The sequence below is a fragment of the Bacteroides sp. PHL 2737 genome (genome assembly GCF_004115325.2).
Lineage (GTDB): Bacteria > Bacteroidota > Bacteroidia > Bacteroidales > Bacteroidaceae > Bacteroides > Bacteroides hominis.
This window is the reverse complement of sequence record NZ_CP040630.1, coordinates 3,633,301-3,690,971: the sequence shown is the minus strand read 5'-3', so window position 1 is coordinate 3,690,971 and position 57,671 is coordinate 3,633,301. Positions and strand designations below refer to the sequence as shown.

Below are 57,671 nucleotides of genomic sequence, written 5' to 3'. Positions count from 1 at the left end.
AAAACCGCAGGTGGGATGCAGACTTTTTGACAGTACGTGATATTCTTGATAAGTCGTTGTTAGGTCGCTTAGTGGAATATGAATCAACTTTCGCCCGTTACCGAAACTTTATCAAGCCTAACACATGGAAAGAAACCGGAGTATCGGGAGGTGGACTGACATATAATCTGGGATCACACCTGATTGATCAGGCAGTTCAGCTTCTCGGAATGCCTGAAGCTGTTTTTGCCGATTTGGGTGTACTTCGTAATGGAGGAAAAGTAGATGATTATTTTATAATTCATTTGTTACGTCCTTCCTTGGCACCTGATGTGAAGATCACCCTGAAAGCAAGCTATTTGATGCGGGAAGCCGAACCACGTTTCATGTTGCATGGGACGTTAGGATCGTATGTCAAATATGGAGTCGACAAACAAGAAGCTGCCTTATTGGCTGGTGAAATGCCTGGCAGCCCTAATTGGGGAGAGGAATCGGAACAAGAATGGGGATTATTGCATACAGAAATGAATGGAAAAGAAATCTGCCGGAAATATCCGGGTATATCCGGTAATTATGGTGGTTTCTATCAGAATATATATGAACACTTGTGTTTAGGAAAAACGTTGAAAACGCATGCACAAGACATCTTGAATGTGATACGAATAATCGAAGCGGCTTATCAGAGCCATCGGGAAACTAAAATAGTTAATCTTAAATAGCTTTTATAAAAATGAAGAACGAAGAAAAAATGATTATTTATCAAGTGTTTACGCGCTTGTTTGGAAATAATAATAACCACTGCATCAATAACGGAGACATCTTACAAAACGGTTGTGGAAAAATGGCTGATTTCACAGCCAAAGCTTTGGGTGAGATCAGAAAGCTCGGAGCGACTCATATTTGGTATACCGGTATTATCGAACACGCTACTCAGACTGATTACAGAAGATATAATATCCGACCGGATCATCCGGCTATTGTAAAAGGCAAAGCGGGCTCTCCTTATGCCATTAAGGATTATTATGATGTAGATCCGGATTTGGCTACTGATGTTCCCGGACGAATGAAAGAGTTTGAAAACCTGGTAAACCGCACACACAGGGTAGGACTAAAAGTGATTATCGACTTTGTACCGAATCATGTAGCGCGCCAATATCATTCGGATGCACAGCCGGATGGTACCAGCCAGCTCGGAGCCAACGATGATCCTAATTACTCGTTCAGTCCATACAATAATTTTTATTATATTCCACAATCGGAATTGCACGGTCAGTTTGATATGACAGGAAACGCAGTGGAACCTTATCGTGAATTTCCTGCCAAAGCAACTGGTAACAATCGATTTGATGCTTACCCGAATATAAATGACTGGTATGAAACTGTAAAGCTGAATTATGGAGTAGATTATCAAAATGGAGGAACCTGTCATTTTTCACCGACTCCGGATACCTGGATTAAAATGTTGGATATTCTTTTTTTCTGGGCTTCCAAGAACATTGATGGATTCCGTTGTGATATGGCTGAAATGGTTCCGGTAGAGTTCTGGGAATGGGCTATTCCACAAGTGAAACAAACCTATTCCAATATTTTGTTTATTGCTGAAGTATACAATCCTCACGAATATAAAAATTATCTGTTTCGTGGTAAGTTCGATTATCTCTATGATAAAGTAGGACTGTATGATACCTTGCGTAACGTGGCTTGTGGTTATGATTCAGCAACTGCCATCACCCGTAGTTGGCAGTCTTTGGGGGGGATTGAAAAGCGGATGCTTAACTTCCTTGAGAATCATGACGAACAGCGCATTGCATCTGATTTCTTTGCCGGAGACCCACGCAAGGGCATTCCCGCACTAATCGTATCAGCTTGCATGAATACGAATCCGATGATGATCTATTTTGGTCAGGAGTTCGGAGAAATGGGAATGGATAGTGAAGGATTCAGCGGACGTGACGGACGAACCACTATTTTCGATTATTGGAGTGTAGACACCATTCGGCGTTGGCGTAACGAAGGTAAATTTGATGGAAAAATGCTAACTGAAGAACAAAAGCATTTATATGCAATTTACCATAAGGTTTTGACTCTATGTAATGAAGAGCAGGCAATATCAAAAGGTGTATTTTTTGATTTGATGTATGCCAATGAAAATGGATGGAGATTTAATGAACATAAGCAGTATACTTTCATGCGTAAGTATAAAAATGAATTGCTGTTTGTAGTCGTAAACTTTGATAATCAATCGGTAAATGTTGCAATTAATGTACCTTCTCATGCCTTCGATTTTTTGCAGATTCCCCAATTTGACTCATACAAAGCAACCGATTTAATGACCGATAAAGAAGAAGTAGTCTGTTTATTGCCTTATAAAGCCACAGAAATAGCTTTAGGAGCATATACCGGTAAAATACTGAAGATTAAATTTTAGTTGAATATAAAACAGCCCTTGCAATCTAATCTGTGCAAGGGCTGTTTTTTATCTGTTTATTCCCATTTTTATTTGGTTCTTTTCAATACCATTGCTGTTCGCGCAGGAATATAGAGTTTCAACCATTCTTTCTTTTCTTTTTTATATAAAGAATCGGGCAATGTGAAATGTTTCACACTATCGTCTGACAAGCCATTGCCTCCATAAACTACGTTGTCTGTATTCAATATTACCTCATAAGTTCCGGGGGTTACCAAAAATCCATAATCAGTAAATGATTGTTTCGGATTGAAATTGAACACAAAAATCAAGTCTTTACGTTGGTATGCCAGTACTTGGTCACCATCGTTATGCCAAATTTCCTGTACAGGAGTCTGCTGAATGTTTTTAACGCTCTTGATTACTTTCAGCATGTCAGCATCAAAATCACCTAAGTAATGGTAAGTCAGGTTTTTATTATCAACCAAATCCCACTGGCGGCGAGCATATTTACATGACCATCCGTTACCTTCACGCGGGAAGTCAATCCATTCCGGATGTCCGAATTCGTTTCCCATAAAATTCAGGTATCCACCGTTGATCGTACTTGCCGTAAGTAGACGAATCATTTTATGGAGAGCAATGCCCCTATGAACCATATAGTTTTCATCGCCCTTCTGCATATGCCAGTACATGTCGGCATCAATCAGGCGGAATATGATTGTCTTATCCCCTACTAACGCCTGATCATGGCTTTCGGCATATGAGATTGTCTTCTCATCCTGTCGGCGGTTAGTTACTTCCCAAAACATGCTGGATGGCTTCCAGTCTTCGTCTATCTTCTCTTTAATGGTCTTAATCCAATAGTCGGGGATATTCATAGCCATACGATAGTCAAATCCATACCCTCCGTCTTCCACTTTGGCGGCAAGTCCCGGCATACCGGATACCTCTTCTGCAATGGTAATAGCCTTAGGATTCACTTCATGAATCAATTCATTAGCCAGTGTCAAGTAACAGATGGCATTGCCATCCTGATGCCCATTAAAATAATCTCCATAATTACAGAATGCCTCGCCCAATCCGTGGCTGTAATAGAGCATAGAAGTGACACCATCGAAACGGAATCCATCAAAGCGATACTCTTCCAGCCAGTATTTGCAGTTTGAAAGCAAGAAATGCACTACTTCGTTTTTACCATAGTCGAAGCAAAGTGAATCCCATGCCGGATGTTCTCTGCGTCCGCCCGGATAGAAATATTGGTTCGGATCACCTGCAAAGTTGCCCAACCCTTCTACCTCATTTTTTACGGCATGCGAATGAACAATGTCCATAATAACGGCAATACCCAGTTCGTGAGCTGTATCAATTAACAGTTTGAGTTCCTCTGGAGTGCCGAAACGAGATGATGCCGCAAAGAAACTTGACACATGATAACCGAAACTACCATAATATGGATGCTCCTGTATGGCCATAATCTGGATACAATTATATCCCTCTTTGGCAATGCGTGGCAAAATTTTCTCGCGAAATTCATTATATGTTCCAACTTTTTCCTCTTGCTGTGCCATACCGATGTGGCATTCGTAAATCAGCAATGGATCGGTACTGGGTTTAAAGGTTTTCTTTTTAAATTTAAATGGCTTCTCCGGTGCCCATACCTGAGCACTGAATATTTTGGTGCTTTCATCCTGCACGACCCGGTTAGCCCAAGCGGGAATTCGTTCTCCCTGACCACCTTCCCAGTATACATGTAATTTATATAGATCGCCGTGTTTGATAGCGTCAGCAGGCAATTTAATTTCCCAGTTACCATTTTTCAGGCGTTTTAGTTTATAAGTAGGTTTTTCTTCCCAATTACTGAATGTACCTACCATGTAAATATGCGACGCATTCGGTGCCCACTCACGGAATATCCATCCTTTATCAGTGCGATGTAAACCGAAATAAAGATATCCGGAAGCGAAGTCCGACAACGTAGATTTTCCCCCATTGGTCAATTCGGCCTTCTTATCCATGGCATGTTCAAAACGTCCGACGATAGCGTCTTTGTAAGGTTCCAGCCAAGGATCATTTTTAATCAGATTAAGAGTCTTTTCCATAAAAAGGATGTATTATGTGTTTCAGAATTTGTTTTTAGAGTCATTCAGGATATACCTATCCAATCGTTATTCAAAATCATCGATAGTAAAATTCGTAAAATCAGCAAAGCGTTTGAATTGCCGGAACACCTCTTCTGTTTTATCCAGAATATCAGGAGCCAGGAAAAAACTGTCTGGCACAGAATAAGCACAAGTAAATTCTTTAGGTTTCAAATAATCAATGTATTTGAAATCTTTAGGAAAACCTTTAGGAGCAGTTTTTAGAAAATCTTCACCAACAACTGGAAAGAACTTTTTGAATTCAGGATCTTCCACAATCGAACGATACTCGTCAATGTTATCATAAATAGATTGACGCAATGCTTTTAAAACGTTGGGTGGCAGGCATAAACTACCTCCGGCCAGCATACAACCTTCTGGTTGTATATGTACGTAATAACCACTATGATTGGATTTTTTCCCTTTCGCATTAATATATCCTCCGAAATGATTCTTATAAGGAGTTTTATCAGAAGAAAAACGGGTGTCCCGGTAAATACGATAGGTACAATCTTTGGGTTGAATGCCACGGATACTTTCGTCAAAGAGTGAAATACGGGCAATTACGGAAGAAAGGAAGTTTTCAAATTCTATGCGGGCTATTTCATATTCACCCCGATGTTCATTAAACCACTCACGATTGTTATTCGCAGTAAGGTCTTTTAAAAAACGAAAGATAACAGGTATATTACTCATTGTGTCATTCTTTTCTGTTTATATCCCACAAATATATAAGAATTATTTGTAACTATCCATAAAATGGACGAAAAACAGGTATAAAAAAAGTGTCGGCTACAAAGAGCCGACACTTTAACACATTTATCAATAAAACAGACGCCTCTGTTTCTGACGTACTTACTTATCACAAGCTGGTACAATCTCTTTAATTAATCTTATATCTAATACTATGAAAAACACATCTATATAACATGCCCCAAAGAGGTTTTGTTCAAACAGACCAGAAATAAACTTGTTAATAATCGTTATATCCGTATGAGATCCTGATTGACATCAATCTTTATCTTACCAAAGTCGATCATTGCGTTGAATAAACAGATTTGAGAGTATTCAAACAACCGCTCTACGGTTATTTCTTTTTCCTTGATTAGATTCATAGCTAACAATGATGCTCTTCGGGTACCTTTAAGGAGAGGCTGTTTTGGGGTATACCATTCATTTCCATCGAAAAGAGCAATATTACCTATAGATGTATCTGTCAGAAGTCCATTCTTGACAATTAGTATGTCGTCTTGTTCCTGTCTGCGAGCGAAAAGTTCATTAATTACACTCCGATCTGTACTTTTGTAAGTGTAATCGATATCATCCGAATAAACAATCTGTAAAGAATGTACCGGACGTATTTGATAAGACGTATATGTAATCTCCTCTATTTCGCGACCATAGATTACTCTGCACTTCATCACTCCTTCGCTTGATACAGGATAAAGGTATTTCGATAGCTCTAACGCAGGCTGTTCCGGCCAAAAAACTGCACGTGTCCGGTTCATCCGATTCGTGTGATAATCCAGATTATATATTATTCCTCTCTCTATATGTATTGTTTCAATAAATTGGCACATAAACTTTCTGCTTCATTTCATTATATTCACTTTCTAAGTCACTTTTACAGGTAATCCCTCCTCCACTCTTAAAAAACATTTTTCCATCTTGTTCTTCAATGAAACGAATCATGACGGCACTATCCAACTTTTTTCCGTTATAGTATCCGGTAATGCCAGTATAAAACCCTCTATCATAATTTTCCGCCTGTTCTATTATCTCCATCGTTTTATGTTTTGGGGCTCCCGTAATGGAACCGGCAGGGAGAAGCTTGAAAAGAATATCTCCCAAACAGGAAACATAATCTTTCGGCAAAATCCCACTGATTTCCGAACTGGTCTGTAAAATAGGGCCGTGATTTGTATGGAGAGTATCTACATAGCGATAACGGGTTACAGCTACACAATCTGCCACCATACTCAAATCATTCCGTATCAGATCAACAATTGTGGCATGTTCTGCCGCCTCCTTTTCATCCTCCATCAATACCTCCAAGGCGGAAGGTAAAGTTGCGTCCATTGTTCCTTTCATAGGATAAGAACAAATCTTCCCATTCTCTATACGAATGAATATCTCTGGGGAAAAAACGACAAAGCGATTCTTCAGCCAAAGTTTGTATAAAGCTTGAGAATGATAAAAAATATCTTCCAATCCTAAATTTGTAGCGACCGGAGTTATACAGGTGAGATTCGTTAAAAAACTATTTCCTCCCAGAATATTTCTGCGTACAATATCGAACGAAGTTTTATATTGTACAAGCGATATTGGGGTCGGCCTCCATGTTATAGGAGATTGTAAAGGTATAGGTACAGACGTACAGTTGCTAAAGCCATTCAGATTATAAAGAAGCTCAGACGGGTCTATATTATCTATCTGCTCTACAAAAGAACAATCTTGTTTATAGTTTATAATAAACAGAAACGCTTTTCCTGTTTTGGCCAGTTTATTTATACGGTCGATAGCTTCATTTTTACTATAGGATTGCATCATTCTTTTTTTCACTGTTTAGTTCAAGTGACAAACTTACAATAAAAAACAGATGCATACAAAAAAATAGGGTTGCTGATTTTAGCAACCCCATTCTCTTCTATCTTTAGGATAATCTTTTTATTTTATCATTCCTTTTGCTTGATCTTGCATCTGTTTGATTTCAGTTCTATTGGGTGACAAGGTAATTGCCTCTCCCAGGTAGTCTACGGCTTTTTTGAAATCTGCATCTGCTTTGGCTTTCTCGGAAGCATATTTTTCTTTGTTCGAATTTGCTAAAGGAGTTGCTTTCTGCAGAACACTTGCTCCATTGTTATAGAACAAAACTCCCAAGCTATATAAAGCATCAGTCTTCCACTTTTTACTGCTCACGTCAGTTGCATGTTTATAATTCTCTTCTGCTTTTTCAATATTGCCTGCCTGCTGAAATTTCTGCCCCTCTTTTAAATAGTATATTGCATATAGCTTTTCAAGCGTTGCATTGCCTGGAACAGCTTTGATACCTTCTGCCAATGTAGCAATATACTCCTTATTATTCTTCATATCACGATAGGCAGCCGATTTACCGATATATGCATTTGCTAAGTTGTACCTTTTTTTAATTGCAATATCAAAATAGTTGGCAGCTTCATTATATTTCTTTATGTTATCCGCACATACGCCACAGTTGTATGCAGTAACAGAGTCCTGATTATTAGTTAATTTCAGGTATTCGCTATATTTCTCATAAGCAACAGCATAATTTTTTGCATTCAAAGCGTCATTACCTTCATTCTTCAGTTGATTCGGATCAGTAGTCTGCGCAAAGAAATTATTTGCGGTAAAACATAAAGCAAGTAATAAAATAATTTTTTTCATGGTTATTGTGTTTTTTAATTGTTTATCGTTCAAATGTAACACGAATCTTATGTAAACACAATATATTTTTTCATCTTTTGACTTTTTTGAAAAGTCAATAACGATAGTTATTTTTCCGTTAAAAAAAGTGATAAAATACCAATCTGATAATATTCCGGAAGCCATACACCAACTTTATGCCCGCTGCAAAATACTTTTGTCCGTTGGCATTTTCTTTATAAAATCATTACCTATCGGGTATGCCCCCATTTCATCTGAAGAATATGGTTTAAAGAAATATTCAATATTCTCGCGGGATAATTCAGGATTCAGCCACTGTTCTTCATCTTCCGGTGACAAAATAGCCGGCATTCGGTGTTTAGTGTTATGTATGTAATCCGTCAACGAATTTGTAGCAGTCGTTATGATGGAGAAAGTAGCATGCTGCCTACCCGATTCCTTATCTGTCCAGATGTCATAAATGCCTGCCATTGAAAAGATGGATTCATTTTTAACATAAATATAATAAGGAGTCTTCTTACTCTCTTCATGTCTCCACTCAAAATATCCAGTAGAGGGAACGATACATCTTTTCCTCATTATAGATTCACGAAACGACGGCTTTTCAAATATTGTTTCTGCCCTTGCGTTTAAGGTCATTTTACGCATCTCTTCAGCATCCTCTTCTGTCTTTACCCAAAAGGGAATAAGTCCCCAATTGAATACCTGTATCTCATCAGATGCAGTGATAATCGGATATTTGGGAAAGTTAAAGGCATTAATGTGATATTGTTCGTTAAGAACATCCCGATATATCTCAATGATATCAGATTTTCGTCCGTAACGTGTAGCCAGTTTTATAGCTTTGGCAGACATTGAATTATGAAAACACATGGTTTAGTAGTTAATAGTTAGTATTTCATTAATATTGGTTATATAACATCCAGATGGCTTTACTTGTTTCCATCCACTACTTTAGTTGTTTTCTAAATTCTTTCTACCATGCCCCTATTGGGGCATGTTTTCTACCTTTTTGAAGAAATTCGCACGATTTTGATCTGAAACGATATAGTACTAAGTGTTTGATAGCCAGAAAAATGACGAAAGGCAAGCAGTCTTTTTACAGACTACTTGCCTTTACGTTGTGATTCCGAAGCGATTCGAACGCTTGACCCACGCCTTAGAAGGGCGTTGCTCTATCCAGCTGAGCTACGGAACCATCCTTGATTGCGAGTGCAAAGGTAGTGCTTTTTCTGAAATCTCCAAAAGAATCTATGACTTTTTTTACTTACATTTTCACCACACTATTCTATAATCCTAAAGGTAAGCCAGTTAAATACCAAATAAAAAGTAACATAGTCCAGCCTATCAATATATATACAGAATATCGCCAGGTATATTTTAAAAGCGAACCATAAGTGGTCTGTTTATCGTATTGTTGCATATAGGTTAATACTAAAGGCATATAAAACATAAATGGGGTAATGGCATTCGTCGCACTGTCACCTATCCGAAAAGCGCATTGCGTCATATCCGGTTCAATCCCCATCCGTGCAAATACAGGTACGAAGATAAAAGCCATAAAGGCCCACTTGGCAGTCGCAGAAACCATAATCAGATTGATTGCAGCAGTGAACAATATAAACAGGATGAGAGTCCATAATGGACCTGCTTGCACCGAAGAAAGCAAATTGGCCCCTATGATAGCCACACATTTATCAAGATGTGAATATTCAAGGCAAGCAAACATCTGAGCAGCAAAAAAAGCAATGACAAGATAGCCACTCAATAACTTCATCGGTTTTGCCAGTCCCTCTATTACATCTCCGTCCGTACGATAACGTCCGGAACTAAATCCGTAGACCATTCCCATGATTGCAGCTCCCAACGATAGTAAGAATAAAATGCCCATAATGAAAGGTGAACGTATCAGTCCTCCATTTACTCCCCGCAAAATACCCCAAGATGAAAAAGTAGCCCATAGTATGATTGAGGCGTAGATCATCCCTACTACGATTGCCATAGTCATAGCCCGACGTTCTTTCCGTGAGAGTTGTTTATAGACCTCAGATATTTGCATTCCTTCATATTCTCCCAAAGAAGGAATCAGTTGTTTACAGGTTATTCTATAAATAATAGCTCCAATAATAAATGTAGAAACAGACATGAAATAATAATTGCATAAAGGTCCTGTGTTTCCCTGATATACTCCGGAGTCGATGGCCGCCTCTTGTGTGGTACGGGCTATCAACGGATCCATTGTACTCAACATCACATTGGCACTGTAGCCACAAGATACCGATACGTATGCAGTGATGATTCCTGCTACCGGATTCAATCCAACCGAATAGAATAGAGTAGCTGCTATCGGCAGTAGTATGATATAACCTGCATCCCCCACTATATTCGATAACAATCCCAGGATAATCACCCAAAGAATTATTTTTTTAGTGTTTCTCCGGTTCTTCACTCCCTGTCGGATACAAGCATCGATAAATCCGGAATGTTGGGCTACTCCGATGCCAAACATTGCTGTCAGTACCATGCCCAGCGGTGCGAACCCGGTAAAGTTAGTGATCGCATTCCGCAACATCCAGCGAATCCCCTCCGGACTCAGCAGACTCTGCACACGAATTTCCGCTCCTGTTTGCGGAAGCTGTACCCTTAGTCCATAGATATCGAATATCCAGGATAAAAAGATGACTGCCAGCGTAAACAGGAAGAACATCGTTGCCGGATGCGGAATGCGCCATTTACTCTTCATCGGCTTCCAGATTGTCCAGATCGATAATGCGAAGTTCTAATGCACGAACCACCAGCCGGGTTGCGTTTACTCCCACCCGTTCACCTTGCGGAAACAACCTCCCAATCAAATCGTTTTGCCGTTTTTCCAGTGATTTCACTCCGAAAGGCATACCCTTCAGGTTAGCTATCATCTCTTTGGTATATCCTAAGGCCAAGTGGCGGAGAAACCGTTCGTCATATTCATCGATATCATAGCTTATGACAGCTTCCTGACGTTTAGCGTCATTGGCAACCGATTTTTTAAACCGCTCGACAATCTTCTCCAGAATTGGATAATTAAATACCAGTTTTTTGCCATCCATCACGGCCTGCACATCTGTTTTGGTCAGTAATTCACCTGTTTTCAATATAATTCCATCTGCTCCGGCGTTCAATACGTCTACCCATAACTTTTCATTTAGAATTTCTCCTGTGAATATCAGCACCCGCACCCCTGGATAGCGTTTAAATATGTTCCGGCAAATATCGACACCGATCGTCGTAGAACCTCCCAACCCTAAATCCAGCAATACCATATCGGGTAACTGAGTCTCCATCAAAGGCCAGAATTCATTTTCCGTCATTGCCGTACCAATTACCTGGGCATTCGGTATTTCATGACGGAATATTTCTTCGGTTCCTTTCAGTTCCAGTTTGACGTCTTCTACAATAATTACTTTAAATTTCTTTTCTTCCATACTATTATCTATGTATATTAGTTTTCTTATCTTTTAGGTACAGTAAAATAGACTGTAAATCCTCCCCCCTGTGCCGGTTCGGCATTGATGCGACAACCGCGTCTTCCGGCAAATTCATCATGATCACGGATAATTTGTTTGCATATCAAGTATTCAGTTCCGCGCAACTCACCTTTTTCCCCCGAAGTCATACGTGCCAGATTCGGATAAAACAACAGGTTCAGTTCTTCTACGTGTTTTTCACGTCTTCTGTCTGTAAACAGGAAACGAATGTATTCTCCGTCTGCGACAGCTTTTAATATCAACTCTCCATCCTGATGGAAAGAGAGGGCTTCATCAATCAGGTTTTCCATAAGAAAACGCAATTGATTGATATCTCCTATTACTTTAGCTTCAAGAGGCTCTATAGCCATCGTTATCTTATTAGCACCCCCTTTACCAGCTTTCTTGAAATACTTACCGGCATATGCCATTATATCGGCAACCGGAATTGTTGTTCTCCGAAATGTAACCTCTTCCAACTGACGTGAAGCACACGAACTCAATATCGTAAAAATACCTTTATAATATTCTATCAGCTCACTAATGGTCTCTACACTCTCCTTCTCTTCCTCTTCTGAGAGGGACTGCACATTCAACCTGCCGATGATCTGTTTGATTTTATTCGGATAATAAATCGTTTCATGTTTAATGGTCGAAAGGCAATTATCCAGTACCATGTTCTGTACATGCAGCATACTGTCTTCCCATGAAGCTCTTCTTGTTTCTTCATGTGCTGCTTCAATATCGCGGTATTTCGTAGCAAGCCTGACAACTGCATTAAAAACCACAATGCCTACATATCTGGAGATCAATTGAAACAGCAGGCGGTCTGCCTCTTGCATGCTTTCTTCCTGCCTTTCCAAATATAATACACCCACACACTGATGTTCACCTCCCGCATCGACCAGCAAAGGCAATGCTTGCATGTCTTTGTCCGAAAGATAAGACTGACAGTCAAAACATTGTTGTACAATTTCCGGAGTCACATTCATGCGAGGACTGGAAGCAAACTCAAGCCGATGTCCCATTTCGTTATATACAGCAATGCCTAACCTCTCTATGGTCAAAAGTTCGTTTACCGAGTCAAAAGCTTCATTTACAATTCTCTGTGGTATCTCTTTCAGCGTATCTTCTTCGCGTTGCAAAGCTTCTGCCGATTCTTGCGTACGTGTCAGTGAAGAGGCAAATACTTTTTTGTTAATCTCCAGGACTTGCTCCAGATTCAGGCGGTTCAGGAGCCGTTTGCGCATGTACAAAAGATAATAGCCGCAAAGAGAAACCACTAACAAAAGAATACACAAAATAATCCCTACTGTCTTATTAGTAGTCGACCGTTCCAGTTGACGGCAATAACCTTCCAGAGACTGATCTTCTCCAGTCAGTTTATATAATGCCGTATAAGCGACATTATTGTAATTATATGCATCCAGTTTTTTGAGACCTAAGAAAGCGACTGACGCTTCGTTTCGCACATCCAATATCACATGGAAATCGGTATTGAACGGTTCCACCCACCATTCCAGTTCGGCCGGTACTCCACTCCCCACCAGTTTCATATATCGTTGAGGATGGCGAGCATACTTTTTATAATGTGCATTCAGTCGGTTTAGTGCCGAATCGGCATACTGCAAAGCGAGTTCAAAATTTTCTATCACATTACAATAGTACACTGTATCAGCAAAGCGGGAAGCTTCGTCTAATAAACGTTCGTATTCCTCTTCAGCTACCAAGGTTACGGAGTCGACAGGGACATCTTTCAGTTTCTCCGGCATCGGTTCATCCTGACAAGAGAAGAAACTGCAAGATATGATCAGGTATAGCCAGATCCCGAAGATCTTACGTATCCCGGGAGGCAACCGGAAATAGAAGCGACTTCCTTTACCCGGTGTGCTCTCTACGTTAAATGTACACACCCTGAACAAGTCGTTGGTCTTTTTGTATTTCTCAATAATTCCCTTACAGTTCATCAGTCCGAACCCACTGCCTTTACTGCGTTTCAGTTCTTCTTGATCCGTACTTTCTTTCATCCCTATCGATTGAGAATCATAGACTTTCTCACCGATAATTTTCGTTATATCTTCAGACGAAAGTCCCCGTCCGTTATCCTCCACAGAAATCTCCACATATTCATCGGTCGTCCCAGCATATATCTTCACGGTACCTCCCTCCGGGGTATATTTGCGGGCATTCTCGGCCAGAGTGTTAATCATAAACAAGGTCAGAGCTTTATCCGCCTTTACCAATGCCCCTGTCGGTTCTATTTCAAGCCTCTGCTTCTTCATTTCAAAAGCTTTACGCCCTTTGCCTATTAACTCAAACAGTTCGTTCAGCTCAAAATTTTCAATATTCAGGCTAAGTGAACCTTGTCTCATTTTAATCCACAACGCCAATATATCATTGTATTCATTGATAGTAGTGACCAGTTCGTCAATGTACTGGTACTTCTCTTTTTTTATCCGGTCGTCATTAATAAAGCCTTTTTCCGTCAGCTTGTGGACTTCGTTAATAATCCGATCTATATACGGATTGATTCCGTCTACGATAGCCAGGCAGGATTTTTTTATCAGGTTCTGACGTTTGTTTCCGGCGATGTGTTGTTCATAAACATACCTTTGTTTTTCCAGCTTATTTCGTTCATCACCCAATGAAATAAATGTCATTCCATTGTCTAATGCCCAAGCAATATAAGGAGTTATTACTTTCACCAACGCCTGTTCGTCTTTATTCAGCCGATGGCGGGTAAAGAGAATCAAAATACCGATAGGATCTGTTTTATCGGGTACATATAAATTAAAGTCGGCTCTTATACCAATCTCGCTACCCGGCTTTACTTCAGTTTCCTGTTCACTTTCACATTCTTCGTCAAACTTAATTTCTCCAGCTTCTTCATCCCTCACCCCGATTCTGATTCCTGTCGCACTAAACAATTGTTCCATATCCGGCAATATCGATCCGGCGATGGCACGTACAATCTCACTTTCATCCGCCACATCAGCCGGGATAGAAGCGGTGATTTTCTGACAGACATCCAATGTTTGTTTCAAACGGGCAATATGGATGCGGTTTCGTACTTTCGATCTTTTGTTGAACAGCCAAAACATGACAGCAACCAGTACGAGCCCTATAACTACGAAAAATAATACCACATTCAACTGTCTGGATTCTTGTTCCAGAGACAGGTAACGACTCTCCAGTTCCTTGTCTTGACGGGTATATCGCAAGATATCCAGATAGACATTTCTATTATAATCCGAAGCCGGTTTCATACCCAGACACGCAAATGACACACTCAACTGTTCACGTATTCTGGAGATCCATTCCGGCACAGTTTTCACCTTTTCTTTCCCAAGCCAGGTTACTTCAGTATATGCCACATCTTTGTTTGGGACAAACACCTCCAGTTTATCAAGTGTATCTGCTACAGAATGGTAATATGTTATATGGTGCTGGTTCACGCAATCCAACGCTTTTGCCAATGTGTCCAGCGCTTCTGCATAGCGCCCATGAGCATTCAGGTATTTACCGATTGATACATAGGCACCCGCTATTTGATAAAGGTCGTTATATTTACGAAAACGTTCCAGTGCCATTTGTCCTAATCTCAACGGCAACAATGAATCTACAGGCATACCGAATCTTGTCAGAGCATGCGAACGCCTGTTCAGGAATAATTCATAACTACCCGGAGATGCCATCAGATTGGCAAGCCCCTGCAAGCCATTTCCTTCGAAGTATAAATATCCTTGCTCCGATGCCATTTTCCAAGTGGTATACAGTTCATCAAACTCTTCAAGCTTCCGGTCTTCCGGTGTTTTCCCCTCACATAAACCGGCTGAACCTTTGATATAATGAAAATAGAGAATTTGGTTTGTATCGGCTGCCAACTCCTCGTTTTGCCGTATTTCGTTCAGCGAAGCCATCGCCTCGGCACGTTGTTGCAGATAGTAGTAATAAACCGCTGAAACGATAAAAAACTCTGTAAAAGCATAATTCAACCGGGCACTTTCGTGACGATCTATAAACAGGTTACTTTCTTCATCAATCCGCTTCATTCTCCGGATTGCACTATTCCTGTAATCATAGAACTCTTTATTCATAGCTGTCCGCTGATAAATTTTCATCAGTCCGATATCAGCAATCAAAAGCTCCAGTTCATTTTTCGTCAGATTGTAGACCTCTTTATACAAACGTTCCGCATTATCAAAATCCATCCGCATGAAAGCGCAGAAAGCAAGATTATTGGAGGCTTCCGCTTTTCCCTGCTGGTACATGCTAACCTCTTTATAGGCCTGCGACGCGGCCCGGCAAGAAGAATCCAGATTTCTATATCGATAAGTATATGCCAGTTGGTTTAGCGAATCGATATGCTGTACCTCCTTGGTTGGAGCTGTATCGACACAAGAGAAGAATGTCGTTAGCAACAACACACAAAAAAGCACTATAGGCAAACGCGGATTCATTTCTTTTCGGATACAATTAGTGTTCAGGTAGCAAAACTACAATTTTTTCTACAATAAGTCTTTTAAAATGCCCAGATAATTCATACCTTTGCGCGCAAATTATAACCAATAGGTAACAACTATTACACACAATGAGCGAAAAAGCACCCTTTATGGTATTCTCGGGAACTAATTCGAGATACCTGGCAGAAAAAATCTGCGCAAGCCTCAATTGTCCTTTGGGAAACATGAATATCACCCACTTTGCTGATGGTGAATTTGCAGTTTCTTATGAAGAGTCAATTCGTGGCGCACACGTATTCCTGGTTCAGTCCACTTTCCCTAATTCTGACAATTTGATGGAACTTCTTCTGATGATCGATGCAGCCAAGAGAGCGTCTGCAAAGAGCGTCGTTGCAGTTGTCCCCTATTTCGGATGGGCACGTCAGGACAGAAAAGATAAACCACGTGTTTCTATCGGCGCAAAGCTGGTAGCAGACCTGCTTTCAGTTGCAGGCATCGATCGTCTGATCACAATGGATTTGCACGCAGACCAGATTCAGGGCTTCTTCAATATTCCGGTGGATCACTTGTATGCTTCGGCCGTGTTCCTCCCCTATATTCAGTCATTGAAGCTGGAAGAACTCGTAATTGCAACTCCCGACGTCGGTGGTTCAAAAAGAGCAAGTACATTCTCCAAGTATTTGGGTGTACCCCTGGTTCTCTGCAATAAGTCACGTGAGAAAGCAAATGAAGTAGCCTCTATGCAGATCATCGGCGATGTAAAAGGTAAAAACGTAGTATTGATTGACGATATTGTTGATACAGCCGGTACTATTACAAAAGCCGCCAACATCATGCTTGAAGCCGGAGCCAACTCAGTACGCGCCATTGCCAGTCACTGTGTAATGTCCGATCCCGCATCATTCCGTGTTCAGGAGTCAGGACTGACTGAAATGGTCTTCACCGACAGCATTCCTTATTCTAAAAAATGTGTCAAAGTAAAACAGCTGAGCATTGCCGATATGTTTGCCGAAACAATTAAACGTGTAATGAACAACGAATCCATCAGTTCACAATACATTATCTAAGAAAGATAGGATAAAGGACAATAAAAAAACGTAGAACTTTCAGTTCTACGTTTTTTTATTTATGCTTATCTCTGCTCTGTCTATTGTTCCAGTCGTCCGAATTTGTAAGTTCCTTTACGGATTACTTTTCCGGTACTATCTGTTTCTACAAACGGTCCATTTTTCTTACCTTGCTTGAAGAAGCCTTCATAACGATTCCCGTTTTTATCTTCTTCCACTCCATTGCCTTCCTGCAATCCGTTCACAAATCCACCTTTATATTTGGTACCGTTTGTCAAAGTAAGAGTACCTTTACCATTAGGCTGGTTATTCTTCCATTCTCCCTCGTACACATCCCCGTTGCTCCATTTATAGGTTCCATGTCCGTTACGCTTGTTATCTTTCCATTCACCTTCATATACGGCACCGTTAGCCCAGGTAAACGTACCTTCACCATCCTGCATGCCATCTTTGAAGTTACCTACATATTTGTCACCATTAGCATGATAATATATACCGGAACCGGTACGTTCGCCCTGCAGATATGAACCTTCATAGCGGTCGCCTCCCAGAAAGAAGATACCTTTTCCATGTTGCAAGTCGTCCTTCCAGTCACCCACATATTTTTCACCGTTTGTATATTCAAAGGTTCCTTTACCTTCACGGACATCATTTTTCCAGTCACCGTCATATCTACAACCGTCATTCCATTCCAATACGCCTTTACCGTCTTTTTTATCATTTTTCCAGTCGCCCACGTATTTGGAACCGTCTCTCCAAGTGTATGTTCCTTTACCTTCACGTTTGTCGTTCACCCAGTCACCCACATATACGTCTCCATTATGGTAATACATCGTTCCCGGCCCGTGCTGATAATCCTGAAACCACATACCGTCATAACGGTTATTGTTCATAAAATAGTAGATTCCGTTGCCATGTTGCTGGTCCTGGTACCACTGTCCTTCATACCGTTCACCGTCTGGGAAAGTATAAACTCCGAATCCCTCACGCTTACCTTTTACGTACTCCCCTTCGTAAACGTCGCCATTCTTAAAAACAGTCTTACCTTTACCGTTTGGCTTACGTCCCTTCATTTCTCCGGTATATACGGAGCCATCCTTAAACGTGTAGTTTCCTATTTTAATTTCAGTAGAGAAGGTGTCCCGCACTTTGCTGAAGAATCCACCTTTATTTTGTGCGACAGCACTCCCTTGCGAAAGAGCCGCTAAAATGAGTGCTGTATAGATGTATCTTGTTGTTTTCATTTGGCAAATATACAATTTATACACTAAAGCTGCTTTCTTTTGACGCATTTTTATGCTAACTTTTTACCTGCAATGACCTCTTTTAAATTCTCTTTGCACAAATAACGACCTGCTAACTCCCGTATTTCTTCCGGCGTAACCTCCTTCACAGCTTGTAGCGAGCGGGCAAAATAAGCATCATCCAAACCGGAAGTAAGGATAAACATCCAAGCGTCAGCCAGTGAGAAAGGTGATTCATAATTCCGGCACATCTCTCCAAGCATATAGTTACGTACCATGGCCAGCTCCTCCGGTGCCACCCGGTCATTCTGCAATTTATCGATCTCCTTGTAAACTTCCTGTATCAACGGTTCTACATATTCATTCGCTGTCTCCGTGCTGATGCCAAGCAGGCCACTACCCGGATAGAACATGATCCCGGCAGAAATTCCATAGGTATATCCTTTATCTTCACGAATATTCGACATCAATCTACTGCCGAAATACCCCCCGAACAGAGTGATCAACACTCGTAGTTTCAGATAATCGGGATGTGTTCGCAAGATAGTTGTAGTTCCCAATTTCACCGCACTCTGCATTGCATCTTCTCTTTCCGTGAAAATACGCTTCTCCGGGACCGCAACAAACGGATATTCTTTCTTAACCAGCCTTTGCTGATGATTGCCAAACGGAACCGTACCGAATGCAGCTTCTATACGGCGGGTAATTTCGTCCGTTACTTTACCGGAAAGGTAAATATAGCAATTTCCCGAATGATAATACGTATTATAAAACTCACGCAATAAGTCTGGAGTTATGTTATGATAGTCTGTCTCCTCCACATAGCGTCCGCATGGATGTTCTTCACCATAAAGTGCCCTCAGTAGACTCCTGTGTGCCAGAAAATCCACTTTTGACGTATTAACCAGATACTGCTGAATATTGGCATCTATTACCGTATTCAGTTCTTTTTCCGGAAAAAGCGGCTCTTTGATAATTGATTCAAGCACATCGAGCGTTTCGGCAAAATACTTATTCAGTGAGTACAGTGTGACATATGCATATTCCGCCGAACTGGACAGTTCGAGCCATGCCCCGTAATAATCCAGCCTTTCAGCAATCTCTGCTGCCGTATATTTCCGGGAGCCTTCACGCAACATACGGTTCGCAAACAATGCCTGTAGTTTTTTCGACTGTTGCCAACGTCCGCCACCAAACAAAATGTCAACGCGTACTACATCCTGTTCGCCGGCATTGATAACCGTCAATGGTACTCCATTCGGCATTACCGTACGTTCCGGAGGAAGGATGTTGAACTGAACTAATTCCTGAATTTCGGGTTGAAGTGTCCGGTTCATAATAAATTATTTTTCTGTAAAAACTTCTCTGCCTCTTCCAGATCCTGAGGTGTATCGATCCCGATTGTCTCTACTTCACTGATTCCAACTTTAATGGTATACCCGTTTTCCAGCCAGCGAAGTTGTTCCAATGATTCAGCCAGCTCCAACGAAGACTGTGGGAGTGAAGTTATCTCTTTCAGTACTTCTGTTCTGTATGCATATAGTCCGATATGTTTATAATAAGTGTGATTTTTCAACCAATCTTTTTTATCCGCGTTACGTTGGTACGGGATCACAGATCGGCTGAAATACAATGCATTCATGTTCTTATTCAGCACTACCTTCGGAGAATTCACATTTTCCAGCACGGCAAACTCGTCATCTGCCGGAAAGGGTTTCACTAAAGTAGCAATCTGTGTAGACACATCTTCAAAGCAGGCTTTTACAGCTTTCAGCTGCGAGGGCTGAATAAAAGGTTCATCTCCCTGTATGTTAACCACTACATCAAAGTCCCCACCTATCTTTGTACAAGCTTCATAACAGCGGTCTGTTCCACTTTTATGGTTAACAGAAGTCATTATTACCTTGCCGCCAAATGCTTTTACAGCAGCTTCGATCCGTTCGTCATCCGTGGCTACATAGGCATCATCAAGCACACCGGCCACTTGTTCATATACACGTTGTATCACCGTTTTTCCTCCCAGCATGGCCAATGGTTTTGCCGGGAAGCGGGTAGAAGCATAACGTGCGGGAATTATTCCTAAAAATTTCATATTTCTTATATTTAGTTGCGAGCCATAGGCTACTTCAGTTCTTCAAGTCCTTTGAGAATATAGTCTCTTTTCAAGTCTTCCGGTTTCAATACTCGGTTATCAAAAACGAGTAGGTCGATATCCAGACAAACCTTTTCCCTCTTTTTGTCTTCCTTCTCTCTTCCAGCCTCCTTTTCGATTGTTTTCAACTCTTTCACCACCCGTTCGGCGTCCGCATCAGTATAGAAGCGAGCCACTTGGTTAGAGAACAATGCCGGATTACGAAAGAATAACGGCCTTGTTTCCTGCTCACCCGTAAAGCGGATGGAGGGAAACAGAGCCGTCAGCCTCCTGCGGGCAAGAAGGAGATTCTCCTTCCGGTTATAATTACTTCCGATACAAATCAGACAGGAGTGCATCACTGACTACATTAATTGAATAAATCGTCCAGTCCCGATGCCGGTTCATCTATGATGCTGTCCCCCGAAATACTGAAGTCTTTGCACGGGTCAAATCCGTCAGGGAGTTTAAAAGTCTCTTTCGGATCATATCCCAATGTCTGGTCTGCATACACCTTATGCATGTATTTTGTCCAGATGGGCAATGCCAGCGCAGCACCCTGTCCATCTCTCATCGAGTCAAAATGGATATCCCGTTCTTCACCGCCTACCCAGCAACCGGATACCAGTGAAGGAGTGAATCCCATAAACCATCCGTCCGAGTTGCGCTGAGTCGTTCCGGTCTTACCACCCATATCGGCTGTTATTCCGTACCTGCGGACACGTCCTCCTGTACCTTCATTGATTACGGCACGCAGCATTACCAGCATCTTATAGGCACTCGATGCACTGATCACCTCTTCCATCTGTGGCGAGAAGGTGGACAACACATTGCCTTCACTGTCTTCTATTTTGGTCACAAACAAAGGTGCTACCCGAATTCCCTTATTCGCAAAGGCTGTATAAGCACTGACCATCTCTCCTACCGAAATTTCGCACGGACCAAGACAGAGAGATACTGTAGGTTGAATTTCTTTATTGCGTACCCCGAAAGTGTGGATCAGACGTGCCAACGCATACGGGTTCAGTTTACTCATCAAATAAGCCGATATCCAGTTATTTGAGTTGGCAAGTCCCCATTTTAAAGTTACCATTTCACCATAATGTCCTTTCGAAGTATTCTTCGGTGACCAAGGCTTTCCATTTTCATCAATAAGGGTGATTTCCACATTGCGTGTTTCATCGCAGGGAGAGAATCCGTTTTCCATTGCCAACGCATATAGATAGGGTTTAATAGTAGATCCCACCTGTCGGCGCCCCACCATCGCCATGTCATATTGGAAATAAGTATAGTTCGGCCCACCCACATATGCCTTTACCTGTCCGTTTATCGGATCCATCGACATAAATCCGGCACGCAGGAAGTGTTTATAATAACGGATGGAATCCATTGGAGTCATAATGGTATCTTTTTCACCGTGCCATGTGAAGACTGACATCGGCTCCGGCTTGTCGAATGCCTTCTTGATCTCTGTTTCCGAGGCCCCGGCTGCTTTCATGCTCTGATAACGGCTGGTCTGCTTCACTGCCCTGTCCAGAATGCGGTCAATCTCTTCTTGAGTCAATTGATTGCTGTACGGAGCTTTTTTGCGTCCTTTCTTCTCTTTGAAGAACAGAGGTTGCAGATAGTCTCCGATATGCTCTTCCACTGCCTCTTCGGCATAACGCTGCATGTGCGAATTGATGGTTGTATAAATTTTCAGCCCATCCGTATAGATGTTATAGTTCGAACCGTCCTTTTTCTTATTTTTCTCACACCAGCCATACAACGGATTCATTTCCCAGTCGATCGAGTCTTCATAGAACTTTTGCATCTGCCAGCCACGATAGTTACTGCGAACGGGTTTAGGAGCAGTCATCACACCACGCAGATATTCGCGAAAATAAGTAGCCAATCCTTCTTTATGGTCCACCCGGTGGTACACCAGCTCCAGCGGCAGGTTCTGCAACGAGTCACACTCCTCCTCCGTGATATATCCGGCTTTTCTCATCTGGTCGAGTACAGTATTCCGTCGTCCACGCGAGCGCTCATTAAAGCGTACCGGATTGTAGAGTGAAGGATTCTTACACATACCGATCAGCGTAGCCGCCTGTTCAACTTTCAAGTCTTTCGGTTCACATCCGAAATAGGTATAGGAAGCTGTTTTGATTCCTACTGCATTGTTCAGAAAGTCAAACTTATTGAGATACATACTCAGAATTTCCTCTTTGGTGTAATATCGCTCCAATTTCACGGCAATCACCCACTCTATCGGTTTCTGAAACAGACGTTGCAGAGTGTTTTTGGCAACTTCATCTGTGAACAGCTGCTTGGCAAGTTGCTGCGAGAGCGTACTACCTCCACCTGCGTTTTTCTGCATCAATAATCCACGTTTCACTACAGCGCGTATCAGTGCCTTGGCATCAATGCCCGAATGTTCGGCAAAGCGTACATCTTCCGTTGCTATCAGTGCATTGATGATGTTAGGTGAAAGTTCATTATATGAGGTATATACACGATTCTCCTTACTAAGCGACCATGTTCCTAAAACCTTACCGTCCTCCGAAAGAATTTCGGTGGCAAACTTGTAATTGGGATTTTCCAATTCTTCCACAGGAGGCATATATCCAATCCATCCATAAGCGATAGAAGCAAATACTGCAATTCCTGCCAGCACCATCAGTGCAAAGAAAATCCAAAGGCCTTTTACTATCTTCTTAACCATTTTATTCCGTAGTTTTATTCGAAGTTGCAAAGATAATCATTCCCTTCCATCTGACAAGCGTTCCCTTCCATGTTTGCACACAAAAAAGCCTAAGCGAAGTAAAAAAAGGCTCCCGGCCGTCCCGTTTTTTCGGAAACCGGCCGGAAGCCATACACACATCCTGTTTTCTATTCGTCTGTTACAGGATCATTACCTCTCCGTCAGCCGTTTTATGCCGTCGGATCATCTACGATACCTCCGTCTCCTCCATCAGTTGTCCCTTTCAGGTAATCGTCCAGACTGATCAGGTCCAGTTTTTCACCCGCACGGGTAGCCGTTTTGGTAATTTTCAACTCTTTGTTAGCCTGAAAATAGATACGTACAGCCTCTACACTTTTGGCCGTGATATCTTCTTTCTTTTCGGCACCTTTCGACTTGGCTGCGAGCATAAACACCCCCAATCCTTCAATGTTTACCGCTTTTCCTTCCAGCAGCTGCTCTTTCAGCTTTTCTACAAAATTCTGAATCGTACTCTTAATGTCACCTACCGAAAGTGATGAACGGTCCTGGATTTTCTGTGCTATAAACTTCAGGTTTACCGACCGCCCCAATGTAATGAGTTGCGGATAATACCTCTTCGGAGAATTCTCAACGCGCGGATCTGACGGGCGTTGCACTGTTTTAAAAATTACACTCATACTACGTTTCTTTTTAAAGATTTAAATTTCATTTTTATAGTCTCGTTTCGTTGATCAACAGTGCAAATATCCGGTTTTCTCTAAAAAGTTCCAAACAAAACAGCCCCTCACGGAGTGTTTTTTCAGGATTATGATATAACTCGCTTATTATCAACTGATCTCACGACTACATTACAGAATAGCTTTATTTTCTTTACTCTGCCTTTAATTTCATATTATTTCTGTCGCCAATATGGATGCAAAGCTGTTGCAATATTAAAATCTGATACATTAAATTCATAATCCCAATCAAGTCGAGTCCATAAACCTGAGTTTTCTCCAATGATAAATACTACACTATCACAAAAGACAGCTTCAAATTCATATGGATGCCGCCCGATCTGAAAGTTTAGAATTATAAACCGAACTGGGGACTTGTCTTGCTTTGGAATCACAACAGAAGTGCATTGGAAAATCGATTTAGCTTGCCGACCGATAGACCTGTTGTTTTTGCTCATCACTTCAATGGCTTTCTTTGCGTTTCTTGATACCGCCTTTGGATTGTAAACTGGGCCATATTGAGGCTTGATATCAGCAAGTAATAAATCCATTTGCCTTGATAACTTCGTAAGTCCCTCGATAATCATTTCTTTCATGTTCGTTGGGCTGATTTTACAAAAGTCTTCCCATGTGGCAAGTTGTTTTTCAGTGGGAAAATTTTCATTCCCGACATCAAACCACGCAACAAAATCTCCATTCAAAGAATCTATGTTGATTGGATGTTTGGTTTCATATAATCCTAGGTCTCCAATTCTCCAAAATTGGGAATTGAAACCTGATATGTTATTTACTATTTGTTGAAGGCAAGAGAGCTGATGTTGTTCGCCTTGCTTTAAGGCACCAACAGTTTTTATTCGTTTCTTTTGTAATAGATCAATAATATCTTTCATTTTATTCTTTAAGTTGATAATGTCCACTGGCTATCTAACTACGCAATTTGTTCGATACGACTCTTTTGGCATACTATCACATATGGAACAAATGATATTTTCACACATAGAGTCATTCCTTCCGAGATTTACAACATCAGCTTATGGACTTCATCATAATTCTAATATCTAATAAATTAATTATCAGAAATTTATATACATATCATCCGACCGCACATAATCATGTCTCTAAAAATACGGTTTTGTCTAATTACTCACAAAGGAATCTGTTCTTTTTTTCTTCTATCCTATAAAATAGTATTTCATGACAGTTGTTACTCCAATCATCATATTATTATGATTCGTAATAGTAATCATCTTACCAAGATACCCTTTCATAGATGCAGACAATTTTGTAAAATGTAAGTTAGACAACAAAATAATATTCTAAAAATCAAAAAGATATAGTTCCTACAAAGAGAATTATCGGAAGGAGGTAAGACTGATTACCTGAAAAGGGTGTAGCTATCCAAGGTGAAAGGTGTAGCCATAACGATCGGATGGCTACACCCAAACAACAGTTGGGCTACACCTTTCTCAAATGCAATTTTGGAGAAAAGCTAAAGAATAATTGCGTCCGGGAATGAATTGTACGAGCATAAGAAGATAACGATACAAATCTGAGGATGATTCTGAAACCATGGCACAATAAAAAAGAAATCTCAATGAACAATCGCATGGAGAAAAGGAATGATCTTCATAGATTAGTCACCACAGATTCACAAATTACACAGAGAAAAAAGAAATCAATAGATGTGATTTGAATATCTGCGTAATTTGTTTAGCTGTGGTGAAAAGAGTAGCTGGTATTATGTAGCAAACTCTATTTAAACAGTCCGGGATAAATCTCCCCTCCTGTTTCGCTTACATTAAGAGTCTGTAAGAGTTTACCGTCCGGAGAATAAAACAACTGAAATTCCGAATCAGTGTCATATTCCTCCACTTCGATTATGATGACCGCCGGCTGCTTGGGAAAAGTGATGATTCTTACATCTTCCAATTGCATGGACGCCATCGTACTTTGCATAAAGGCCTTTGCCACAACAGGAGGAACAGCCTCCAAAGATTCGACATCGGTCTCTGTCATCAACCATTTACCTTTATCACTGAACCAGACGTTTAGCTCCCGTCCTTTCACCCTGATATCGGCAATGTGATAATCTCCTTTTCGTTCCCAATCGACCGTGGTCACTTTAGGATACATTTTCTGAAAGGCTTCCTGCACTTTATCGGGAGGAGGAAAACCGGCTGAAAAAACAGTGGTGGAAATGAATAACAACATTGCCATCAACAAAAGGGGGTTAAGCTTCTTTATCATTTGGGTTTCTATTAATTTAAGTTTGATACAACAACAACGTCAAGCGGATTTTGTTTGTGGATTTATTCCACAAAATTGTGGTGAATTCCACATTTACATCCCCGTATTATACTTCATTAGTGCCTTATACCATCTTTTTACATCTGGCATAATCTTTGTCTACTTCATCAATTAGTTTCTTTTCAGAGAAACCGGAATAATTGTATCACTTAAAAGAAAAATTATGAAAAAGTAGAAGAAAACAAAAACTAACAAGACTTCGATTCCGAGATGAGGACGGAGTTGCAAAAGAAGTAAAAAACTGAAAAACATGTTTAACTCAAACCTATTAATTTATGACGAAAAAAAGTAACCTATCCTTAAGGTTTACAAGAGTATGGGAAAAACACTGCCTGAAAACAGTAGTTGCTACTTTGTTGCTGTGGTGCGCACAGTCGGCACAAGCGACGACCGATACTTACAAAACACAAGCGACTGCCAGTATACAACAACAAACCGTGAAAGCCACCGGTGTAATCATCGACAACACGGGTGAACCACTTATCGGAGTTTCCGTAAAAGTGCAGGGCACCAATACGGGAACCATCACCGACCTGGACGGAAAGTTCTCTATTGACACTCCCAAAGGAGCTATCCTCGAGTTTTCATTTATCGGTTACAAAACTGTCACAACGGAAGTGACCGGAAAGGAACTCCATATCACCATGCAAGAAGATTCAAAGCAACTGGATGAAGTGGTAGTTGTGGGCTATGGTTCACAAAAGAAAGTAAACGTTACCGGATCTGTAAGTATGGTCAATGCGGACGTCCTGGAGTCGCGCCCCGTACAGAATGTGTCACAGGCACTGCAAGGAGTTATTCCGGGACTGAATATGTCCGTGGGCAGTAGCGGTGGTACACTGGATGGCGAACTAAACGTAAACATCCGAGGAGCAGGTACGATAAGCGATGGTTCGAGCAGTAGTCCGTTGGTACTGATCGATGGAATCGAAGGAGACATGAATACAGTCAACCCGAATGATATTGAATCGGTATCTGTACTGAAGGATGCAGCTTCTTCATCGATCTATGGTGCGCGTGCGGCATTCGGGGTCATCCTGATCACTACGAAGAGTGGTAAAAGTGGCAAAACACGTGTAAACTATTCGGGTAATGTACGTTTCTCGGATGCCATTCAGTTGCCTGACATGGTGGATTCTTACACCTTTGCGCAGTATTTTAACCGGGCTTCGACCAATGGTGGGGAATCTCCTACCTTTGACGAAAAAGCATTGCAAAATATTCTGGACTTCCAAAACGGAAAGTTTACCGATCCTTCCACTCCCGAGTATTACGGGTTGGAAGCCGGACCGGACGGCAAATGGAAAAGCTATGCAGGATCTTTTGCCAATACAGACTGGTTCAAAGAGTTTTATAAAAGCTGGACACCCTCTACGGAACACAACCTCAGTATCAGTGGAGGAACAGAGAAGCTGACTTATATGATCAGCGGCAGTTTCCTGAATCAGAATGGCCTTATCAAGCACGGCGAAGATAATTTCAACCGTTATACGATGAATGCTAAAATCTCGGCAAAACCTGCGGAGTGGATCACGTTAAACTACACGAGCAAATGGACCCGTGAAGACTATGACCGCCCAACTTACATGACAGGCGCATTTTTTCATAACATTGCCCGCCGCTGGCCGACCTGTGCTCCTATGGATCCGAACGGTCATTACATGCCCAATATGGAAATCATTCAGTTGGAAGAGGGAGGTGTGCAAACGAGCCAGAAAAACTGGTATACCAATCAGCTGCAAGCTATCTTCGAGCCCGTCAAAGACTGGCGAATTGTAGTAGAGGGAAGTATGCGTACCTATACACGAAAGCAACATTGGGCAGTATTACCGATCTATGGATATGACGTGAACAACAAACCTTACTTATTGTCGTGGAACGGTGGAGCGGCCGGATATTCAGAGGTTCAGGACGAACGTGAAGATGAAGATTACTTCTCCGGCAACATTTACAGCGACTATGCAAAAACAATCGGTGATCATTATTTTAAAGTGATGGGTGGTTTCAACGCCGAACTTTTCCGGCCAAGCGGAATGACCGGATTCGGAACTGACCTGATCAGTTCGAATGTTCCTTCTTTAGGATTGACTCAGGACAATCAGAAGGCAAATGCATGGGCACGCGAAAGAGCAATTGCCGGTTTCTTCGGACGTGTGAACTATAACTACAAAGAGCGGTATATGTTAGAAGCCAATCTGCGTTATGACGGTTCTTCACGGTTTGTAGGCGATAAGCGTTGGGGATTGTTCCCTTCTTTTTCAGCCGGATGGAATATCGCACGTGAAGATTTCTTCCGTCCTTTGGCCGGTATTATCGGCACCTTAAAGCTGAGGGGCTCTTGGGGGCAGCTTGGCAACAACAACACGGATAAGGCCAATGCCTGGTATCCCTTTTATCAAAATATGATTACGGGATCTGCCAATTCCGGATGGCTGATCGACGGCAAGAAACAAAATACAGCTCAACTGCCGGGCATCGTTAATTCACTGATGACATGGGAAACCATTGAATCATGGGATCTCGGTCTGGATTTTGGTTTGCTCAATAATCGCCTGACAGGATCGGTCGGTTATTATAACCGTTACACATACGATATGATAGGTCCTGCTCCTATATTACCCCCCGTACTGGGAGCTCTACCCCCTCAAGTGAACAACTGCGACATGAAGTCATACGGTTGGGAGCTGGAGCTCTCATGGAGAGACCGCATCAGCGAGTTTGATTATAGTGCGCGATTCGTTTTATCTGATGGAAAACGTAAGATACTGAAATATCCAAACCCGACGAATTCACTCTCTTCGGACGTATACTATAATGGACAGATATTGGGTGACATCTGGGGATACAAAACTGTTGGTATCGCACAAACCCAAGAGGAAATGAATGCGCACCTGGCCAACGGAGGCACACCCAACTGGGGAACAAACTGGGGAGCCGGTGACATTATGTATGCAAACCTGGATGGAAAAGAAGGGGTTAACAACGGATCGAACACTCTGGAAGATCATGGTGACTTAACAATTATCGGTAACAGCACACCCAGGTATAATTTCGGTCTGACACTGACCGGAGCATGGAAAGGATTCGATTTCTCAGTATTCCTACAGGGAGTGATGAAAAGAGATTACTGGTTGGACGGTCCGTACTTCTGGGGAGCAAATGGCGGATTATGGCAATCAACTGCATTTAAAGAGCACATGGACTATTGGCGTCCGGAAGGTGATCCTCTCGGTGCAAACACTAATGCTTACTACCCAAAACCCTATTTTAATACAGATAAAAACCAGAAAGTACAAAGCGGATATCTACAGAATGCCGCATATTGCCGTCTGAAGAATGCCCAGATTGGCTACACTCTGCCCAAAACATGGACCCGGAAAGCAGCAATGGAATCGGTACGTGTTTATGTGTCCGGAGACAATCTGTTGACCTTCTCGGGAATCAGCGGAGTATTTGATCCGGAATTATTGGGTAGCGACTGGGGAGACGGTAAGCTCTATCCTTTGCAGAGAACGATTTCTATCGGCTTAAATGTTAACTTCTAATTTTACCAGACAAATGATGAAACTAAAACTGAAACATATCTGTTTCTGCTCGTTAATCGGAATGGGCGGACTGGCACTGACTTCATGCAACGACTTCCTGGACCGTTCGCCAATCAGTGATATCACTCCGGAAGATTACTTCAACACAGTAGATCAAGTGGGAAGCTATGTTATCAATTACTATGACGACTACCTTGAAAATTCAAATACAACCAAGATGTATCACCAAAGGGCATGGAACTCCGGAGTGGTAAGAAATGATGCTAACACCGACAATTTATTGAGTGATGATGGAAACCTTGATTATTTTGCGGGAAACAAACAGGTGCCCGAAGGGAAAAATATTCAGGAACCTCTGAACCGTATTCGTGTGTGGAATTATCTCTTTGAACAAGTACTGCCGAAAGAGAAAGAGGGTACGATTCCCGGAGATGCAGAATTGTTGAAGCAGTATATCGGAGAGGCTTATTTCTTCCGTGCCCTGGCGTATTATAACGCATTGGTACGTTTTGGCGATTATCCCATCATTACCGAAGTATTGCCGGACGACTCCGAAACACTGATCAAGAAAAGTCAGCGCGCACCGCGCAATGAAGTGGCACGCTTCATTCTAAAAAATCTTGACGAAGCTATCAGTCGCCTGAAAGAACGTGGTTTCCAGAATAACCAGCGTATTAACAAACAGGCTGCATTGGTGCTGAAATCAAGAGTTGCACTGTTCGAAGCAACCTTCGAGAAATATCATCAGGGAACGGGGCGCGTACCGGGTGATCCAACATGGCCCGGAGCCGTAATAAGCTATAACAGTGGAAAAACATTCGATATAGCAGGAGAAATAAACTTCTTCCTGACGGAAGCAATGCAAGCAGCGGCAGCAGTTGCCGATCATGTTCAACTGGCAGAAAACTCGCATGTAATGAATCCTCCATACAATACACTTTATGGGTGGAATCCTTATTTCGAAATGTTCAGCCAGCCGGATCTTTCGAATGTGGAAGAAGTACTGCTGTGGAAACAATATAACCTGTCACTTACCGTATCACATTGTGTAGGTGCACGCCTTAAAAACGGAGACCGCACCGGACTGACACGTTCACTGATCAAAACATTTCTGATGAAAGACGGTATGCCTATCTATGCAAGCAACAATGCTATTGATGACAGAACGGTTTCTGATGAAAAGAAAGACCGCGACGAGCGCTTGCAACTGTTTGTGTGGGGAGAAAAAGATGCGTGGATGACAGATGAAAGAGCAGATACAGTGAAGAATTACAATAAGGACCAGGCGGGAAACATGGTAACGAATCCCGTACCTGTACCTTGGGTAAAATCTACAGTAATCAGTGATCAGGAACAGACACGTGATATCACCGGTTATCGTTCCCGTAAGTTCTATCCGTATGATGACGAACAAAGCAGATCGGACGAATTGCTGGGGACCAATGCCTGTCCTATTTTTCGTGCTTCCGAAGCATATCTTAACTATATTGAGGCTTGTTATGAGAAGAATGGTTCGTTAGACAGTAAGGCACAGGACTACTGGAAAGCCATTCGCAGACGTGCCGGTGTCGATGAAGACTATCAGAAGACGATCAATAGTACGGATCTGAGCCGCGAAGACGACCTCGGAGTTTACTCGGGAGACCGAATGGTAGATGCGACGCTTTACAATATTCGCCGTGAACGCCGCTGCGAATTTATCGCCGAGGGCATGCGCTGGGATGACCTGAAGAGATGGCGCTCTTGGGACCGGTTATTTACACAACCGTATATTGTAGAAGGCATCAACTTCTGGGATGAAGCCTATAAACTCTACACAACCACGGATAAAGACGGAAATGAAAAGTCTGCTGTAGTAGCCGATGGCAGCACATCTGCCAACATGTCGCCGAAATCGGACGGGAAATACGTACGACCACTGCGAAGGACACAAACGAATAATCAACTTTATGACGGATATACCTGGAAAAAAGCTTATTATCTGGAACCACTCGGACTACAGGATTTGCAATTGTCGGCCACCAATCCGGAAGACATCAATACATCCATGATGTATCAGAATCCATATTGGCCTGTCGGTACAGGAAAAGCGCTTGAGTAATGTCGCCAAATACGTAAAACCGTAATATAACAAAGTTCACCACAGAGTTTATACAAGGTATGTTTGCCGATGTATCCTGTGGTGAACAAAATCAAACCTCCGAATGAACCTAAGCCAAGTCTTTTAAGTTATATGATATATAGAAAAGAATAAAATCTGATTTGATCAGATCAGACCGACTACAATAAACAACAACTTTAAAATATAGGAAAGTATGAATGTACATGAAGAATTATTCGGTGGAAATATACCACAAGATGTAACTGAGAAACAAGGCGAAAACGCTATTTTTATTGTTTATGGACTGAAGCAATCGGACGATGCAATCAAGCAAGTAAAAGATGTATGTGCTAATTTCTCCGCCCTGATACGCAGTATGCGTAACCGTTTTCCTGATATGCAATTTAGCTGCACGATGGGGTTTGGTGCCGATGCCTGGAGCAGACTTTTTCCGGAGTTGGACAAACCTAAAGAGTTAAGTACCTTTGAAGAGATAAAAGGAGATAAATATATAGCTGTATCTACCCCGGGCGACTTGTTACTGCACATCCGGGCTAAACAGATGGGTCTCTGTTTTGAATTTGCCTCTATAATTGACGAAAAACTCAAAGGTGTGGCAGAATCCATCGATGAAACACACGGGTTCAGATATATGGACGGAAAAGCGATCATCGGTTTCGTAGACGGTACGGAGAATCCGGCCGTAGATGAAAACCCTTATCATTTTGCAGTTATCGGTGACGAAGACCCGCAATTCGCAGGAGGCAGTTACGTTTTTGTGCAGAAATATATCCATGACATGATAGCATGGAACTCGCTTCCAGTCGAAGCACAAGAAAAGGTGATTGGCCGCCGCAAATATAATGATGTGGAATTGTCGGACGAAGAGAAACCGCAAAATGCCCACAATGCCGTAACCAATATCGGTGACGATTTGAAAATCGTACGTGCCAATATGCCGTTTGCCAACACTTCTAAAGGAGAATATGGAACATACTTTATCGGCTATGCCAGCACCTTCAGTACTACCCGCAAAATGTTGGAGAACATGTTTATTGGTGACCCTGTGGGGAACACCGATCGTTTGTTGGACTTCAGTACTCCGGTAACAGGCACATTGTTTTTTGTACCTTCGTACGATTTGCTTGCTACACTCGGAGAATAGTAATCACTCTCCATACAGTACAGTCTCCGCTATCCAGGCAAAAACATTGGCTATCAGTTTGGAGGCATCATTATTAATGGTCCCATCATCATTATTTATACGATTATTAGTGGTCCCTCCTGTACCTGTTCCCGAGTTGCCTATATCCGTATCGCCCCAATAGACTATTCTTCTTGAGTAGTCTATGCCTAAAACAATTCCTCCTGAAGATCCCATCAATATAGGAGTGATGCCTTTAGAAGCATCGGTATTAAGCAATATCTCACCATGAAAAGAATCGTAATTGCGTAAGGAAAAACCAGTGCTGACAGGAGTATATGAACCACTGGTAAAAGGACCGGTGCTAGTAAAATAACGATTACTGTCTACCGGGTTTGCCAAAGGAAATGCTCCGGTATTACTTCTGATAAAAGAAATGCCACTATTTCCACCCAATATCTCTTTTAATAAATTCTGGCTGACATCACTGGCATCATAAGAAACAATCAATACACGGTTCTTTTTAGCCTTCACCCAATTGTGCGCTTTCTGGGCATCCGAGATCCCGAATAAAGAATTGCTCATATAATGGACATAAACGACATCAAAAGCCGCGAAAAGAGCATCTGTCAGATTATTATTGCTCGCACTCACGCCAATCAGATTATATCCTCCGCATTCAACTGTTCCGGCCGGACCGAAATTATTTTGATTATTGAGTATTCCGCGAAGACCGGTTGCGCGCGCCTCTGCATTGCCAGAGCCAATTATATTCGTTCCTAAATATCCCAAACCGGCATTGAATGTTAAAAGATCAATTGTTTTGTAGGCAGCGACATCATATCTCTGCTGTATATTCACTAAAATACGCCATCGATGGGCTGTAATCATAAAGTTTTGAGTACGGCGGATATTGCTTGCCGAATTGTTCTGCAGAGCTGTAATCACCAGTTGACTCCCATTCTGTGTTTTTTCTACTTTAAAGAATTCATTTGCTAATGACTGGTCGGCGGTTCCTTGGGGAGTTCCTGCCGCGTCGGCCCATTGTAAAGTATAATCCGGAAGATCGGTATTCACACTGATGATTCCTGCCGAACCGGCTTTGTTCTTGAGGATGATCTCTCGCGAAGATACCCCAAAATGATGTTCTCCATCGAAACTCATGTCAATGGTATAATCATCCCATGCCTGTACTTCGGCTACGATATGGGCGGAACGATTATTCGCCGCTTCGTCCGGACTACCCCACCCCGGACCTGAGACCTTCTTTATATTGAAAATATACTTATGATTACGAAGTACTTGCCCGAAAGCATTTTCAACATTATCGGGATCAAAATCCATACGGTAGTAACCCGGTTGATCACTTCCTTCATAATAACCCTCCACAATAATACAGGTTGCCTGACTGACCCGATTGTCCGGGGCTGGTGAATCGGCCTCAGGCAAGTAGAGTTGGGCTGAAAATTCATTCAGGTCCTCAGCAGGTACAGGATACAGGACACTGTTTACATTTCCGGTACTTCCGGCAGGTACGCTCGGAAGCGTAACCCTGACGACTCCGGTTTCATCGGGTATTATCTGTAAGTGGTCATTGGCACGATATGCTTTCACCCCTGACAGCTTAAAGTTTGCCACTTCCGTAGCTTTCACGTCTACCCGGGCAATGGAACGTAACATCTTTATCCCGGTAATATTATTTATAACCGTTGCTTCTAATCCGCCGGGCAATTCATACTCCCCATACATTGGAAAATCGGAAGTGATATTGTTGAACCGGAGATTGATGTTCTTTTTCACCAAATCTTCGCTATCATCCACCGAAGGCTCATTGGCTATTACCGCATCGGTAGCATTGGCTAATATGAGTAATTTTAAAGGCGAACTGCTTGATTTTAATAAAGCTTTAAAAGAAGCAGCGGATGAAGTGTTGTTGATGGATATGCCGGGTACACGGTACTTATATTTACCTTCTTCAAACACTAACACTTGAATCTCACTGATTTTAGACTCATGATCGGTCGTCGCAAATGTTCCTCGCGTCCGGGCATATGTAGTGGAGGCCGGTATGGTTATCACTAACCTTACCGATACATCCTCTGTATTATTTCTATCTGCATCTCCGGGCACTTCCATACTGTCGGTACATGACATATATAAAAGGCCGGTTATCAGAATAACCATTAATTTTTTCATTAGGGTTTAGGTTTATTTTCTCAGATACAAAGATGGACTTTTTCAGGAAGGAATCCGTGGCGTTTAATGAATGGTGTAAACAAAGATTTTTCTATTATCACATCTCACATGAATTTGTTGTCCAATTATGCAACAATCGGAAATGTGTGTAAAGACGTGTATCCATTTTCGAAACTTCGTCATAAACTTGTCACCAGTTCTTGTTGCCGGTTAAAGAAATGGATTCGCTGAACCTCACCACTCTGCGAAATCAAAGTTGAATACTTCTTTAATGACTGTATCCATGCCTTCAAATGCTGAAATAGCAAATCATCTTTCGAAGTTATGGAATTAATAGAAAAGACCCCTATCAGGCATTGATGGTAGATATCTGTTTCTACATAACTATATGTAGACTCAAAATTGATATCGGATATATATATTTTCACATCTTTTCCGGATGAATATTTTCCCTGAGCTGAGATCTCCTCCAATTCATTCAGTAATACCAATAATTCCTTCTTTATTCTTTTTACACTGTCTTCTGATATCAGATTGATATTTAAGAAAAACTTGATCTCATTGACCAATCTGATAAATATCTCTTTATCCCATATATAATTGGTTGTCTGGAATAGCTGGGATAAATTTACAAATTCTTTTTGCTTGTCAATCAATTTTTCCGGAATCTCCAAATCTTCATAATGCCTGCCTGCATATGTGCTTTCATGTTGGTAAATCCATTTGAAAAGCTGGAATTTGGATAAGGCTTCATACTTTAAATACAGGGTTTGCGGAACGGTATTTGAGGAGGTACTTCTTTCCGAACTTTCCCGTTCAATCAATTGACCGAACAACTTTATATACGAATCAATAATAGAATAATAGGTCTCCGCAGGGCATTGACATTGCAACATATTCAGATTAACGATAGCGTTGTCATTCAAATCGGCCCCTACTATTTTATCAAGAGAAATGCCCATGTGTTGAGATATGGTGGCAACTTCGGCAAAAGTGAACGGCACTTCACCCCGCAACCGCCTGTAAGTAGCTTCTTTGCCAAGGTAAAGAATGTCCATCAGCGCATTTGCAAGATTATTCCCCTTGGGTAAGTATATTTTCATTGCATCTATTAAATCTGTATTTATATCACGCATAATCATTGTTTTTATATTTTTATCTGTAAACAAGTAATCTGTAACTTTTGTTGCGCCTATCGAAACGAACAATCCCTTTGATGACGGTGCGTTGCATTATCAGAGCTTTCTTTTTCAGGGGTTGCTTCAATAGACACTTTTTGTTTATAAATACATTTTTAAAGTCACAAATCGTTGCTGTCTGGAAGGTATATTTGTTATCTGAAAAAAACGTAGTATATCCACTTAAATAAAAAGATAATGAAAACAAGTAAAATCTTTATGACTACACTGGTTGCATTGACTATGGCCGCATGCAGCAATGACAATGATTGGGTTGACCAGCCCAGCAATCCGGACGTAATTGCCCCGGATGCATATGCCTCTTTTTCCATCAGCATTCCCCACGCATCGAAGACACGTGCAGTATCTACAGATCCGGGAATTGCAGCGGAAAATACAGTGAAATCCCTACATGTGTTTATTTATGACGCAGAATCTCCCAATACACCTACTGTAGCTGAATTTACGGTCGCAGGAGGTACGCTCACACAGAAACCAGCCGGGAGTTCTACCTGGGTGACCAGCCAACCGGTCAGTACCAAAAAGACGGATAAATATATTTTTGCGGGAGTAAACCTTAATGCAGAAATAGTGAACTATATTACTTCTAATGGATTAGGTGCATTCAGCTATAAAGATTTCACACAAGAAATAACAAAATTGGCCGATCAAACAAATGGATTTGTCATGTTCAATAGTGCTTATCCGACCCTTACGCCCGCTACTGATTTATATGAGAAGAAAAGTGAAGCCGAAAACAATCACATAACCATTTCTGTAAATCGCGTCACTGCAAAAGCGGCGGTGTTCCAATCACAGAGCTTTGTAGTGAATGGAGGCGGAACGATGACAGATCTGAAGTTCGGCTGGAGAAACCTGAATAAAAAATTCTACTTTATTCAGGATAACAGGGACGCTCTCATCAAAGACTATAACTGGGCTAATTATACCGCAGCAGATTTTACGAGGGGAGCAGATGCCATCAACGTTTATGCTTCGGCTGATGTGCCTACCTCTTTTTCTTATGCTACGGAAAATGCATTCCAGTATATTTCGGGTACATCCAATGTGGATGCAGCAACTTTTATCAGTGTCAGCGGGGTATTTACACCCACTAACATCATATCTGCCAAAATAAATCCCCCTACAGTTGCGGCTGATTTTGAAATCATCGTGAATCCGAAACCGGCGGATAAAACATTCTTTGTCGTGCGGACTGCCGATGGTGTTGCCAATTACTTTATAGATGGACCTACGGCAGAAAAGTTTGCGGAGCTATGTGCCGCAAATACTCCGCAAATGCCATCTATCAATGGGGCCTACCTATTATCGGAGAATACGTATAGCAACGGATTGTGTTACTATCATATTTTTGTTAACAGTGATGCAGTCACACCACAGGCTCCTTATAATATCTACAGAAACCAATATTTTAAGATCAACATCAATTCTATACAAGCACCGGGAAATCCTTCGGATAACTTTGACAGCGGAGAACCAATCAAGCCTAATTCATGGATTGGAGTCGACATCCAGATTATCCCTTGGGAGGTGATTGAAGAAGATCACGATTTATAACCAGCTAATTAATGTCCCACAGAATGTTCACCTGCAAGATAGAAGCCGGATTCAGAGTATTCATATTCATTATATTGCCTTTCGTACTCACGAATTGCATTCGGGAAGATATGTCCGGATGTCCCCGGGATGATGGAGGGTTGGCCCTCAAATTCAGCTATGATACAAATGCAGACTCAAGACAGAACACTCCACAAGGTATCGATCGGTTGGCTGTTTTCATATTCGATGAAAAAGGGCTTTTTATCTCTCAGGTAAACGATTCTATGACTTCAATCAATGACGATTATGTCATGGAGCTGCCTTACAAACAGGGCAGTTACCAATTTGTAGCATGGGGTGGCTATGATAAAAGTACTTATCAGACTTCTGAATGTGTGCCGGGAAAAACTTATATCGATGATTTCTTTCTATCTGTAAAACGTCAGGAGGACAACCGGGTAATCAATCAGCCCAAACTGCTCTATCACGGTATGCACGATATAGTCGGGCTTAACAGTAAAGAAAAAACAATTGTATTGATAAACTTGAAACAAATGACGAATCATATCCGGGTCATTGCTCATAATTTGAATCAAGACAGAAGTGACAACATTTATATAGAGGATAATAACGGTAAGTATGGATATGATTCACAATTCTCCGATGATGACCAGATAAGCTATATTCCCATTTATGAAGCATCATCGGGACAATCAGATCCGTTGATTGCCGACTTCAATGTAATGAGACTGGAAAAGGATAGAGAACCCCGGCTGCGAATTGCCGACAAAACAGGTACAATCCGCTATGATGAGAATCTTATTGGTAAACTCATAGGCGAAAATCCCAATATTGATTTTGAGCATAACCATGATTTCACCATTGAAATATCCTTCGATAACTACATCCCGGTCATTATCAAGATTAATGGCTGGGAGATAGTTAATGAAGAAATATAACTATAAACTGCAGAAGAATGAAACAAAGAAAGGTACACTCATATCAATGAGGATTCCGTGAAAGATGGCAACAGGTATCATGTCCTTTCCCGAATAGTGAGTAATGGACGGCAACAATACATCCATTGAATTTACACCGGCAGCAGAAATAGGGGCCAGTTTCCCAAAATATTTCCTGATCAGTGGTGCGCCCAGCAATGCCATCATTTCGCGGAAAATATTGGCCAGCAAAGCAATTGTACCAAGTTCCGTTGCCAACTGTAATCCTACAGAAGCTTCCTTAAACTGAGTAATCAAGATGGATGAAAGGGAATAATATGCAAATCCACTTCCCACTGCCATACAATCGAATACACTCCACTGACTCAACAATAAACTGGCAAAAGCTGAAAAAAGAAGGGTTCCGACAATAGTAGCTATCGGCACTAAAAGCATATTGGGGCGTAGACTTTTGATCAGAAATTTCAGATTCTTATTGCTTCCGATACTGATGCCAACCTGCAACATCAACGCATAAAGTATATACATAGAAAGATTGTGCATGTCAAACTGGAAATCATTGAAGATTCCGACCAAACAGCCTATACAGAAAAATGCGACAACAATCAGACTACCTTTCATGATTTTCCTCCTTTCTTGAAAAACAGGCGTAATACGAGAAAAGAAGCCAACATGCTGCCCAAGATACTTGAAGTGGCCAACACAATGGCTTGCCATCCGAATTTACCCAGATTATTTACGATTAAACTATTGGAGCCTATCGAAAGGCCCAGCACAAAAAGTAGCAGGAATATCGTAAGCGAAGTACTCTTTTCTACTTTCTCCAGAAATTTCAGGTTACGCAGCAAATAACCGATGCCAATACCTAAAAACATGATAGATATAATGGAAAACATACTCGTATATTTTAAAAAGTTACACAATGCAATCCCTGGCAACTTTTATGTATGAGCTGCCGGACAGATCCTCCCTTTCACCTTATATTTAATAAGGGGAACGAAAAGAGATAAATCAAACTACAAAACAGGGAGTAATTCAGATAAATCCGCTAAACCAATGTACATGCACAATGCAGTGTCCGTACAGAATCTTATTTTCTCGCACGGCATTGTGTATGCTATATGTAGTAAACAATCGGTTCATATCATTCATTAATTACAGTGCAAAGGTAATACTATTGCGCATATTTTCCAAATAATTATGCAAAATATAAATAGTCATAGTAGTGGAATTACTCATAAAAAGACGATGAAAATCTTGCAGAACCTATATTTTTCTTCGTATCTTTACAAACCGAAATAAAGGATATATCAATAAACATATAACGATATGGAAAACAGAAGTTTAGTAACCATAGCGGAGCATTCGAAAGAAAAAATCCTCTATATGCTCGAAATGGCGAAACAATTTGAGAAGAATCCCAACCGCCGGTTATTGGAAGGTAAAGTAGTGGCTACCCTATTTTTTGAACCTTCTACCCGCACCCGGCTAAGTTTCGAAACCGCTGCCAATCGCCTGGGCGCACGGGTTATCGGATTCTCGGATCCTAAAGCCACCAGTTCATCCAAAGGGGAAACTCTGAAAGATACAATTATGATGGTTAGTAACTACGCTGACGTGATTGTAATGCGGCATTTTCTGGAAGGAGCAGCACGCTATGCCAGTGAAGTGGCCCCTGTGCCTATCGTAAACGCCGGAGACGGAGCCAATCAGCACCCTTCACAAACAATGCTCGATCTCTATTCCATTTATAAAACACAAGGTACACTGGAGAATCTGAACATCTATCTGGTAGGTGACCTGAAATACGGACGTACAGTACACTCTTTACTGATGGCAATGCGGCATTTTAATCCGACTTTCCACTTCATTGCTCCCGAAGAGCTGAAGATGCCGGAAGAATATAAGATTTATTGCAAAGAACATAACATAAAATATGTGGAGCACACAGACTTCAACGAAGAGGTAATTAAGGATGCGGACATTCTTTACATGACCCGAGTACAACGTGAGCGTTTCACTGACCTAATGGAATATGAACGGGTGAAGAATGTATATATCCTGAAAGCGAAAATGCTCGAAAACACTCGTCCCAACCTCCGTATACTGCATCCATTGCCACGTGTTAACGAAATAGCTTATGACGTGGACGATAGTCCGAAAGCATACTACTTTCAGCAGGCACAGAACGGTCTATATGCCCGTCAAGCTATACTTTGCGATGTATTAGGAATCACTTTACAAGATATTTTATAAAATCATGAGCGAGAATAAACAAGAACTACAGGTGGCCGCACTGAAAAACGGCACTGTTATTGACCATATCCCTTCGGAGAAACTCTTTACTGTAGTTTCACTGCTTGGGTTGGAACACATGACGACCAATATTACTATCGGATTCAATCTGGACAGCAAGAAACTGGGTAAGAAAGGGATCATCAAGATTGCTGACAAGTTCTTCTGTGACGAAGAAATCAACCGTATTTCCGTAGTAGCACCTCATGTAAAACTAAACATTATCCGTGACTACGAAGTGGTAGAAAAGAAAGAGGTACGTATGCCGGACGAGTTAAAAGGTATAGTGAAATGTGCCAACCCGAAATGTATTACGAACAATGAACCGATGGCCACGTTATTCCATGTGATTGACAAGGATAGTTGCGTTATAAAATGCCATTATTGCGAAAAAGAACAGAAAAGAGAAGATATCACAATCATTTAGTTACGTGTCACAGCGCTACGAGTTTTAAAATACTGTGCTATGACGTAATAGCACTTGTAGCGCATATAGCACGCTATTAATAAAAAAGATGAAGCAAGACTGGAAACCCGGAACCCTGATTTATCCGTTGCCTGCCGTACTGGTAAGTTGCGGAAACAATGAAAGTGAATACAATATACTTACGGTAGCTTGGACCGGAACCATTTGTACCAATCCACCGATGTGCTATATTTCTGTCCGTCCCGAACGCTACTCCTATCCTATTATAAAAAAGAATATGGAGTTTGTGATCAACCTGACAACCCGGGATATGGCTTTTGCAACAGATTGGTGTGGGGTACGGTCGGGTAAGGATTATCACAAATTTGAAGAAATGAAACTGACACCGGGTAAATGCACGGTGGTAAGTGCGCCTCTCATTGAGGAATCTCCCCTTTGTATCGAATGCCGGGTAAAAGAAATTGTATCTTTAGGATCACATGATATGTTTATTGCCGATGTGGTAAACATTCGGGCAGATGACCGTCACTTAAACCGGGAAACCGGAAAACTGGAACTGGCAGAAGCTAATCCGCTTGTATATGTACATGGGGGATATTATAATCTGGGAGAAAAGATCGGTAAATTCGGTTGGTCAGTAGAAAAGAAAACAAAGTGAAGCTATGAAACGAGTGATTCTCCTTTTTATATATATGTGGATTACTTTTGCCGCTTATGGTGAAGGTGATCATAAAAAGGAAAAACGCCCGGATGACCGCAAAATAAATGTAGGAATCAGGGGTGGTTTTAACTCTTCCATGTTTTTGGTTTCCAATCTGAAAATCAAAGATGTAACCATTGACGAGATTCAGAATAATTATAAAATAGGTTATTTCGGTGCTCTCTTCATGCGCTTCAACATGAAGAGACATTTTATACAGCCCGAGATATCGTATAACATCAGCAGATGCGAAATCACTTTCGACAAACTGGGTTCACAACATCCCGATATCGAACCTGACTATGCATCGGTTAATTCAACTATTCACAGTATTGATTTTCCGTTGCTTTACGGCTATCACGTAGTAAGACAAGGCCCTTACAGCATGTCTCTTTTTGCCGGACCGAAACTAAGATATCTGTGGAATCAAAAAAATAAAATCACCTTTGAGAACTTCGACCAGCAAGGCATCCATGAGAGGTTACATCCCTTCAATGCCAGCGCAGTGATCGGAGTAAGCGTCAGCATTTCACGTATTTTTTTCGATTTCCGTTATGAACAAGGACTTCGCAACTTGTCGAAGTCTGTTACTTACGATAATATAGACGTCGAAGGTAAGCCCGAAGTAAGTAATATCACTTTTCGACGCCGTGATAATGTACTTAGTTTTTCACTCGGAGTTATATTTTAAATAACTTTTTTAGCTAAAAGGTTGCACACTCTTTAAATATTACCTAAATTTGTGCGATTATAATAATAAAGGTTTCAAGATATACTTTAATCTTATTATAACAAATAATGAAAAGAGACGATTTAATTTTCGAGATTATCGAAAAAGAACATCAACGTCAGTTGAAAGGCATTGAGCTGATCGCATCAGAGAATTTCGTGAGTGATCAGGTGATGGAGGCAATGGGATCTTGTCTTACCAACAAATATGCGGAAGGATATCCGGGTAAACGCTATTATGGCGGCTGTGAGGTGGTAGACCAGAGTGAACAAATTGCCATCGACCGCTTGAAAGAGATTTTTGGTGCAGAATGGGCCAATGTACAACCTCACTCAGGAGCACAGGCTAATGCTGCTGTATTTCTTGCTGTGTTGAACCCGGGCGACAAGTTCATGGGACTGAATCTGGCACACGGAGGTCACCTTTCACATGGTTCATTAGTAAATACTTCGGGAATCATTTACACTCCCTGCGAATATAATTTAAAACAGGAAACTGGTCGCGTGGATTACGACCAGATGGAAGAAGTGGCATTACGTGAGAAACCCAAAATGATAATTGGAGGAGGTTCAGCCTACTCTCGTGAATGGGATTACAAACGTATGCGCGAAATTGCCGATAAGGTGGGTGCGATCCTTATGATTGATATGGCACATCCTGCCGGATTAATTGCAGCAGGACTGTTGGACAACCCGGTGAAATATGCTCATATCGTAACTTCAACTACCCACAAGACTTTGCGGGGACCTCGTGGCGGTGTAATCATGATGGGTAAAGATTTCCCCAATCCATGGGGAAAGAAAACTCCAAAAGGAGAAATTAAAATGATGTCTCAGTTGCTCGACTCAGCTGTATTCCCCGGAATACAGGGTGGTCCGCTGGAACATGTAATTGCAGCTAAAGCCGTAGCTTTCGGTGAGTGTTTGCAACCGGAATATAAGGAATATCAGAAGCAAGTACAAAAGAATGCTGCCGTATTGGCACAAGCCTTAATTGACCGTGGCTTTACCATCGTTTCCGGCGGTACGGATAATCATTCGATGCTGGTGGATCTACGCAGTAAATATCCTGACTTGACAGGTAAAGTTGCCGAAAAAGCACTTGTATCTGCTGATATAACAGTCAATAAAAACATGGTTCCGTTCGATAGTCGTTCTGCGTTCCAGACTTCAGGTATCCGTTTGGGTACTCCCGCTATCACGACTCGTGGTGCAAAAGAAGATCTGATGCTGGAGATTGCAGAAATGATCGAAACCGTTCTATCGAACGTAGAGAACGAAGAAGTGATAGCACAAGTACGTGCACGTGTCAATAAGACAATGGAAAAATATCCGATCTTCGCTTATTAAATAGCACATTTTAGTATTAAACAATAACATACGTGGGCTCGCAATTCTCTGTGAAGAAAGTTGCGGGCATTTTTTTTGCTCTTTTAACATGGCATTAACACCCCACCCTAAAACCTTTCCTTCCCAAGAACCGTTGTTAAGTAGTTAAAAAAAGAAGATATTCACTTAATACCTAAACTGATATGAAAATAAGAAATTTAATGGTTGCAACTACATTATTTGTTGCTGCAGGAGCTATGGCTCAAAATCAGGATTGCGCCTTCTTCTTTCCTAATCAAGAAGGTGAGCAAATCACTCGTAATTGTTACACCGCTGATGGTAAACTCACCAACATCCTTGTCTACAGAGTAGACCAAGCCTACGATTACCCTTCAGGAATGGAAGTAGTAGCCAACTATACATTTACTGATGCTTTCGGAAAAACACTCAATTCCGGGCAAATGGTAGCTCGCTGCAATGACGGTAACTTCTCTATGAGTATGGGAGATGTGGCCACATTCCCCACTGCACTTAATATGATGAATGCCGATGTATATATGATGGGAGATTTAATGAATTACCCGAATGCATTTTCCGATCCAATGAATCCGGGAGACGATGACGAGTTTGATGACGGCACTCTGCGTCTTTATCAAAAAGGCAATAAAAATAACCGCGCCGAAATTTCTATCTTCGACCGGGAATTTGTTGCTACCGAAACGGTAAACACTCCAGCAGGAGCATTCTATTGTACCAAAGTAAAGTATGAAATGAATATCTGGACTCCTCAGGAAACAATAAAAGGTTATGGATATGAATGGTATGCACCCAATATTGGAATTGTCCGCTCTGAACAATACAATAATAAGAAGGAGCTACAATCGTACAGTGTGTTAGAAAGAATCAAGAAGTAGCACACTGGACTCTATATATCCGTCATCCCCGCCATTCTTTCAAAAAGAATAGCGGGGATTTATTTATTGCTTTATATCGGACTATCTCTAACTCAATCCTTCAATATTACCATCCACGATGTCAATATGCAGAGCTTGTGGTTCTTTAGGTAAACCCGGCATACGCATTATTTCGCCCGCAATCGCTACGATCATCTCGGCACCGTTATTTATAACGATATCTTTAATATGAAGTTCGAAATTATCTACCGCACCATATACTTTCGGATCGGCAGAGAAAGAATATTGGGTTTTAGCAATACATACAGGATAATGACCAATACCCATTTCTTCAATCAATTTAATCTTGTTACGGGTCAGTGTACTATAAGTCACGACACTTGCACCATATAGATTGATTGCGATTTTCTCGATTTTCTGCTGTACGCTGTCTCCATCATTATATGTAAACTGTAACGGTTCAGACGGTTTATTCTCAATTGTTTCAACCACAAGGTTCGCCAGTTCGACAGCACCCTCACCTCCTTCCGTAAAGGCATTATTGATAGCATAGCCTACTCCTAACTGCTCACAGTGCTCACGAAGCAACTCCATTTCTTCATCCGTATCACTCGCAAATTTATTGAAAGCAACGATAACCGTCTGACCGAACGAATGAAGATTACGAACATGCTTGTCCAAATTGCGCAAACCTTCTCTCAATCCTTCAAGATTCGGTTCTTTAATTCGGTCCAGGCTTACTCCTCCGTGCATTTTGAGCCCTTGTGCTGTGGCAACAATCACTGTCAGACGTGGTTGAAGCCCGCTCTTACGACATTTAATATTATAAAATTTCTCTGCTCCCAGATCGGCACCGAAGCCGGCTTCTGTGATAACATAATCTCCAAAAGTCATCGCCATTTTTGTTGCCAAAATAGAGTTACAGCCATGGGCAATATTAGCAAATGGGCCACCATGTACAAATGCAGCGGTGCCTTCGGTAGTCTGTACCAGATTCGGATGTATAGCATCTTTCAGCAAGACAGTAATAGCCCCTGCCACACCCAGATCTTTTACAGTAAACGGTTTGTTATCATAGGTGTAGCCTAAAAGAATATTTTCGATACGACGGCGGAGATCATCTACATCCTTTGAAAGACAAAGAATAGCCATAATTTCCGAAGCCGGTGTAATGTCAAATCCGGATTCCTGTGTAATACCATTTGTTTTCGGACCAAGACCAACTACGATATTGCGCAATGAACGATCGTTGACATCGAGTACGCGACGCCAGAGAATCTCTTTCAGACCAAAACCTTTAGATTGATTCTGGTATAAATAATTGTCCAGTAATGCAGAGATCATATTGTGAGCCGAAGTGATGGCATGAAAATCACCGGTAAAATGCAAATTAATCTTTTCCATCGGAAGTACCTGGGCATAACCTCCTCCTGCTGCCCCTCCTTTCATACCGAAACACGGTCCCAGGGAAGGTTCACGCAAAGCAACAATTGCCTTTTTACCTATCTTGTTTAATCCTAATGCAAGCCCTATGGATACAGTCGTTTTACCAATCCCTGCTTTCGTTGCGGTAATGGCAGTGACCAAAATCAGATTGCTCTGTTTCACCTTTTCTTCATCAATCAGATATTCAGGGATTTTTGCGATATACCGGCCATAATTTTCTACTTCATCGCGAGGTATGCCGATGCTTTCAGCCACTTGTTTTATTTTCTTCAATTCAACACTACGTGCTATTTCTATGTCTGATTTCATATTGAGAGTTATTAAGTTAGTAAATGAAGTCGCAAAATTAACAATTAACTCCATATCAAAGTTGTCTTTATTACCTTTTTTTAGTGGAGATAAAAAGATGCCACATCATTGCTGGATTTTTCAGGGAAAAAAGACGTATATTTGCTACTTACAAACAAACAAGCAATATGATACGATATATAATCTTTGTGGCTCTATGTATCTGTACCGGAATAGTATCAGCTATAGATCACCATGCAAAAGACAGCCTCTTACTACAACTAAAACATACAACAGTATCCGCTCAACGAATCAGTATCTACAGAAACTTGGCAGATATCTGTTTTGAAACACCGGACGAAAAAACATATTTGCTTGGCATGTATAGAGAAGCTAAAAAGGCAGGTGACACACCCATGATGCTTGATGCATTGAATGATCTTGCATGTGGAGAGGCTAAAGAATACCGCATGGATTCAGCGTATCATTATATGAATCTGATAAAAGCAACTCATAATGTCAAAGAAATAATTCCTTTATCAGCTTATCTTCACATGCGTTTTTTCGATGTGCTATGCAGCCATAACGAGACAGAAGAGGCCATTGCGAAGGAATTGCAGTTTACGGAAGAAAAGAAATCGGACGCACCATCTCTATACAGTAAGATCGTACAAGCTTATATCACCGGAAGTAGCCTTCATTCCAATGAAATGATGAAAGAAGCACTCCCCTATTTGGAAACAGCAATGAACTTATCCAAGCAATTACCTCCTGAGAAACGCATTAAATTTGTATCAATGATTGTTTGGAAATTATCCAATATCTATAGCTTTTTGAACGAATGTGACTCAGCGATCCGTCTTTTGGAAGAAGATTTGGAAAATCAGCAACTGTATTATAAAGATCATTACGAAGCAAAACGCCCCTTTTACAATCTGGCTGCACGTGAGTTACAAATCTATGCGTCACTGTTGACAAATGCTATCATGGTAGCTCCCGAGAAGATGGATTATTACTGGCAGCAAATAGTAAAACTGAACAAGGAGCTGACAAATCCGTACGACCGGTACAATTATTTCCTATCAATGGACAACTATTACTTGAACTTAAAGCCTCACCCCAATTACGAGAAAGCATTAATTGCCAATGACAGTCTGATTCAAATAGCTCAAACGATAATTCCAAACAATCTGCCAGGACTCTACGACATCCAATCACAAACATATGAGGCCATGGGCAATTTTAAGGAGGCGCTGGCATACCTTAGAATATCTGCTCAGTATAAAGATTCGCTAAACACTGAAAATATGCAAAAGCAACTTAGTGAACTCCAAATAAAATATGAGGTGAACAAATTGAATAATGAAAAGTCACAACTTGAAATAAAAAATAAACGCATCTTAGTGATATGCCTGTTCATCATCCTGACCATTGTAATCGTTATCTGTCTTTATTTATATCACAATCTGAAAAAAGAAAAAAAAATGAAGATTCACCTCCGGAATCTCAAGCAAAAGGCCGAAGAAAGTGAAAAGATGAAAACAGCTTTCATTAATTCTATTTGCCACGAGATACGAACACCACTTAACGCCATTGTCGGTTTCTCTGATTTGATATTCAATGATGAAGTAGATAAAGAAAACCGCGAAAGCTTCTCACACGAGGTGCAGAAGAACACGGTCTTACTGACTTCACTGATCAATAATATGCTCGAGGTATCCAGCTTGGATGTATCACAGGAAAAACTGCCTTGTAAACAAGTCGATTTACATCATATCTGCATACAAGAAATGAAGCAACTAAGCCGGTATCATAAGCCTGATATAGAATATCATATGGACTTACCGGAACACCCTGTCATTTTGTCTACCCATGAGAAATATTTATCATTGGTTATAGAACACTTGTTGAACAATGCTAATAAATTTACCGAAAAAGGAACTATCACCCTCCGTTACCGCATGGATGAAGCACACCAACAGCTTCATATCAGTGTGACAGATACCGGATGCGGTATTCCGGTTGACAAGCACAAAGAGGTATTCGAACGTTTCTCGAAACTCAACACGTTTACTCCGGGAAATGGATTAGGACTATATCTGTGTCAACTAATTATCCGCAGGTTATCCGGAGAGATAAATATCGATCCGACATACAAGGAAGGTACTAAAATAACAGTAACCATACCTGTCCAATAGCCCCTCCTTAATTTTTAAGAGTAAATCTACTTGAAACGTGAAGTATCCACACCTTCACGTTTCTTCTCTTTATATCCTCCGAATTTATAGGTAAACGAGATACCCAATTCACGAAAAGCGGAATAATGGTTTGTTACGTTCTGCGTGGCATAACGAATATGCGGAGAGATTTGAGCCGTTTCAAACAAGTCATTGCACCGAAAGGTTAACAACGCTTTCCCACCAGCAAAGGTATATCTGAGTGCTACATCTACATTGCCGGATACCGGTAAATCATAAATGCCCTGTATTGCCTTACTGCGCATCATCCCATTCACAATCAACCTGAGATCCGGACGGGAAGAAAGGGTCAGGGTATGATTCATATTCAACATGGCATAATATACATTCCTGTCAAAAGGAATATTCCAGAAGTCACTGTCTTTCTGGCGATCGTAAACGCCGGTCAACGTAAAACGTGAACTTAGCCAGCGACCTATCGTAAATGGAACAACAGCTTGTATACCTGCTTGTTGCTCAAAATCAAAATTGAAGTATTTATAGATCTCGACCAATCGGTCGGGGGACTGATAAAGAGTTTGTGTTGCATTATCTTTAGTATGGCTATACCAGACATTGAATATATATTTACTCTTCAGAATATAAGTCAATTGTAGCTGATAATTAATTTCCGGTTTCAGATAAGGATTTCCATGAATTTCCGAATATTCTCCGCCCATATAGGACACGGCATCTTGAGTTGCCCAATAGTCGGGATAACTTTTATCGCTGCTGAGTGACAATTGCCACACGTTTCCCGGTGCCGGAGTGTAATTGAGATTAAAAGCCGGATATAGACTCCATTCATTCCATACAGTCGTATGGAATTGTTCGGCAGCCAACGAGGCATCCAAAGACAAGTTATCGCCAAAACTCTTGTTAAATCCGGCATAGAAATTCAGTGTTTGTTCCCGCCGACGAGATTTCATGTTGTTGCTTTCCAACATCATGTTGTCATTCTCAGAATTATAATAATATTGATAGCTGTTGTCTAAACTTGTAGTATAGACAGCTCCATAGTTTACTCCCCATCCATTAGGCAGTTCATGTTCTTGAGAAAGGAAAAGCTTCCAACGATTGATACGCTGAGAATCGCTACTACGAAAATTCAATTCATCGCCTTCTAACCGGCTATGTAGCAATTGTGAAGAAGGCGAATGATAATAAGTATATTCCACTCCTGCTTTCATTCCGAATGGGGTGTGATAATCGATCCGCCCGTTATGTAGTTGATCGACCATCCGGGTACGGGCATTTGAGGTTTGTGTACCATTCACTGTACTTAAATTAAAGCCATTCATAAACTGGGCATTGTATGTCAAACTGAGCTGATGATCGTCGGCAAAAAGATAATCACCTCCCAAGCGTAAATTGTGTCTGTTAAAACGACTTTTTTGAGATTCGTTGGTGTTCATGGGATGTATCGTACCATCCGACAAGGTGTGCAAAGCCTTCTTATCCGTCAAGAAATAGTTCCGTCCATGACTGTAAGAGTAAAGAAAGTCTACAGAAAATTTATGTCCGGAATATAGAAGGCTCGCACGCTCAGTCAGGTTTTCATAATGCTTTTGCCGGTAGTCACTGAAAATTTCTCCTTGCAGGGAGGCTGCTCCGGAATCACCTTGCTTCAGACAAATGTTTATCATGGCTCCACGCACCTGATAACGTGCTGGAGCCGAATACATCACTTCAGCTTTCTCTATACGACTGGCAGGAATACTTTTTAATAGAGTGTTCAGTTGTTCGGGAGTCATTGTAGTCACTTTGCCATCCAATACAACAGTAACGCTCTTTCCACCTAAAGTAAGGTTATCGTTCATTTCCGTGACACCGGGAAGCTCCTTCACTGCATCATAAGCATTATCTACCGCTAAATTCCGGAGGAGCCGTGGCAGGTCATATATAAGTTTGCCTTGCATAGCTTTCACTATCGGGCGTTCACCTACCACCATCACTTCCGGCAAGGATCTGTATAAACTGTCTAAACGTCCATCCATCGTAATCAGGCTATCTGCAGAAAGTATCCGGTCTTCATTTTGCGCTGCCACCTGCCAACAGACAGCAGCAACAAACACTAAAGTTACGTAAATCCGTTTCATCTTTTCGTTTTTTGTTTGGGTTACAGCTGCAAAGTACCGAAGAAAAGACAAAACAATGAGTTATCACCGGCTTATTTAGAGTTATCTACTGTTATCGGGAATACTATTCTTATATTTACTCAATTGTATCATGGAGCAGCATCTACCTATCCCGACAATAGCAAAGACTCATTTCTTTAAGACCTCTCTTCAATCGATTTAGGCCGTCAATCAATATCTGTCGGGGACAGGCTATATTGATACGGATAAAGCCTTCACCGGCTTCTCCATACATACTTCCTTCGTTTATACAAAGTTTTTCTGCCTTCAATAATAACTCTGCAATTTCCTTTGAACTACGATTCAGCACCGAACAATCTACCCATACCAGATATGTACCTTCCAATTTCACAACAGGAAATTGTGGAAGATACTTATTGAAAAAAGTCCTCATGTACAGGTAATTATCCGACAGATAACATTTCAGTTCCTCCAGCCACTCTTCCCCGTCATTGTAGGCGGCCACTAAGGCTTCCACACCAAACGGATTCACGTCACAAACCTCATTCAAATTGATTGCTTTATCTATTTTCACACGTACAGATTCATCAGCCGCAAAGATATTGGCAATCTGCAATCCGGCAAGGTTGAATGCTTTGCTTGGCGAAGTACAGGTAACCGAACGAGTTCGGAAATCATCCGAAATAGAAGCAAAAGGTATATAAGTATGCCCCGAGTAAACCAACTCACAATGTATCTCGTCCGCTACAACCAGTACATCATTACGAAGGCAAATTTCACCGATACACATCAGTTCTGCCCGGGTCCAAACCCTTCCTACAGGATTGTGTGGATTGCAAAGTAACAATAGTCTTACTTTCGGATCGGTAGCCTTCCTTGCCAAATCGTCAAAATCAATCCGGTATGTTCCATTCGTGTATACAAGGGGATTAGCTACTATTTCGCAACCATTATTACGAATAGAAGAAAAGAAACAATTGTAAACCGGGGTTTGTACCAGCACACGGTCACCCGGAACTGTCAGGGCTTTGATTATGGCAGATAAAGCCGGAACGACTCCCGAAGTGTATATAATCCAATCTCTATCTATCTGCCAACCATGCCGGCGTGTGAACCAGTTTATAATGGCATCATAATAAACCGGAGGGACTTTGGTATAGCCAAAAATGCCATGATCCATCCGCTTACGTAACACTTCAACCACAGCAGGAGCCGTACGGAAATCCATATCGGCTACCCACATAGGCAGAACACCCTCTTCCATCACCGCATCCCATTTATAGGAATTGCTATTACGACGGGAAATTATTTCATCAAAATCGTACTTCATGCGCTAAAGCAAGTTAAGTTGTCCCATAGTTGCAGTGCGCAGTCAGCAGGAGCTTTAATACTTCCATCCATAATGATTTCCCCGTAGCTTTCTGCCGTTATACTGCCGGTACGCGGATTCTTCACACTATGTACCGGAGTGTTAATAGTTGCCTGCAAACTGCTGTATTCAAAACAAAGGTCAGCATCATCAGCCATCATACAATTCTCCATAACAAGGTCGTGAGCATAACAAAGTGGCTGCGTTCCCGAGATTCTGCAATTTACCAGACGTAGATTGTGAGAGTGCCACCCCAAATACTCTCCGTTCAATTCAGAGTCATACACGGTTACATTCTCCGTATTCCAAAAGGCATCTTTCGAATTAATGACAGCATTATGAATTTCTACGTTCTTGCAATACTGAAAAGAATAATTCCCGTTCTGGCTATAATTATCAATACGGATATTTTCACTATGCATGAACAGGTAATCGGCCTTATCTATCTGTACCTTTTTTAATTCTACATTACGACAATGCCAGAACGTTTCCAACGCATTGGGAAGTTGTACGTTTTCCAATTTGATACCATCCATTTCACGAAACATTTTCGGAGCTTCTACCACGGTATCCATCATCTGGAGATTTTGTGAATACCAAAGTGCGGCACGTGCTCCTTCCGTAAAAAAGCTGCTTCTCACAATGAAACCATTCGTGTGCCAGAAAGGATATTTACCTTCAAAACGGCAGTTCACTGCTATGATATTACTGCACTCTTTTAATGCGGATTCACCGGCATGAATCGTTACGTTTTCCAATTGCAAGTCGTGTGTGGCAAACAAAGGACGTTCGCCTTCATAGTCCTTATTCTTAATTATTTCCATGATTTGATTGTTTAGTTATCGATTTTATTTCTTCCCCTGGTATATCCTCCATCAAAGTAACTCAAAAGAATGATTATATCATATTTCATTCCCATATCCTTCTTTTTTATGGTTCACCCGATACATGCGCAGTTGAATCAGCGTTTAAATGGAATTGATAATCAGAATATTATATTTACCTAAATTTTACTATCGACGTAAATCCATTTACCCAGGCACGTAAAAGCTTTTACCTGGGCATGTAAATCCATTTACCTCGGTATGTAAAAGCATTTACCCCGGCCGGTAAATGGAACCGGCATTCAAGGTTACGGATGTCCGCACCTGGAGCTAACGTCAAGACAACGCATTCTTCGGATAAACCAGATTCCAGCAATGCATGAGAAAAAACTACGCATTTGTGTCGGATGAACTTTTATTATTTCAAATATGTCTTAAAGAAATCCTCCAATTTGTCGAACGGAATAAAATTCACGCGGTCGTAAAGATCCACATGACCCGCACCAGGCACAATATAGAGTTCTTTTGGTTCGGCGGCAAGCCGGTAGGCATCTTCACTGAATTCACGCGAATGTGCATTCTCTCCGGTAACAAAAAGCATCGGACGTGGTGAAATGGTTTCAATATCAGCAAACGGATAAAAATTCATAAACTTGACATTGCTGCTGAGCGTGGGATGTGTAGTGGTCAATGGGGTTGCTCCTTCAGGAGTATATTCTCCCCGTGAAGTACGGTAGAACTCATAGAACTCACGTGCTATCGGATCGGAGTTTTCTGTTATTTCATGAGGAGTTCCACCAGTATATCGGGTTTCTCCACCCAAGAACTCTACATAGCGTTGTTCAGCGGCTTCGACCATGATTTGCTTCCGTTGCTCCAAAGTCAAGGCATGCTTCAGCCCATTACGACTGGCTGTCCCCATGTTGTACATACTTATGGTTGCAATGGCCTTCAGACGAGGATCTATTTTTGCCGCACTGATGGCAAAACTTCCACTGCCACAAATCCCAATCACACCGATATGCTCACGTTCGACAAATGAACGTGTCCCCAGATAATCGACTGCAGCACTGAAGGCTTCCGCATAAAGCTCCGGAAGGACTGCATTGCGAGGCTCTCCTTCGCTGCTTCCCCAGAAAGATAAGTCGATGGATAAAGTTACAAAACCGCGTTCGGCCATTTTCGTAGCATAGAGATTAGCACTCTGCTCTTTGACGGCTCCCATAGGATGTCCTACAATAATTGCCGGACGTTTCTCGTCTGCTTTCATCTCTTTAGGCAAAAAGAGATTACCTGCCACTTTCATTTTGTACTGATTGGGAAAGGATACCTTCTCCATATTTACCACATTGCTTCTATAGAAATTATCTGCATCGGTTTGAGCAAAAGAAGGATTTGCACTGAGCATCGTAAACGATGTTGCTGCCAATAATAAATTTCGTTTCATATCTTCCTTGATTTTAGTAATTAAATAATTGATTGTCTTCTTTCTACATTGCAAATATACAAGGAAGAAAAGAGACTCCTTGTAGACATATTACAGACATCATAACCCGAATTACAGATTATGCTTCTTTATGCCTACACCAATTTTAAGTTTGGCATAAAGTGCCACTGCGATACAGACAGCTAACTAACGGCATTACGCAAAAAAGCATTCCATACCTTACAAGGACAGAATGCTTTTTTTGATATCTACCAATATGTTGGAAATGAAACACACGGACCATGTCCGTGTTATCAGTCTATGGGACCTTACATCACATTATCGGTATTCGGAGAAACTTTTTTCGCTTTCATGTCAATCACAAAACGGTACTTGACATCATTCTTCTCCAAACGTCGGAAGGCTTCGTTTATCTGATCAACACCAATCAACTCTATCTGAGCCGTAATATGATGTTCCGCACAGAAATCAATCACCTCTTGTGTTTCGGCAATACCGCCAATATTGGAACCGGAGAAACTTTTGCGGCCATTTACAATATTGAATGCACCGACTTCAAGCGGTTGGTTAGGAAGGCCAACTAAAACGAGACTACCGTCCACTTTCAAGGCATTCAGATACATATTTACGTCATGCCGTGCGGAAACCGTATCCAGGATCATATCAAAACGAGTCTGATATTCCATCTGTCTGGGGTCGGTGGACAGAACAGCTTCGTCTGCACCCAATTCTCTGGCTGTATTCATTTTTGAAGGAGATGTTGTAAACACAGTAACATGGGCTCCCATCGCCTTGGCAATCTTTATTGCCATGTGGCCTAACCCACCGATACCGACAATACCTACTTTCTTTCCGGGACCTGCCCCCCAATGCTTCAATGGCGAATAAACGGTAATTCCTGCACACAAAATGGGAGCTGATGCTGCAAGATCAATCGTCTCAGGAAGTTTCAGTACATAATTGGCATCGGCCACAATAGCTTGCGAAAAACCGCCATAGGTCTGTCCGCCAAGATATTTATCGGGCGAATTAAAAACAACAGTCCAGCCTTCATCACAATATTGCTCTTCACCGTTGTGACAGTGTTCGCAATGTCCGCAACTATCAACAATGCAACCAATACCAGCTAAATCACCAACCTTAAATTTTGTCACATCCGAACCAATTCCTGTAACACATCCTACAATCTCATGTCCGGGAACTATGGGATAAATAGTTCCGCCCCAGTCATTATGCACAGAATGAAGGTCTGAGTGACAAATTCCACAATATAAAATATCAATTTCCACATCGTTCGGTAGAAGTGAACGACGCTGAATATCCAAACGATGAAGCGGTGTTTCAGCCGATTCTGTTCCGTAAGCTTTTACTGTCTTTGTTTCCATACTGTTTTAGGATTATGTTTTGAAATAATTTATTCTATACCAATCTATATTATGAAATTTGTTTCCCCATTTCATATGCTTCTGCCAATGCCGGATTACCTTTTATTTCACCCACATGCCAAACACCGGTAGCAAGCACTTTACCTTTCACTACCGGATTTTCCAGACAATCGATAAATCCCATGAGGTTATCGAATACATGTTCCAAATAAGGAAGTCCCTCTTTACCCTCGGCAGCAGAAGCGAGAAAATAAAACTCCTTATTAATCATTTCGGTATAAGGGCCGCAACAACGGTCGAGTAACGTTTTCAACTGTGCACTCATTGCATAAAAATAAACGGGTGTCGCTAAAACGATAACATCGGCCGATAACATTTTCTCAATAATTTCCGCCGCATCATCTTTCTGAGGGCACGGCTTCTTATATTGGCTGCATACGCCGCATCCCGTACAATAGTGGATGGTCTTGTCCCGTAGAAAAACCTTTTTCACTTCGTTCCCCGCCTCTGTGGCTCCACGCATAAACTCATCACAAAGTGTATCAGAATTTCCCCCGCGTCGCGGACTGGATGATAAAATCAATACTTTCTTGCTCATAATTATCTATTGTTTAAATTGTTGTTTTTCATGTTACAAAGGTATGTGGTTAAGAGAATATACTTAGTAGATAAATTACGGGGAATATAACCCGAATTACAGATTCTGCAATTAGGCATCTACCTGCTGTTCGGCCTGGTGGATTCAATTGGCAGTAGGGGGGTGCGATACTGGGTATCGGCGTGGTTTTATCATGAATTGAATAAGGTGTACGGCTATAATTACCTCGACCGGTTGCCGGCAAGCGATTATACCCTGCGGGAACAGTTCACCTTTGAAACTTACATCAACACTCCCGAAAAAACTCCGGCTGCGGAGCTTATAACAGATATTTATATCCCTATTACAAAAAAAGAAACATGAAATACTTAAACCAAGAAATAGAAAATGAATTAAAAAATCATGGAGCAGGACTGGTTCGCTTTGTCGGCATATCGCATTTGGACGAAAGGCAAAACAGACAACTCCCGAACCGATTGTACACCGCCTTCAAATCACGCATGTAGGTAGAGATGGTATTGAGGCTCAACCCTTTCGGCCCCCTATCTATCTTTTGCGCCCCTTCCTTGCCGGAGCTTCTCTTTCGCGCCCCTTCCAGTTTCATCCATTCCTCATACTCCTTCAACCTGCCCGGAGTGAAAACTTCACCCACCGGCATCGGTGTTCCTTCACCCCCGTAAAACTCCGTAACAGATTTCAGCGCATACGTGTACGTATGTACCGCCGAACGTTTCTTGTCCGCTTCCAACTGTCCGATCACCGACTGCATGTAACATGCCAGATCCGGTAAGTTCGTGGTTAGCGTCCCTCCTGCATTCTTTTCTTTTTCATCCA

43 protein-coding genes, 1 tRNA gene and 3 pseudogenes (2 of these 47 only partly in view) are annotated in these 57,671 nt (G+C 41.5%); 17 read left to right on the top strand and 30 right to left on the bottom strand.

Features of this window, described 5'->3' with window-relative positions; translation table 11 throughout:
* Window positions 1-698 carry the 3' portion of a Gfo/Idh/MocA family oxidoreductase gene (locus tag DBK98_RS15095; protein WP_005806023.1) on the top strand. 361 nt of this gene lie to the left of the window's left edge, so only the last 698 of its 1,059 coding nucleotides appear in the window; its start codon lies off the left edge, out of view; it ends in the stop codon at window positions 696-698.
* 11 nt (window positions 699-709) lie between these two features.
* A complete protein-coding gene (locus DBK98_RS15090; protein ID WP_005806021.1) occupies window positions 710-2,407 on the top strand; it encodes an alpha-amylase family glycosyl hydrolase in 1,698 nt (565 codons plus the stop codon).
* Between the two features lie 68 nt (window positions 2,408-2,475).
* On the opposite strand, the gene DBK98_RS15085 is transcribed toward DBK98_RS15090, so the two are convergent.
* The 10 genes from DBK98_RS15085 to DBK98_RS15040 all read right to left on the bottom strand — a co-directional run bounded on the left by DBK98_RS15085 (window position 2,476) and on the right by DBK98_RS15040 (window position 15,895).
* Window positions 2,476-4,488, bottom strand: a complete 2,013-nt coding sequence (locus DBK98_RS15085; protein ID WP_005806019.1) for an alpha amylase C-terminal domain-containing protein — start codon at window positions 4,486-4,488, stop codon at window positions 2,476-2,478.
* A gap of 66 nt (window positions 4,489-4,554) precedes the next feature.
* A complete protein-coding gene (locus DBK98_RS15080; protein WP_005777676.1) occupies window positions 4,555-5,223 on the bottom strand; it encodes a DUF2461 domain-containing protein in 669 nt (222 codons plus the stop codon).
* A 287-nt stretch (window positions 5,224-5,510) separates the two neighbouring features.
* Window positions 5,511-6,107, bottom strand: a complete 597-nt coding sequence (locus DBK98_RS15075) for an aminotransferase class IV family protein (RefSeq protein ID WP_005777672.1) — start codon at window positions 6,105-6,107, stop codon at window positions 5,511-5,513.
* Entirely contained in the window at window positions 6,091-7,074 is a 984-nt protein-coding gene (locus DBK98_RS15070) for an aminodeoxychorismate synthase component I (protein WP_080594334.1), read from the bottom strand. The genes DBK98_RS15075 and DBK98_RS15070 overlap by 17 nt, the downstream gene beginning before the upstream one ends.
* Window positions 7,075-7,194: 120 nt before the next feature.
* Window positions 7,195-7,932: a hypothetical protein gene (locus tag DBK98_RS15065; RefSeq protein WP_005806012.1), complete on the bottom strand. Its 738-nt coding sequence runs from the start codon at window positions 7,930-7,932 to the stop codon at window positions 7,195-7,197.
* A 174-nt stretch (window positions 7,933-8,106) separates the two neighbouring features.
* On the bottom strand, window positions 8,107-8,805 hold the full coding sequence (locus tag DBK98_RS15060) for an SOS response-associated peptidase (protein WP_005806010.1): 699 nt from the start codon (window positions 8,803-8,805) through the stop codon (window positions 8,107-8,109).
* A 251-nt stretch (window positions 8,806-9,056) separates the two neighbouring features.
* A tRNA-Arg gene (locus tag DBK98_RS15055) sits at window positions 9,057-9,130 on the bottom strand.
* Window positions 9,131-9,220: 90 nt separating this feature from the next.
* Complete coding sequence (locus DBK98_RS15050; protein ID WP_005820203.1) at window positions 9,221-10,675, bottom strand: AbgT family transporter; 1,455 nt, start codon at window positions 10,673-10,675, stop codon at window positions 9,221-9,223.
* Complete coding sequence (locus DBK98_RS15045) at window positions 10,665-11,393, bottom strand: DUF5932 domain-containing protein (protein WP_005806005.1); 729 nt, start codon at window positions 11,391-11,393, stop codon at window positions 10,665-10,667. The genes DBK98_RS15050 and DBK98_RS15045 overlap by 11 nt, the downstream gene beginning before the upstream one ends.
* A 26-nt stretch (window positions 11,394-11,419) precedes the next feature.
* Window positions 11,420-15,895, bottom strand: coding sequence for a DUF5113 domain-containing protein (locus DBK98_RS15040; RefSeq protein WP_005820202.1), 4,476 nt, complete (start codon window positions 15,893-15,895; stop codon window positions 11,420-11,422).
* A 131-nt stretch (window positions 15,896-16,026) separates the two neighbouring features.
* Between DBK98_RS15040 and DBK98_RS15035 the strand changes: the two genes are divergently transcribed.
* Window positions 16,027-16,965, top strand: a complete 939-nt coding sequence (locus tag DBK98_RS15035) for a ribose-phosphate pyrophosphokinase (RefSeq protein WP_005777652.1) — start codon at window positions 16,027-16,029, stop codon at window positions 16,963-16,965.
* Window positions 16,966-17,045: 80 nt separating this feature from the next.
* On the opposite strand, the gene DBK98_RS15030 is transcribed toward DBK98_RS15035, so the two are convergent.
* The 8 genes from DBK98_RS15030 to DBK98_RS14995 all read right to left on the bottom strand — a co-directional run bounded on the left by DBK98_RS15030 (window position 17,046) and on the right by DBK98_RS14995 (window position 26,004).
* Complete coding sequence (locus DBK98_RS15030; protein WP_005777650.1) at window positions 17,046-18,209, bottom strand: phosphatidylinositol-4-phosphate 5-kinase; 1,164 nt, start codon at window positions 18,207-18,209, stop codon at window positions 17,046-17,048.
* Window positions 18,210-18,259: 50 nt separating this feature from the next.
* Complete coding sequence (locus DBK98_RS15025; RefSeq protein WP_005777648.1) at window positions 18,260-19,546, bottom strand: pitrilysin family protein; 1,287 nt, start codon at window positions 19,544-19,546, stop codon at window positions 18,260-18,262.
* Window positions 19,543-20,301 (bottom strand): 3-deoxy-manno-octulosonate cytidylyltransferase, encoded by a 759-nt coding sequence (kdsB, locus tag DBK98_RS15020; protein WP_032531484.1) that lies wholly within the window; start codon window positions 20,299-20,301, stop codon window positions 19,543-19,545. The genes DBK98_RS15025 and kdsB overlap by 4 nt, the downstream gene beginning before the upstream one ends.
* A gap of 29 nt (window positions 20,302-20,330) precedes the next feature.
* Window positions 20,331-20,699 (bottom strand): 2-amino-4-hydroxy-6-hydroxymethyldihydropteridine diphosphokinase, encoded by a 369-nt coding sequence (locus tag DBK98_RS15015; protein WP_005805998.1) that lies wholly within the window; start codon window positions 20,697-20,699, stop codon window positions 20,331-20,333.
* An 11-nt stretch (window positions 20,700-20,710) separates the two neighbouring features.
* The gene (locus tag DBK98_RS15010; protein ID WP_032537133.1) at window positions 20,711-23,044 is read right to left on the bottom strand and encodes a transglycosylase domain-containing protein; all 2,334 of its coding nucleotides are present in this window, start codon (window positions 23,042-23,044) and stop codon (window positions 20,711-20,713) included.
* 209 nt (window positions 23,045-23,253) lie between these two features.
* A complete protein-coding gene (locus tag DBK98_RS15005; RefSeq protein WP_005805993.1) occupies window positions 23,254-23,721 on the bottom strand; it encodes an HU family DNA-binding protein in 468 nt (155 codons plus the stop codon).
* Window positions 23,722-23,936: 215 nt separating this feature from the next.
* Window positions 23,937-24,650, bottom strand: coding sequence for a hypothetical protein (locus tag DBK98_RS15000; RefSeq protein WP_080714616.1), 714 nt, complete (start codon window positions 24,648-24,650; stop codon window positions 23,937-23,939).
* Window positions 24,651-25,512: 862 nt separating this feature from the next.
* On the bottom strand, window positions 25,513-26,004 hold the full coding sequence (locus DBK98_RS14995; protein WP_032537149.1) for a PepSY-like domain-containing protein: 492 nt from the start codon (window positions 26,002-26,004) through the stop codon (window positions 25,513-25,515).
* A gap of 338 nt (window positions 26,005-26,342) precedes the next feature.
* Here DBK98_RS14995 and DBK98_RS14990 point away from each other — a divergent pair, with 338 nt between their 5' ends.
* The 3 genes from DBK98_RS14990 to DBK98_RS14980 all read left to right on the top strand — a co-directional run bounded on the left by DBK98_RS14990 (window position 26,343) and on the right by DBK98_RS14980 (window position 32,878).
* Window positions 26,343-29,612, top strand: a complete 3,270-nt coding sequence (locus DBK98_RS14990; protein WP_005777634.1) for a TonB-dependent receptor — start codon at window positions 26,343-26,345, stop codon at window positions 29,610-29,612.
* Window positions 29,613-29,628: 16 nt separating this feature from the next.
* Entirely contained in the window at window positions 29,629-31,713 is a 2,085-nt protein-coding gene (locus DBK98_RS14985) for a RagB/SusD family nutrient uptake outer membrane protein (protein WP_032537150.1), read from the top strand.
* Between the two features lie 214 nt (window positions 31,714-31,927).
* The gene (locus DBK98_RS14980) at window positions 31,928-32,878 is read left to right on the top strand and encodes a Dyp-type peroxidase (protein WP_032537134.1); all 951 of its coding nucleotides are present in this window, start codon (window positions 31,928-31,930) and stop codon (window positions 32,876-32,878) included.
* Window positions 32,879-32,881: 3 nt separating this feature from the next.
* Here DBK98_RS14980 and DBK98_RS14975 read toward each other — a convergent pair whose 3' ends face one another.
* Both DBK98_RS14975 and DBK98_RS14970 read right to left on the bottom strand, forming a co-directional pair.
* Window positions 32,882-35,053 (bottom strand): fimbrial protein, encoded by a 2,172-nt coding sequence (locus tag DBK98_RS14975; protein ID WP_032537135.1) that lies wholly within the window; start codon window positions 35,051-35,053, stop codon window positions 32,882-32,884.
* Window positions 35,054-35,232: 179 nt separating this feature from the next.
* Window positions 35,233-36,189, bottom strand: a complete 957-nt coding sequence (locus DBK98_RS14970) for a helix-turn-helix domain-containing protein (RefSeq protein WP_175414016.1) — start codon at window positions 36,187-36,189, stop codon at window positions 35,233-35,235.
* A 240-nt stretch (window positions 36,190-36,429) separates the two neighbouring features.
* On the opposite strand from DBK98_RS14970, the gene DBK98_RS14965 reads away from it, so the two are divergent.
* Both DBK98_RS14965 and DBK98_RS14960 read left to right on the top strand, forming a co-directional pair.
* Complete coding sequence (locus tag DBK98_RS14965; protein ID WP_032537137.1) at window positions 36,430-37,809, top strand: Mfa1 family fimbria major subunit; 1,380 nt, start codon at window positions 36,430-36,432, stop codon at window positions 37,807-37,809.
* 23 nt (window positions 37,810-37,832) lie between these two features.
* Window positions 37,833-38,750, top strand: a complete 918-nt coding sequence (locus DBK98_RS14960; protein ID WP_005805970.1) for a FimB/Mfa2 family fimbrial subunit — start codon at window positions 37,833-37,835, stop codon at window positions 38,748-38,750.
* Here the strand turns inward: DBK98_RS14960 and DBK98_RS14955 are convergent, their stop codons facing one another.
* On the bottom strand, window positions 38,751-39,371 hold the full coding sequence (locus DBK98_RS14955; RefSeq protein WP_005805967.1) for a lysine exporter LysO family protein: 621 nt from the start codon (window positions 39,369-39,371) through the stop codon (window positions 38,751-38,753).
* Window positions 39,368-39,646 carry a LysO family transporter gene (locus tag DBK98_RS14950; RefSeq protein WP_005777620.1) on the bottom strand — a complete coding sequence of 93 codons (279 nt, stop codon included), beginning with the start codon at window positions 39,644-39,646 and terminating at the stop codon, window positions 39,368-39,370. The genes DBK98_RS14955 and DBK98_RS14950 overlap by 4 nt, the downstream gene beginning before the upstream one ends.
* A gap of 433 nt (window positions 39,647-40,079) precedes the next feature.
* On the opposite strand from DBK98_RS14950, the gene pyrB reads away from it, so the two are divergent.
* The 6 genes from pyrB (at window position 40,080) to DBK98_RS14920 (ending at window position 45,144) form a co-directional block, all read left to right on the top strand.
* Window positions 40,080-41,006 (top strand): aspartate carbamoyltransferase, encoded by a 927-nt coding sequence (gene pyrB / locus DBK98_RS14945; RefSeq protein WP_005777613.1) that lies wholly within the window; start codon window positions 40,080-40,082, stop codon window positions 41,004-41,006.
* A gap of 4 nt (window positions 41,007-41,010) precedes the next feature.
* The gene (gene pyrI, locus DBK98_RS14940; protein ID WP_005777611.1) at window positions 41,011-41,472 is read left to right on the top strand and encodes an aspartate carbamoyltransferase regulatory subunit; all 462 of its coding nucleotides are present in this window, start codon (window positions 41,011-41,013) and stop codon (window positions 41,470-41,472) included.
* An 88-nt stretch (window positions 41,473-41,560) separates the two neighbouring features.
* The gene (locus DBK98_RS14935; protein WP_005805957.1) at window positions 41,561-42,130 is read left to right on the top strand and encodes a flavin reductase family protein; all 570 of its coding nucleotides are present in this window, start codon (window positions 41,561-41,563) and stop codon (window positions 42,128-42,130) included.
* A gap of 4 nt (window positions 42,131-42,134) precedes the next feature.
* Window positions 42,135-42,863, top strand: a complete 729-nt coding sequence (locus DBK98_RS14930; protein ID WP_005805955.1) for a porin family protein — start codon at window positions 42,135-42,137, stop codon at window positions 42,861-42,863.
* Window positions 42,864-42,970: 107 nt separating this feature from the next.
* Window positions 42,971-44,251: a serine hydroxymethyltransferase gene (gene glyA / locus DBK98_RS14925; protein ID WP_005805953.1), complete on the top strand. Its 1,281-nt coding sequence runs from the start codon at window positions 42,971-42,973 to the stop codon at window positions 44,249-44,251.
* A gap of 182 nt (window positions 44,252-44,433) precedes the next feature.
* Window positions 44,434-45,144: a hypothetical protein gene (locus DBK98_RS14920; RefSeq protein WP_005805952.1), complete on the top strand. Its 711-nt coding sequence runs from the start codon at window positions 44,434-44,436 to the stop codon at window positions 45,142-45,144.
* A gap of 87 nt (window positions 45,145-45,231) precedes the next feature.
* Here the strand turns inward: DBK98_RS14920 and DBK98_RS14915 are convergent, their stop codons facing one another.
* Window positions 45,232-46,899: a formate--tetrahydrofolate ligase gene (locus DBK98_RS14915; protein ID WP_032537139.1), complete on the bottom strand. Its 1,668-nt coding sequence runs from the start codon at window positions 46,897-46,899 to the stop codon at window positions 45,232-45,234.
* Window positions 46,900-47,066: 167 nt separating this feature from the next.
* On the opposite strand from DBK98_RS14915, the gene DBK98_RS14910 reads away from it, so the two are divergent.
* On the top strand, window positions 47,067-49,076 hold the full coding sequence (locus DBK98_RS14910) for a sensor histidine kinase KdpD (RefSeq protein WP_005805948.1): 2,010 nt from the start codon (window positions 47,067-47,069) through the stop codon (window positions 49,074-49,076).
* A gap of 26 nt (window positions 49,077-49,102) precedes the next feature.
* Here DBK98_RS14910 and DBK98_RS14905 read toward each other — a convergent pair whose 3' ends face one another.
* From DBK98_RS14905 to DBK98_RS14880, 6 genes are all read right to left on the bottom strand, one after another.
* On the bottom strand, window positions 49,103-51,214 hold the full coding sequence (locus tag DBK98_RS14905; protein ID WP_032537140.1) for an outer membrane beta-barrel family protein: 2,112 nt from the start codon (window positions 51,212-51,214) through the stop codon (window positions 49,103-49,105).
* Window positions 51,215-51,356: 142 nt separating this feature from the next.
* On the bottom strand, window positions 51,357-52,544 hold the full coding sequence (locus DBK98_RS14900; protein WP_032537141.1) for a MalY/PatB family protein: 1,188 nt from the start codon (window positions 52,542-52,544) through the stop codon (window positions 51,357-51,359).
* The gene (locus DBK98_RS14895) at window positions 52,541-53,407 is read right to left on the bottom strand and encodes a DUF3737 family protein (RefSeq protein ID WP_005777594.1); all 867 of its coding nucleotides are present in this window, start codon (window positions 53,405-53,407) and stop codon (window positions 52,541-52,543) included. Before DBK98_RS14895 ends, DBK98_RS14900 begins: the two co-directional genes overlap by 4 nt.
* A 418-nt stretch (window positions 53,408-53,825) precedes the next feature.
* Window positions 53,826-54,854, bottom strand: coding sequence for an alpha/beta hydrolase (locus DBK98_RS14890; protein ID WP_005805943.1), 1,029 nt, complete (start codon window positions 54,852-54,854; stop codon window positions 53,826-53,828).
* Between the two features lie 308 nt (window positions 54,855-55,162).
* Window positions 55,163-56,239 (bottom strand): NAD(P)-dependent alcohol dehydrogenase, encoded by a 1,077-nt coding sequence (locus DBK98_RS14885; RefSeq protein WP_032537142.1) that lies wholly within the window; start codon window positions 56,237-56,239, stop codon window positions 55,163-55,165.
* A 49-nt stretch (window positions 56,240-56,288) separates the two neighbouring features.
* Complete coding sequence (locus tag DBK98_RS14880; RefSeq protein ID WP_005777589.1) at window positions 56,289-56,837, bottom strand: flavodoxin family protein; 549 nt, start codon at window positions 56,835-56,837, stop codon at window positions 56,289-56,291.
* A 189-nt stretch (window positions 56,838-57,026) separates the two neighbouring features.
* Here DBK98_RS14880 and DBK98_RS14875 point away from each other — a divergent pair.
* A pseudogene (locus DBK98_RS14875) lies at window positions 57,027-57,200 on the top strand (GyrI-like domain-containing protein); the annotation flags it as partial.
* A pseudogene (locus tag DBK98_RS23640) lies at window positions 57,197-57,325 on the top strand (epoxyqueuosine reductase); the annotation flags it as partial. The pseudogenes DBK98_RS14875 and DBK98_RS23640, both read left to right, overlap by 4 nt.
* Here the strand turns inward: DBK98_RS23640 and DBK98_RS14870 are convergent.
* Window positions 57,310-57,671: pseudogene (locus DBK98_RS14870) on the bottom strand (phage integrase SAM-like domain-containing protein); its annotated part runs 1 nt beyond the window's last position; the annotation flags it as partial. The pseudogenes DBK98_RS23640 and DBK98_RS14870 sit on opposite strands and share 16 nt — an antisense overlap.

Coding starts and splice junctions, on each gene's coding strand:
- DBK98_RS14985 (WP_032537150.1), top strand. CDS start 29,629: ATGAAACTAAAACTGAAACATATCTGTTTCTGCTCGTTAATCGGAATG.
- DBK98_RS15015 (WP_005805998.1), bottom strand. CDS start 20,699: ATGCACTCCTGTCTGATTTGTATCGGAAGTAATTATAACCGGAAGGAG.
- DBK98_RS14980 (WP_032537134.1), top strand. CDS start 31,928: ATGAATGTACATGAAGAATTATTCGGTGGAAATATACCACAAGATGTA.
- DBK98_RS15040 (WP_005820202.1), bottom strand. CDS start 15,895: ATGAATCCGCGTTTGCCTATAGTGCTTTTTTGTGTGTTGTTGCTAACG.
- pyrB (WP_005777613.1), top strand. CDS start 40,080: ATGGAAAACAGAAGTTTAGTAACCATAGCGGAGCATTCGAAAGAAAAA.
- DBK98_RS15030 (WP_005777650.1), bottom strand. CDS start 18,209: ATGAAAACAACAAGATACATCTATACAGCACTCATTTTAGCGGCTCTT.
- kdsB (WP_032531484.1), bottom strand. CDS start 20,301: ATGAAATTTTTAGGAATAATTCCCGCACGTTATGCTTCTACCCGCTTC.
- DBK98_RS15005 (WP_005805993.1), bottom strand. CDS start 23,721: ATGAGTGTAATTTTTAAAACAGTGCAACGCCCGTCAGATCCGCGCGTT.
- DBK98_RS14950 (WP_005777620.1), bottom strand. CDS start 39,646: ATGTTTTCCATTATATCTATCATGTTTTTAGGTATTGGCATCGGTTAT.
- DBK98_RS15070 (WP_080594334.1), bottom strand. CDS start 7,074: ATGCAATCCTATAGTAAAAATGAAGCTATCGACCGTATAAATAAACTG.
- DBK98_RS14890 (WP_005805943.1), bottom strand. CDS start 54,854: ATGAAACGAAATTTATTATTGGCAGCAACATCGTTTACGATGCTCAGT.
- DBK98_RS15045 (WP_005806005.1), bottom strand. CDS start 11,393: ATGGAAGAAAAGAAATTTAAAGTAATTATTGTAGAAGACGTCAAACTG.
- DBK98_RS14955 (WP_005805967.1), bottom strand. CDS start 39,371: ATGAAAGGTAGTCTGATTGTTGTCGCATTTTTCTGTATAGGCTGTTTG.
- DBK98_RS15035 (WP_005777652.1), top strand. CDS start 16,027: ATGAGCGAAAAAGCACCCTTTATGGTATTCTCGGGAACTAATTCGAGA.
- DBK98_RS15065 (WP_005806012.1), bottom strand. CDS start 7,932: ATGAAAAAAATTATTTTATTACTTGCTTTATGTTTTACCGCAAATAAT.
- DBK98_RS14910 (WP_005805948.1), top strand. CDS start 47,067: ATGATACGATATATAATCTTTGTGGCTCTATGTATCTGTACCGGAATA.
- DBK98_RS15075 (WP_005777672.1), bottom strand. CDS start 6,107: ATGTGCCAATTTATTGAAACAATACATATAGAGAGAGGAATAATATAT.
- DBK98_RS14885 (WP_032537142.1), bottom strand. CDS start 56,239: ATGGAAACAAAGACAGTAAAAGCTTACGGAACAGAATCGGCTGAAACA.
- DBK98_RS14920 (WP_005805952.1), top strand. CDS start 44,434: ATGAAAATAAGAAATTTAATGGTTGCAACTACATTATTTGTTGCTGCA.
- DBK98_RS14935 (WP_005805957.1), top strand. CDS start 41,561: ATGAAGCAAGACTGGAAACCCGGAACCCTGATTTATCCGTTGCCTGCC.
- DBK98_RS14895 (WP_005777594.1), bottom strand. CDS start 53,407: ATGGAAATAATTAAGAATAAGGACTATGAAGGCGAACGTCCTTTGTTT.
- DBK98_RS15050 (WP_005820203.1), bottom strand. CDS start 10,675: ATGAAGAGTAAATGGCGCATTCCGCATCCGGCAACGATGTTCTTCCTG.
- pyrI (WP_005777611.1), top strand. CDS start 41,011: ATGAGCGAGAATAAACAAGAACTACAGGTGGCCGCACTGAAAAACGGC.
- DBK98_RS14905 (WP_032537140.1), bottom strand. CDS start 51,214: ATGAAACGGATTTACGTAACTTTAGTGTTTGTTGCTGCTGTCTGTTGG.
- DBK98_RS15090 (WP_005806021.1), top strand. CDS start 710: ATGAAGAACGAAGAAAAAATGATTATTTATCAAGTGTTTACGCGCTTG.
- DBK98_RS15060 (WP_005806010.1), bottom strand. CDS start 8,805: ATGTGTTTTCATAATTCAATGTCTGCCAAAGCTATAAAACTGGCTACA.
- DBK98_RS15080 (WP_005777676.1), bottom strand. CDS start 5,223: ATGAGTAATATACCTGTTATCTTTCGTTTTTTAAAAGACCTTACTGCG.
- DBK98_RS15010 (WP_032537133.1), bottom strand. CDS start 23,044: ATGGTTAAGAAGATAGTAAAAGGCCTTTGGATTTTCTTTGCACTGATG.
- DBK98_RS15025 (WP_005777648.1), bottom strand. CDS start 19,546: ATGAACCGGACACTTCAACCCGAAATTCAGGAATTAGTTCAGTTCAAC.
- DBK98_RS15085 (WP_005806019.1), bottom strand. CDS start 4,488: ATGGAAAAGACTCTTAATCTGATTAAAAATGATCCTTGGCTGGAACCT.
- DBK98_RS14975 (WP_032537135.1), bottom strand. CDS start 35,053: ATGAAAAAATTAATGGTTATTCTGATAACCGGCCTTTTATATATGTCA.
- DBK98_RS15000 (WP_080714616.1), bottom strand. CDS start 24,650: ATGAAAGATATTATTGATCTATTACAAAAGAAACGAATAAAAACTGTT.
- DBK98_RS14900 (WP_032537141.1), bottom strand. CDS start 52,544: ATGAAGTACGATTTTGATGAAATAATTTCCCGTCGTAATAGCAATTCC.
- DBK98_RS14965 (WP_032537137.1), top strand. CDS start 36,430: ATGAAAACAAGTAAAATCTTTATGACTACACTGGTTGCATTGACTATG.
- DBK98_RS14880 (WP_005777589.1), bottom strand. CDS start 56,837: ATGAGCAAGAAAGTATTGATTTTATCATCCAGTCCGCGACGCGGGGGA.
- DBK98_RS14990 (WP_005777634.1), top strand. CDS start 26,343: ATGACGAAAAAAAGTAACCTATCCTTAAGGTTTACAAGAGTATGGGAA.
- glyA (WP_005805953.1), top strand. CDS start 42,971: ATGAAAAGAGACGATTTAATTTTCGAGATTATCGAAAAAGAACATCAA.
- DBK98_RS14970 (WP_175414016.1), bottom strand. CDS start 36,189: ATGCGTGATATAAATACAGATTTAATAGATGCAATGAAAATATACTTA.
- DBK98_RS14915 (WP_032537139.1), bottom strand. CDS start 46,899: ATGAAATCAGACATAGAAATAGCACGTAGTGTTGAATTGAAGAAAATA.
- DBK98_RS14960 (WP_005805970.1), top strand. CDS start 37,833: ATGTTCACCTGCAAGATAGAAGCCGGATTCAGAGTATTCATATTCATT.
- DBK98_RS14930 (WP_005805955.1), top strand. CDS start 42,135: ATGAAACGAGTGATTCTCCTTTTTATATATATGTGGATTACTTTTGCC.